Annotated in this window: 58 protein-coding genes, 5 tRNA genes and 2 rRNA genes (2 of these 65 only partly in view); 8 read left to right on the forward strand and 57 right to left on the reverse strand. The window is 51.7% G+C overall.

Annotated elements, in window-relative coordinates:
- The 6 genes from uvrA to ACJJIT_RS16985 form a co-directional block, all read left to right on the forward strand.
- On the forward strand, positions 1-869 hold the end of the coding sequence (gene uvrA / locus ACJJIT_RS16960; RefSeq protein WP_444899134.1) for an excinuclease ABC subunit UvrA. 1,957 nt of this gene lie to the left of the window's left edge; only the last 869 of its 2,826 coding nucleotides appear in the window; the start codon falls outside the window, past its left edge; the stop codon is at positions 867-869.
- A 172-nt stretch (positions 870-1,041) separates the two neighbouring features.
- The gene (locus tag ACJJIT_RS16965) at positions 1,042-1,644 is read left to right on the forward strand and encodes a hypothetical protein (RefSeq protein ID WP_444899135.1); all 603 of its coding nucleotides are present in this window, start codon (positions 1,042-1,044) and stop codon (positions 1,642-1,644) included.
- Between the two features lie 52 nt (positions 1,645-1,696).
- Entirely contained in the window at positions 1,697-2,446 is a 750-nt protein-coding gene (gene pxpA, locus ACJJIT_RS16970) for a 5-oxoprolinase subunit PxpA (RefSeq protein WP_444887958.1), read from the forward strand.
- Positions 2,443-3,174, forward strand: a complete 732-nt coding sequence (gene pxpB / locus ACJJIT_RS16975) for a 5-oxoprolinase subunit PxpB (protein ID WP_444899136.1) — start codon at positions 2,443-2,445, stop codon at positions 3,172-3,174. Before pxpA ends, pxpB begins: the two co-directional genes overlap by 4 nt.
- Before the next feature lie 13 nt (positions 3,175-3,187).
- Positions 3,188-4,165: a biotin-dependent carboxyltransferase family protein gene (locus tag ACJJIT_RS16980; protein WP_444899137.1), complete on the forward strand. Its 978-nt coding sequence runs from the start codon at positions 3,188-3,190 to the stop codon at positions 4,163-4,165.
- A 406-nt stretch (positions 4,166-4,571) separates the two neighbouring features.
- Entirely contained in the window at positions 4,572-6,026 is a 1,455-nt protein-coding gene (locus tag ACJJIT_RS16985; protein WP_444899138.1) for a pectin acetylesterase-family hydrolase, read from the forward strand.
- A gap of 64 nt (positions 6,027-6,090) precedes the next feature.
- Here ACJJIT_RS16985 and ACJJIT_RS16990 read toward each other — a convergent pair whose 3' ends face one another.
- From ACJJIT_RS16990 to rpsJ, 30 genes are all read right to left on the reverse strand, one after another.
- Positions 6,091-6,726: a hypothetical protein gene (locus ACJJIT_RS16990; protein ID WP_444899139.1), complete on the reverse strand. Its 636-nt coding sequence runs from the start codon at positions 6,724-6,726 to the stop codon at positions 6,091-6,093.
- A gap of 158 nt (positions 6,727-6,884) precedes the next feature.
- The gene (locus ACJJIT_RS16995; protein ID WP_444887953.1) at positions 6,885-7,139 is read right to left on the reverse strand and encodes a YeaC family protein; all 255 of its coding nucleotides are present in this window, start codon (positions 7,137-7,139) and stop codon (positions 6,885-6,887) included.
- A gap of 72 nt (positions 7,140-7,211) precedes the next feature.
- Positions 7,212-7,598 carry a 50S ribosomal protein L17 gene (gene rplQ, locus ACJJIT_RS17000; RefSeq protein WP_152451171.1) on the reverse strand — a complete coding sequence of 129 codons (387 nt, stop codon included), beginning with the start codon at positions 7,596-7,598 and terminating at the stop codon, positions 7,212-7,214.
- Between the two features lie 123 nt (positions 7,599-7,721).
- Entirely contained in the window at positions 7,722-8,726 is a 1,005-nt protein-coding gene (locus ACJJIT_RS17005) for a DNA-directed RNA polymerase subunit alpha (RefSeq protein ID WP_252084420.1), read from the reverse strand.
- 44 nt (positions 8,727-8,770) lie between these two features.
- Entirely contained in the window at positions 8,771-9,391 is a 621-nt protein-coding gene (gene rpsD / locus ACJJIT_RS17010) for a 30S ribosomal protein S4 (RefSeq protein ID WP_108731669.1), read from the reverse strand.
- Positions 9,392-9,406: 15 nt separating this feature from the next.
- Positions 9,407-9,796: a 30S ribosomal protein S11 gene (rpsK, locus tag ACJJIT_RS17015; protein ID WP_020411406.1), complete on the reverse strand. Its 390-nt coding sequence runs from the start codon at positions 9,794-9,796 to the stop codon at positions 9,407-9,409.
- 87 nt (positions 9,797-9,883) lie between these two features.
- Positions 9,884-10,240 (reverse strand): 30S ribosomal protein S13, encoded by a 357-nt coding sequence (rpsM, locus tag ACJJIT_RS17020; RefSeq protein ID WP_152451165.1) that lies wholly within the window; start codon positions 10,238-10,240, stop codon positions 9,884-9,886.
- A 348-nt stretch (positions 10,241-10,588) separates the two neighbouring features.
- Positions 10,589-10,705 carry a 50S ribosomal protein L36 gene (gene rpmJ, locus ACJJIT_RS17025; protein WP_010133825.1) on the reverse strand — a complete coding sequence of 39 codons (117 nt, stop codon included), beginning with the start codon at positions 10,703-10,705 and terminating at the stop codon, positions 10,589-10,591.
- 41 nt (positions 10,706-10,746) lie between these two features.
- On the reverse strand, positions 10,747-12,093 hold the full coding sequence (gene secY, locus ACJJIT_RS17030) for a preprotein translocase subunit SecY (protein WP_444883684.1): 1,347 nt from the start codon (positions 12,091-12,093) through the stop codon (positions 10,747-10,749).
- A gap of 11 nt (positions 12,094-12,104) precedes the next feature.
- The gene (gene rplO / locus ACJJIT_RS17035; RefSeq protein ID WP_020411403.1) at positions 12,105-12,539 is read right to left on the reverse strand and encodes a 50S ribosomal protein L15; all 435 of its coding nucleotides are present in this window, start codon (positions 12,537-12,539) and stop codon (positions 12,105-12,107) included.
- Between the two features lies 1 nt (position 12,540).
- On the reverse strand, positions 12,541-12,726 hold the full coding sequence (gene rpmD / locus ACJJIT_RS17040) for a 50S ribosomal protein L30 (RefSeq protein WP_020411402.1): 186 nt from the start codon (positions 12,724-12,726) through the stop codon (positions 12,541-12,543).
- A 38-nt stretch (positions 12,727-12,764) separates the two neighbouring features.
- Positions 12,765-13,271, reverse strand: coding sequence for a 30S ribosomal protein S5 (gene rpsE / locus ACJJIT_RS17045; protein WP_252084418.1), 507 nt, complete (start codon positions 13,269-13,271; stop codon positions 12,765-12,767).
- Between the two features lie 10 nt (positions 13,272-13,281).
- Positions 13,282-13,632: a 50S ribosomal protein L18 gene (rplR, locus tag ACJJIT_RS17050; RefSeq protein ID WP_252084417.1), complete on the reverse strand. Its 351-nt coding sequence runs from the start codon at positions 13,630-13,632 to the stop codon at positions 13,282-13,284.
- A 13-nt stretch (positions 13,633-13,645) separates the two neighbouring features.
- Entirely contained in the window at positions 13,646-14,179 is a 534-nt protein-coding gene (rplF, locus tag ACJJIT_RS17055) for a 50S ribosomal protein L6 (protein ID WP_252084416.1), read from the reverse strand.
- A gap of 12 nt (positions 14,180-14,191) precedes the next feature.
- Positions 14,192-14,584 (reverse strand): 30S ribosomal protein S8, encoded by a 393-nt coding sequence (gene rpsH / locus ACJJIT_RS17060; RefSeq protein WP_252084415.1) that lies wholly within the window; start codon positions 14,582-14,584, stop codon positions 14,192-14,194.
- Between the two features lie 40 nt (positions 14,585-14,624).
- The gene (gene rpsN / locus ACJJIT_RS17065; RefSeq protein WP_020411397.1) at positions 14,625-14,930 is read right to left on the reverse strand and encodes a 30S ribosomal protein S14; all 306 of its coding nucleotides are present in this window, start codon (positions 14,928-14,930) and stop codon (positions 14,625-14,627) included.
- Positions 14,931-14,939: 9 nt separating this feature from the next.
- Complete coding sequence (rplE, locus tag ACJJIT_RS17070; RefSeq protein WP_020411396.1) at positions 14,940-15,479, reverse strand: 50S ribosomal protein L5; 540 nt, start codon at positions 15,477-15,479, stop codon at positions 14,940-14,942.
- 31 nt (positions 15,480-15,510) lie between these two features.
- Positions 15,511-15,822, reverse strand: a complete 312-nt coding sequence (gene rplX, locus ACJJIT_RS17075) for a 50S ribosomal protein L24 (protein WP_108731661.1) — start codon at positions 15,820-15,822, stop codon at positions 15,511-15,513.
- A 20-nt stretch (positions 15,823-15,842) separates the two neighbouring features.
- The gene (rplN, locus tag ACJJIT_RS17080) at positions 15,843-16,211 is read right to left on the reverse strand and encodes a 50S ribosomal protein L14 (RefSeq protein WP_067151032.1); all 369 of its coding nucleotides are present in this window, start codon (positions 16,209-16,211) and stop codon (positions 15,843-15,845) included.
- Between the two features lie 46 nt (positions 16,212-16,257).
- On the reverse strand, positions 16,258-16,521 hold the full coding sequence (rpsQ, locus tag ACJJIT_RS17085) for a 30S ribosomal protein S17 (RefSeq protein WP_108731660.1): 264 nt from the start codon (positions 16,519-16,521) through the stop codon (positions 16,258-16,260).
- 2 nt (positions 16,522-16,523) lie between these two features.
- Complete coding sequence (gene rpmC, locus ACJJIT_RS17090; RefSeq protein WP_020411392.1) at positions 16,524-16,715, reverse strand: 50S ribosomal protein L29; 192 nt, start codon at positions 16,713-16,715, stop codon at positions 16,524-16,526.
- Positions 16,715-17,128 carry a 50S ribosomal protein L16 gene (gene rplP, locus ACJJIT_RS17095; RefSeq protein WP_020411391.1) on the reverse strand — a complete coding sequence of 138 codons (414 nt, stop codon included), beginning with the start codon at positions 17,126-17,128 and terminating at the stop codon, positions 16,715-16,717. Before rplP ends, rpmC begins: the two co-directional genes overlap by 1 nt.
- 11 nt (positions 17,129-17,139) lie before the next feature.
- The gene (gene rpsC / locus ACJJIT_RS17100; protein ID WP_444887952.1) at positions 17,140-17,820 is read right to left on the reverse strand and encodes a 30S ribosomal protein S3; all 681 of its coding nucleotides are present in this window, start codon (positions 17,818-17,820) and stop codon (positions 17,140-17,142) included.
- Between the two features lie 19 nt (positions 17,821-17,839).
- On the reverse strand, positions 17,840-18,172 hold the full coding sequence (rplV, locus tag ACJJIT_RS17105) for a 50S ribosomal protein L22 (protein WP_020411389.1): 333 nt from the start codon (positions 18,170-18,172) through the stop codon (positions 17,840-17,842).
- Positions 18,173-18,187: 15 nt separating this feature from the next.
- The gene (gene rpsS, locus ACJJIT_RS17110) at positions 18,188-18,466 is read right to left on the reverse strand and encodes a 30S ribosomal protein S19 (RefSeq protein ID WP_020411388.1); all 279 of its coding nucleotides are present in this window, start codon (positions 18,464-18,466) and stop codon (positions 18,188-18,190) included.
- A 37-nt stretch (positions 18,467-18,503) separates the two neighbouring features.
- Complete coding sequence (rplB, locus tag ACJJIT_RS17115) at positions 18,504-19,328, reverse strand: 50S ribosomal protein L2 (protein WP_020411387.1); 825 nt, start codon at positions 19,326-19,328, stop codon at positions 18,504-18,506.
- A gap of 14 nt (positions 19,329-19,342) precedes the next feature.
- Positions 19,343-19,639, reverse strand: coding sequence for a 50S ribosomal protein L23 (gene rplW, locus ACJJIT_RS17120; protein WP_152451143.1), 297 nt, complete (start codon positions 19,637-19,639; stop codon positions 19,343-19,345).
- On the reverse strand, positions 19,636-20,250 hold the full coding sequence (rplD, locus tag ACJJIT_RS17125) for a 50S ribosomal protein L4 (protein ID WP_252084413.1): 615 nt from the start codon (positions 20,248-20,250) through the stop codon (positions 19,636-19,638). The genes rplW and rplD overlap by 4 nt, the downstream gene beginning before the upstream one ends.
- Positions 20,251-20,268: 18 nt before the next feature.
- A complete protein-coding gene (rplC, locus tag ACJJIT_RS17130; protein WP_444891417.1) occupies positions 20,269-20,904 on the reverse strand; it encodes a 50S ribosomal protein L3 in 636 nt (211 codons plus the stop codon).
- A gap of 111 nt (positions 20,905-21,015) precedes the next feature.
- Entirely contained in the window at positions 21,016-21,327 is a 312-nt protein-coding gene (gene rpsJ / locus ACJJIT_RS17135; RefSeq protein ID WP_010133849.1) for a 30S ribosomal protein S10, read from the reverse strand.
- Between the two features lie 175 nt (positions 21,328-21,502).
- On the opposite strand from rpsJ, the gene ACJJIT_RS17140 reads away from it, so the two are divergent.
- Positions 21,503-21,979: an aminoacyl-tRNA deacylase gene (locus ACJJIT_RS17140; RefSeq protein ID WP_444883681.1), complete on the forward strand. Its 477-nt coding sequence runs from the start codon at positions 21,503-21,505 to the stop codon at positions 21,977-21,979.
- A 678-nt stretch (positions 21,980-22,657) separates the two neighbouring features.
- On the opposite strand, the gene tuf (ACJJIT_RS17145) is transcribed toward ACJJIT_RS17140, so the two are convergent.
- The 25 genes from tuf (ACJJIT_RS17145) to ACJJIT_RS17265 form a co-directional block, all read right to left on the reverse strand.
- The gene (gene tuf, locus ACJJIT_RS17145; RefSeq protein WP_252084404.1) at positions 22,658-23,851 is read right to left on the reverse strand and encodes an elongation factor Tu; all 1,194 of its coding nucleotides are present in this window, start codon (positions 23,849-23,851) and stop codon (positions 22,658-22,660) included.
- A 76-nt stretch (positions 23,852-23,927) separates the two neighbouring features.
- A complete protein-coding gene (gene fusA, locus ACJJIT_RS17150) occupies positions 23,928-26,033 on the reverse strand; it encodes an elongation factor G (protein WP_252084410.1) in 2,106 nt (701 codons plus the stop codon).
- A 90-nt stretch (positions 26,034-26,123) separates the two neighbouring features.
- Positions 26,124-26,594: a 30S ribosomal protein S7 gene (gene rpsG / locus ACJJIT_RS17155; protein ID WP_143729448.1), complete on the reverse strand. Its 471-nt coding sequence runs from the start codon at positions 26,592-26,594 to the stop codon at positions 26,124-26,126.
- Positions 26,595-26,704: 110 nt separating this feature from the next.
- A complete protein-coding gene (rpsL, locus tag ACJJIT_RS17160) occupies positions 26,705-27,079 on the reverse strand; it encodes a 30S ribosomal protein S12 (RefSeq protein ID WP_067150990.1) in 375 nt (124 codons plus the stop codon).
- Between the two features lie 249 nt (positions 27,080-27,328).
- Positions 27,329-31,558 carry a DNA-directed RNA polymerase subunit beta' gene (gene rpoC / locus ACJJIT_RS17165; protein WP_444899140.1) on the reverse strand — a complete coding sequence of 1,410 codons (4,230 nt, stop codon included), beginning with the start codon at positions 31,556-31,558 and terminating at the stop codon, positions 27,329-27,331.
- Between the two features lie 131 nt (positions 31,559-31,689).
- Positions 31,690-35,763, reverse strand: a complete 4,074-nt coding sequence (gene rpoB, locus ACJJIT_RS17170; RefSeq protein ID WP_444887950.1) for a DNA-directed RNA polymerase subunit beta — start codon at positions 35,761-35,763, stop codon at positions 31,690-31,692.
- A 294-nt stretch (positions 35,764-36,057) separates the two neighbouring features.
- A complete protein-coding gene (rplL, locus tag ACJJIT_RS17175) occupies positions 36,058-36,426 on the reverse strand; it encodes a 50S ribosomal protein L7/L12 (protein ID WP_252084407.1) in 369 nt (122 codons plus the stop codon).
- Between the two features lie 78 nt (positions 36,427-36,504).
- Complete coding sequence (gene rplJ / locus ACJJIT_RS17180; protein ID WP_020411124.1) at positions 36,505-36,999, reverse strand: 50S ribosomal protein L10; 495 nt, start codon at positions 36,997-36,999, stop codon at positions 36,505-36,507.
- A gap of 279 nt (positions 37,000-37,278) precedes the next feature.
- The gene (gene rplA / locus ACJJIT_RS17185) at positions 37,279-37,974 is read right to left on the reverse strand and encodes a 50S ribosomal protein L1 (RefSeq protein WP_152451120.1); all 696 of its coding nucleotides are present in this window, start codon (positions 37,972-37,974) and stop codon (positions 37,279-37,281) included.
- Positions 37,975-38,406: a 50S ribosomal protein L11 gene (gene rplK, locus ACJJIT_RS17190; RefSeq protein ID WP_252084406.1), complete on the reverse strand. Its 432-nt coding sequence runs from the start codon at positions 38,404-38,406 to the stop codon at positions 37,975-37,977.
- 158 nt (positions 38,407-38,564) lie between these two features.
- Positions 38,565-39,098 carry a transcription termination/antitermination protein NusG gene (nusG, locus tag ACJJIT_RS17195; protein WP_252084405.1) on the reverse strand — a complete coding sequence of 178 codons (534 nt, stop codon included), beginning with the start codon at positions 39,096-39,098 and terminating at the stop codon, positions 38,565-38,567.
- Positions 39,099-39,108: 10 nt separating this feature from the next.
- Positions 39,109-39,477 carry a preprotein translocase subunit SecE gene (gene secE / locus ACJJIT_RS17200; RefSeq protein WP_152451114.1) on the reverse strand — a complete coding sequence of 123 codons (369 nt, stop codon included), beginning with the start codon at positions 39,475-39,477 and terminating at the stop codon, positions 39,109-39,111.
- A gap of 117 nt (positions 39,478-39,594) precedes the next feature.
- Positions 39,595-39,670 (reverse strand) — tRNA-Trp (locus ACJJIT_RS17205).
- A 101-nt stretch (positions 39,671-39,771) separates the two neighbouring features.
- Positions 39,772-40,965: an elongation factor Tu gene (gene tuf, locus ACJJIT_RS17210; RefSeq protein WP_252084404.1), complete on the reverse strand. Its 1,194-nt coding sequence runs from the start codon at positions 40,963-40,965 to the stop codon at positions 39,772-39,774.
- Positions 40,966-41,095: 130 nt separating this feature from the next.
- A tRNA-Thr gene (locus ACJJIT_RS17215) sits at positions 41,096-41,170 on the reverse strand.
- 68 nt (positions 41,171-41,238) lie between these two features.
- Positions 41,239-41,312: transfer RNA gene (locus ACJJIT_RS17220), tRNA-Gly, on the reverse strand.
- A 60-nt stretch (positions 41,313-41,372) separates the two neighbouring features.
- A tRNA-Tyr gene (locus tag ACJJIT_RS17225) sits at positions 41,373-41,456 on the reverse strand.
- Between the two features lie 111 nt (positions 41,457-41,567).
- Positions 41,568-41,643: transfer RNA gene (locus ACJJIT_RS17230), tRNA-Thr, on the reverse strand.
- Between the two features lie 192 nt (positions 41,644-41,835).
- Positions 41,836-42,525 carry an SPOR domain-containing protein gene (locus ACJJIT_RS17235; protein WP_444899141.1) on the reverse strand — a complete coding sequence of 230 codons (690 nt, stop codon included), beginning with the start codon at positions 42,523-42,525 and terminating at the stop codon, positions 41,836-41,838.
- A gap of 15 nt (positions 42,526-42,540) precedes the next feature.
- Positions 42,541-43,278, reverse strand: a complete 738-nt coding sequence (locus ACJJIT_RS17240; RefSeq protein WP_444899142.1) for a type III pantothenate kinase — start codon at positions 43,276-43,278, stop codon at positions 42,541-42,543.
- On the reverse strand, positions 43,275-44,276 hold the full coding sequence (gene birA / locus ACJJIT_RS17245; protein WP_444899143.1) for a bifunctional biotin--[acetyl-CoA-carboxylase] ligase/biotin operon repressor BirA: 1,002 nt from the start codon (positions 44,274-44,276) through the stop codon (positions 43,275-43,277). The genes ACJJIT_RS17240 and birA overlap by 4 nt, the downstream gene beginning before the upstream one ends.
- Positions 44,277-44,281: 5 nt before the next feature.
- Positions 44,282-45,394, reverse strand: a complete 1,113-nt coding sequence (gene alr, locus ACJJIT_RS17250) for an alanine racemase (RefSeq protein ID WP_444899144.1) — start codon at positions 45,392-45,394, stop codon at positions 44,282-44,284.
- A gap of 25 nt (positions 45,395-45,419) precedes the next feature.
- On the reverse strand, positions 45,420-46,610 hold the full coding sequence (locus ACJJIT_RS17255; RefSeq protein ID WP_444899145.1) for an ABC transporter permease: 1,191 nt from the start codon (positions 46,608-46,610) through the stop codon (positions 45,420-45,422).
- Complete coding sequence (locus tag ACJJIT_RS17260) at positions 46,607-47,362, reverse strand: ABC transporter ATP-binding protein (protein ID WP_444899146.1); 756 nt, start codon at positions 47,360-47,362, stop codon at positions 46,607-46,609. Before ACJJIT_RS17260 ends, ACJJIT_RS17255 begins: the two co-directional genes overlap by 4 nt.
- Positions 47,359-48,819: an alpha/beta hydrolase gene (locus ACJJIT_RS17265; RefSeq protein WP_444899147.1), complete on the reverse strand. Its 1,461-nt coding sequence runs from the start codon at positions 48,817-48,819 to the stop codon at positions 47,359-47,361. Before ACJJIT_RS17265 ends, ACJJIT_RS17260 begins: the two co-directional genes overlap by 4 nt.
- A 153-nt stretch (positions 48,820-48,972) precedes the next feature.
- Here ACJJIT_RS17265 and ACJJIT_RS17270 point away from each other — a divergent pair, with 153 nt between their 5' ends.
- Positions 48,973-49,935 (forward strand): hypothetical protein, encoded by a 963-nt coding sequence (locus ACJJIT_RS17270; RefSeq protein WP_444899148.1) that lies wholly within the window; start codon positions 48,973-48,975, stop codon positions 49,933-49,935.
- A gap of 761 nt (positions 49,936-50,696) precedes the next feature.
- On the opposite strand, the gene rrf is transcribed toward ACJJIT_RS17270, so the two are convergent.
- Together rrf and ACJJIT_RS17280 are read right to left on the reverse strand one after the other, a co-directional pair.
- Positions 50,697-50,812 (reverse strand): 5S ribosomal RNA (gene rrf / locus ACJJIT_RS17275).
- A gap of 207 nt (positions 50,813-51,019) precedes the next feature.
- A 23S ribosomal RNA gene (locus tag ACJJIT_RS17280) occupies positions 51,020-52,329 on the reverse strand; it runs 1,571 nt beyond the window's last position.

Consider the following 52,329-nt stretch of genomic DNA (forward strand, 5'->3'; position numbering starts at 1 on the left):
CCCTCTACCCTCTTGCTGCCACAGCACTCAATAAAGCCACCACCTTGAAGGCCTCCCCATATGAGTCCGTTCATGGGTTAGAGCATTTCGATAAATGTGTGGATATCGATCAGAGCCCTATAGGCCGCACCCCAAGGTCTAATCCGGCCACCTACACAGGTATTTTTACCCCGATTCGAGAGCTATTTGCCGGTACCCAGGAAGCACGCTCACGTGGCTACAAGCCAGGCCGTTTCAGCTTTAATGTAAAAGGCGGTCGCTGTGAGGCTTGTCAGGGCGACGGTGTGATCAAAGTCGAAATGCATTTTCTACCGGATATCTATGTGCCCTGCGACACCTGCCATGGTAAACGGTACAACCGCGAAACTCTGGAAGTACATTACAAAGGCAAAAATATCCACGAGGTATTGGAAATGACAGTGGAAGATGCGCGAGAGTTTTTTGACCCCGTGCCCGCAATTGCCAAGAAATTACAAACCCTGATGGATGTCGGTCTCTCCTATATCAAACTTGGCCAGGCGGCCACCACACTTTCCGGCGGCGAAGCGCAGCGAGTAAAACTCTCCCGTGAACTGTCCAAGCGCGACACCGGCCAAACCTTGTATATCCTTGACGAACCCACCACTGGCCTGCATTTTGCCGACATCCAATTATTACTGGATGTCTTACATCGCCTGCGCGATCACGGCAATACCATCGTGGTTATCGAACACAATCTCGACGTCATTAAAACTGCCGACTGGATTGTGGACCTAGGCCCGGAAGGCGGCTCCGGTGGAGGACAGATTATTGCAGCGGGGACTCCAGAGGATGTGGCAGAAATGAAAGTTTCTCATACAGGGCGTTTCCTTAAACCCATGCTTGGATAAATTGATGGCCAGAACGCTTGGCCCCCTCGGCACTTTTCTGGCAAATCTCTATGCTGCTCTTAAAAGACTCTAAGTATTTTGTCTTGCTTCAGGGGGGCTATCCCCCTGAAGCAAGAGAAGTGCCTCTGTGAATTACTCGAAGGCTCCCCTTACCTTTTAAAGACCTAAACAAATGAAGTTTCTCAATAAAGAAAGGCTCAACTTAATAATTGCATTATGCGCAATTTTAATTTCTATAGCCTCATTTTATGCCACTTATCTGCAAGCCAAGGCCGCAAACAAACAAGTCCGAGTTATGACTATGCCTGTGGTTAAATTTGACCAAGGAAACTTTGATGGAGCGACACAAAAACCAACTATAATTTTCTCATTACATAACGCCGGCTCGGGACCCGCAATCCTGAAGTCTCTAGAGTTCACTTATCATGATAAGACTTACTCAGACCTTGAAGCGTTTCTAACCTCTTGCTGCCACAAAGAAGAAAAAAATTTATATCAGACGATTCACGAGCTAGAAAATAAAGGAGAAAGTACTCTCGCGGCAAGGAGTGGCTTAAACACAGTAATATTGGAACAAGCCATTATCGCTTCACATTTCTCCCTAAAATTCTTGACACTTCAAAGAACAGCCGCCAATGAAGCACTTTGGACAAAGTTAAATGCATTAAGAAATGACATTGAAGTGAAAGCATGTTTTTGCTCACCTCTGGGCGACTGCTATGAATCAAAAGGTGTGCAAATTTCTTCAGAGGTGAAGTCTTGCCCTACAAGTTGAAAATGAAATAGTTTAGGCCTAAAGATGAGTGTAAGTCGAAGGGACTGATATTATGCGCATAGACATCAACTGTGACCTGGGTGAAGGTAGCGATCTAAAAAGCTGCATTAGGGACACGCAAATCATGCCCTTTATTTCCCGCTGCAATATCGCCTGTGGCGCTCACGCAGGAAACCGGGACATTATGCGCCTTTCCATTCTCAACGCACAAAAACATCATTTAAAAATTGGAGCGCACCCCGGCTATCCTGACCGGGAAAATTTTGGAAGAAAGTCTGTCAAACTCCCAATAAACCTATTACTTGATTCCTTATTTCAACAGCTCGATCAGCTGCAATCCCTGACTACTGAAGCAGGTATACTGCTGGATCACGTTAAACTACATGGCGCTTTATATAACGATGCCGAAGCAGATAGGTTACTCGCTAAAGAAATTATCTCACTCTTCGCCAAAGAGTATCCCTCTCTGAAAATTATCGGTTTAGCCAACGGTGCGATGGAGTCTGTGGCAATAGAGAAGCAGTGCACCTTTTATCGGGAGGGTTTTATAGATAGGCACTACTTAAACAAAGACAAATTGGCCCCACGTAATCTACCTGGCTCAGTGCTAAATAATATTGAAAACTGCCTAGAACGAGCTGTCGCATTGGCAAAGGGTACAGACTTCACAAGCTATTATGGCACACCGCTGAAGTTCTCTGTGGATACGATTTGTTTACATGGTGACAATCCTGCCGCTCTAAAAATCGCAAAAGCACTAGTCAAGCACCTACAACATCATGGCCTGAACATACAATCGTGACATCCTCCAAACAAAGAAACCACTCAACTAAGCTCCATTTTAGTGTTTACCCAAATGGAGATAGTGCGTTAGATATCCGCTTCAACTCAGAGCCAAGTGAAAACCTTAGCCGTCATATTATTGGGCTTAAAGAATATCTCCTTAACAAAAATCCCAATAACTTTATTGAATTAATTCCTGCCTATCAATGTCTGACACTAATTTTTAACCCTGCTATATTTGATAGCGAGATGCTCTCACAGAAAGTTCAACAATCAATTCAAGACTTCCTTAAAGCCCACAAAAACATCTCACGAAAACCCCGTACTATTCGCATTCCTGTGTGCTATGAATCAATTTTTGCTCCAGATATTTCAATATTGAGCAAACACACTGGCTTATCCAGCAAAGAAATTATTAAGCTGCATACAGCACCCTCTTATCTCGTACATATGTTGGGCTTTACTCCCGGATTTTTGTATCTCGGCGGTCTCAACCCTAGACTGGAATGTCCTCGCAAAAAAAATCCACGGGTGTGCATTCCTGCAGGAGCTGTTGGCATCGGCGGCAGCCAGACAGGAGTTTACCCACAGGCCACACCAGGAGGGTGGCAAATTATCGGCCAGACTCCCATTCAATTATTCCAACCCTACAGCAGCCATCCATTTATTGCAGATCCATTAGATATCATTAAGTTCTATTCGATCAATCAAGCAGAATTTGACGATATTCATCAGTCTATAATGTGAAACTGAACTAACTATGAGTATCTATTTTATTCGTCCAGGACTACAAACAAGCATTCAAGACTTTGGACGCCCAGGTCTAATGCACTGTGGAATTCCCCAAGGAGGCGCAGCCGACATCCTGTCCATGCAACTTGCCAATCTGCTATTGGGTAACTGCCTTAACAACCCTGTATTGGAATTAACGTTAACTGGTCCAGTTATTAGGTTCGAATGTGATATCTCAATAGCTATCACAGGAGCACAATTCAATGTTCTGTTAAATAAAATAACTGTAGAAAATTACAAGGTCATCCAAGTTAAGCGGGGAGATATTTTAGAATTTGGTCGACTACTAAGTGGCACCAGAGCATATATTGGCTTATCCGCCAAAATTTCTACCCCCCAGGCTTTCAACAGCGTATCAACACACTTAATCAGTCACTTTGGAGGCAACAAAGGAAAGGCTATCAGTTACGAAGAACGCTTTCATTTGAAAAATATTCGCATCGCAAAATCCGCTCACATAGATCGAAGCCTACAACCCTGCTATCAATCTCGACCACTTTTGAGAGTCATCTACGGAGCAGAAAAAAAGCGATTTACAGAGTTAACATTAAATAATTTTTTTAGAAAAACCTTTCAAGTATCCGCCCAGAGCAATCGTATGGGGATTCGCCTATCCCCATCAATCATTGTAGACTCTAAAGCTATTACGGACAGTTCGGATGAAATGATTTCCTCCGGACTTTACCCAGGCAGTATTCAGATACCTAACAATGGCGAACCCATTATTTCTTTTATTGAGGGGCAAACTATCGGCGGATATCCTCGTATTGCCCATATCATTCGAGCCGACCTGCATAGATTAGGACAACTCAAGGCTCAGGATAAAATTAATTTTCAACTAGTCAATCAAGCACAGGCAAGAGAGATACTATTAAAAAAAATGAAGTATCTTGAGAACCTTAAAAATAATCTAGCACCAGAAAATAATGAGTCTTTCATCCTCTAAAGCAAGGCTTAGGTTAATGTTTTTCACTTTATGTAAGAAAAACAATTAAACTACGAAAGTCGCCCCCTTATGTAGCAGCCTGGTCACACATTGTGACTAAGCAATATTTATCCAAACCAACCAACGCGCACTCCAAAAACCATCGACACTCCAAACTTAATAAAATATTTTTCACGAAATCTGTCAGACCAATTGGTCCAGCATGACTTAGTAGTTTTAATTAGTCTTTAGCTAGACCAAAAGTCCATTATTAACTAGTCTTCTTGGGTTTTACCTAAAGCGCGATTTGGACGAGTGTCCTACTTAGCTAACTGCAAGCGTTGAAGTGACGTTATTTTCTACAGCTTGTGTTCGCGATGCGGCCTGGTCCAGAGAGAAAACACCAATTACCGGAAGGGGATTAATAATGATAAAAATTCTCCGTGGTTTAACTATGGCATTTATTGCCAGCTCACTCCTTATCACCTCATATGCACAAGCAGAACCAGGTGATTACAATTTTTGGAAAACCCTCAAACACCTCTTTGACCCTCCCAACGCTGATGCACCGGTCTCTACCCAGCAAGCTCAGGGGATGTATCCTCTGACCAAGCACGACCCAAGCTTTAACGATGACTTCGAGCCTAAAGATTTTAATACTTGGCAAAAAGTAGATGTTCCTGCCAGTACCGGCGCCATGTGTGGCAATGGCTCCCCCTATAAATTTTTTGTTTATCGGGTGCCCGATACCAGCAATACCATTTTTTATTTTGAAGGTGGCGGTGCCTGTTGGGACTACGAAAGCTGCTCCGGCCAGGCTGGTATTCGCGGGGCACGCAACCCTAATGGCATCCCTGATGACTATCTCAGTAATGTACACCTCCTAGATTTCACAAATTTCGATAATCTCACTACCGCAGGTGTTTCACCCCTTATTTATACTCACCATCCTTACAACCAGTATAAAACTGGCGAGTGGAACATGGTTTACGTTCCATACTGCACTGGTGATATTTATGTTGGTGATAAGACAGAGATATATAAGGATAAGACTGGACAGAATTCGGATCTAATTTGGCATCATAATGGCCTGCGCAATGTGCAGGCAGTAACCTCATGGGTAAAGAATAATTTGCAGAAACCCAAGCAAATGCTTGCCGCTGGTTGCAGTGCAGGCAGCGTAGGGGCTCTGTTAAATTACACGAAGCTTCGTGAGGATATGGATGTCGAATACGGCTATCTGATAGATGATTCCGGCCCGCTTTACAAAGCGCCTCTGGACAGTGAAAACAACACTCAATACCCATCCTTACCGTTACACAACGAAGTGCTTCATTCCTGGACTACTTATACAACTGATGGGGATCCCAATGAAGAGAACCCTATTAATGCGATAAAATCTTTTACTCCAGGATTTGACAGCAATCAGTTGGCTTCGATATACCGCGCACTGTCAGATAAATTCCCCACAGATCGCCTGGGTATCACGCACTTCCTGGCAGATGGTAACTTTTCTTCATACTCCTATGAGCGCTTCTACGAAGATATTTACAACGACCCAGATGCCAACTCTCGTTTAGATAAACTACGCCAGCGCTGGCAAAAGGACACCCATGAAAATCTAATACCACTCTTGGATCAAACCAGTAATTGGGGCTACTACTTCCCAATGTTTCGCAACCTAAATGAGAGCCACTGCACCACTATTATTGACCTCAAGTACGGTGAAATTGCTGAGCATGGATTGGAGTTAGAGGACTTCCTAAACAACATCGTGAACCACAACGGTGGTGGAATGATTCGCGCCTATGAGACAGACAAAGTCTCCGACTTTGAAAACAATAGTAATTGGTTCTATGACCTAATTGGCCTGTTTATGTAACTCGTATCAGGCGTAGGGCAGTGCTGCTGCTAAAAGTACTAAAAGTAGCAGCACTGTTTATTGATTAGCTTCCGTAAACCGTTTCCCGAGCTTCCTGTAAGCGTTGTCGCAAATATTCTTGCTTATTCATTCCATTGGGGAAAGATGTCATTTGCTGAACCTCTTCAACAATAGAACGCTCTAGATCTTTATAGGTAGAGAAGCCTGGCACTTGAGTATGTGGGTCATAGCGGCTAATCACTGACTGAGCCTTTTCTCGATAAATATTAAAAAGCTGCTCGGCGCGCTGCTTGAAATCAGCTTCGTTAAGGCTATTTTTTTCTAACCAGGCTAGTTTCATCGACAGTGCTTCATAACCCGTTACTCGTTTCTCACTCTCCACCTGCTCAATTGCGTCCCAGGCCTCAGCACTGGATAAGTTCCCAAGGTCGGCAAAGTAATCTTTTAACTCCTGCTTTAACTTCTCACGATCGAGATAGGCCTTCACCCTAGGATGGTCCAGTAGTTCCACCATCTCCGTTGTATCCAGCTCTGACCAAGGTATTTCTTCAGAGATATCCTGTGCCAACCCATTATTTTCCTTTAATGGCTGCACAAACTGTTGCACTCTCGCCACACTTTCTTTGACATTAATATCGTAATGATCAATGCCGACAACAGCTAGGCTTACTGCACCGGCAAGCAATATCAGTTTTTTCATATCCAATTACCGAGCAAATTTAAATTTATATTTCGTTATGTCGGTAACTATATAAGCAGAGAAAAGCGGGGGGATGAATGGGAAGGGCGTCCCAGCTGAAGAGATATGCGCCAATATCTATTAAACAGCTGGAAAGTAAGAGAATCAGCTAAAGCGACTTATACCCAGCTCAAAGGTTGTTCATCACCTTTTTTAGCAGAACAGGGGTCTTTGGAGGTCTTTGGTGCGACATAGCCTAGCTGCTGCTCTTTAGGCAGATTTTGGGCCTCCCAGCTGGCAACCGCCTCTGCACAGAGACTACGTTGCTCTGCAGTAATCACAACACCATTGGGCCATTTACCCAACTCAATTGCTCGCCGCAGGCTGGCAACAATTTGCGGGTTCAAATTATTTAACAACTGCTCAAAAGACATACAAAATTCTCCCGTATATACAAAAAAGGCCGGTCTATGACCGGCCTTCCGTAGCAAAATTGCTAGTGCAACTTATGCTTCAGCAGCTTCGTCTTCAACTTGTGGACGATCCACCAGTTCAACGTAAGCCATCGGTGCTTTGTCACCAGCGCGGAAACCACACTTCAGGATACGGATATATCCACCTGGACGGGCTTCGTAACGAGGACCCAGCTCATCGAACAACTTGCGCACAGCATCCTTATCACGGATACGAGCGAAAGCCAGACGACGGTTGGCAACACTGTCTTTCTTAGCCAGGGTAATCAGCGGCTCGGCGACGCGACGCAGCTCCTTGGCTTTTGGCAGTGTAGTTTTGATCAGTTCGTGCTCTACCAGAGAAGCGGTCATGTTCTTGAACATGGCCTTGCGGTGAGCGCTGGTACGGCTGAATTTACGGCCACTATAGCGATGACGCATGACTCAATTCCTTACGACCACAGTTGCTGTCTCAGCAGGTCGTTCTGGAGCGGTGTCGCGCTAAGCTGTGGCACCGCTCGGGTTCTTTCTACTAGTCGCGACATCGCCGCGACTACCAAATGCTTACAGGGGGCTTAATTTGCTATCGCCTTTAAGGCTGGCCGGTGGCCAGTTTTCCAGACGCATACCCAGTGACAAACCACGGGAAGCCAGTACATCCTTGATTTCAGTCAGAGACTTCTTGCCAAGGTTCGGAGTCTTCAGCAGCTCTACTTCAGTGCGCTGAATCAGGTCACCGATGTAGTAGATGTTTTCCGCTTTCAGACAGTTAGCCGAACGTACGGTGAGTTCCAGGTCGTCAACCGGGCGCAGCAATACTGGATCAACTTCGGGCTCTTCCGCCTTCGGTTGCGCATCTTTCTCGCCTTCCAGGTCCACAAATACTGCCAGCTGTTGCTGCAGAATAGTGGCTGCACGACGAATAGCTTCTTCTGGGTCCAGAGTACCATTGGTCTCCAGGTCCAAAACCAGCTTATCCAGATCGGTACGCTGCTCTACACGCGCGCTTTCCACGCTGTAAGATACACGGCGAACCGGGCTGTAAGATGCGTCCAGCTGCAGACGGCCAATCGCGCGGCTTTCCTCTTCCTCATCACGGCGAGCGTCGGCGGGCTGATAACCACGCCCACGCGCAACAGTGAGTCGCAGGTTGAGTTCTACATCACCTGTGATATTGGCAATCACGTGTTCAGGATTCACAATCTCGATATCGTGATCTACCTGGATATCTCCAGCGGTCACTGCACCCGGGCCCTTCTTGCTCAGGCTTAATACCGCCTGATCTTTGCCGTGCATAACAACCGCGATTTCTTTCAGGTTGAGCAAGATTTCAATAACATCTTCTTGCACACCTTCAATCGCGCTGTACTCGTGCTCGACACCGTCGATTTCTACTTCGGTGACGGCGCAGCCCGGCATGGAGGACAGCAGGATGCGACGCAGCGCATTGCCAAGAGTGTGGCCGAAACCACGCTCCAGGGGCTCCAGAACCACTTTGGCGTGATTCGGATTGTACTCGGTGACGTCAATACGACGCGGTGTCAAAAACTCGTTGACAGCAGTCTGCATAGCCATACCTGTTTACAGTTGCATTCCTTAAAGTGGACTAATTGTTACTTGGAGTACAGTTCCACAATAAGGTTTTCGTTGATCTCTGCCGGCAGATCGACACGATCCGGAGTGCGCTTAAAAGTGCCTTCCAGTTTGCTCGCGTTTACGTCTACCCACTCGACATCGCCACGCTGGGCAGCGAGGGAAACGGAATTCTGGATACGCAGCTGCTTCTTGGCTTTCTCACGTACAGCGATAACGTCGCCTTCTTTAACTTGGAAAGAAGGGATGTTAACGGTAGTGCCGTTTACAAGAATTGCTTTGTGGGAAACCAGCTGACGCGCTTCAGAGCGAGTTGAGCCGAAGCCCATGCGGTAAACCACGTTGTCCAGACGCTGCTCGAGAAGTTGCAGCAGGTTTTCACCTGTAGCGCCCTTCAGACGTGCTGCTTCCTTATAGTAGTTACGGAACTGCTTTTCCAGTACGCCGTAGATACGACGAACTTTTTGCTTTTCACGCAGCTGGATGCCGTAGTCGGACAGACGGCCGCGACCAGCGCCATGCTGACCGGGCTTAGATTCTGCGCGACACTTGGAGTCGTGCGGACGTACACCACTCTTCAGCTGCAGGTCAGTCCCTTCACGACGGGACAGTTTACATTTTGGTCCAATATAACGTGCCATTCTATCAGCCCCCTCTTACACGCGACGTTTCTTGGGCGGACGACATCCGTTATGCGGGATAGGCGTCACGTCGGTGATGTTGGTGATTTTGTAGCCGCAGTTGTTCAGTGCGCGAACAGCGGATTCGCGACCGGGGCCAGGGCCCTTCACTTCTACGTCGAGGTTTTTCAGGCCGTATTCCTGAGCTGCAGTACCTGCGCGCTCAGCGGCAACCTGGGCTGCAAACGGGGTGCTCTTACGTGAGCCACGGAAGCCAGATCCACCTGCGGTGGCCCAGCTGAGGGTATTACCCTGGCGATCAGTGATCGTCACGATCGTGTTGTTGAACGATGCGTGGATGTGGGCAATACCGTCGACAACGGTCTTTTTGACCTTTTTGCGAACAGTAGTTTTTGGCTTAGCCATACCAGTATCCTAAATCCTGTATCAAATCCCCTCGGCGATTAGCCGGCCGGGGCATCTTGAACCGCGATTTCGCGCCTTAGTTAAGGCTTACTTGCGAATCGGCTTGCGCGGACCCTTACGGGTACGAGCATTGGTCTTGGTGCGCTGACCACGCAGCGGCAAGCTGCGACGGTGACGCAGACCGCGATAGCAACCCAGGTCCATCAAACGCTTGATGTTCATGGATACTTCACGGCGCAGGTCGCCTTCTACGGTAAGCTTTGCAACTTCACCGCGGATGGTTTCGATCTGCTCTTCAGACAGGTCGCGGATTTTGGTGGATTCAGCGATACCAACCGCTGCCAAAATAGACTTAGCCGTAGTTAGACCTACCCCATAAATGTGGGTCAGGGAGATCACGGCGTGCTTGTGGTCTGGTACATTGACACCAGCAATACGTGCCATAGAGGCGTACTCCACGTATTGGGAGCCACTGCTTTATATTAAGTATGTGACTCTACTTTGATTTCGGCGCTGACAGCGACTAAAAAACCGACGGCGCCACCAAAAAGGCGCGCAAGAATAGCTTTTCAGACACCAAATTGCAATAGCCCACGCCCACCACGGCCTCCCGCAGCGGATGTGGACGACAGTCAACGCCCCCTAGCGGAGGTCCAACCTTTAGGCTGACCTCCCACCACAAAGAAATTCTTTATGGTGTTGCCATTCATTACGGGGCTGTAACAAATAGCGAATTTTTCCAGCTTTTACAGAGGCGCCCAACGGACGCTCTCTGTAAGGGGCTGGCCCCTATTAGCCTTGACGCTGCTTGTGACGTGGCTCAGCGCTGCAGATTACCCGCAGAACGCCCTTGCGACGCACGATTTTGCAGTTACGGCAGATCTTTTTTACAGAAGCGCGTACTTTCATGACCTTACCTCAATTCAATCAAACTGCGAGCAGGTGACGCACTAGCGACGACCGTAGCCTTGCAGGTTCGCTTTTTTCATCAAGCCTTCGTACTGGTGTGACAACAGATGCGATTGTACCTGTGCCATAAAGTCCATCACTACTACTACAACGATCAGCAGTGAGGTACCCCCCAGATAGAAGGGAACGTTAAACCCAACCACCAGGAACTGCGGCAGCAGGGATACCAGTGCGATATACACAGCACCTACCAGAGTGAGTCGGGTCAACACACTATCGATATAGCGGGCTGTCTGCTCACCTGGACGAATACCAGGTACATAGGCACCAGACTTTTTCAGGTTATCTGCAACTTCATTCGGGTTGAACATCAACGCCGTATAGAAGAAGCAGAAGAAACCAATCAGCAGTGCGAACAAAATAATGTTCAGCGGCTGCCCTGGCCCCAGCTGCAATGCCATCCACTGCAGAATCTGGGCACCGACACCCTCACCACCCTGTCCAAACCACTGTGCCAGCGTCGCTGGGAACAGCAGGATACTGCTGGCGAAGATCACCGGAATAACACCGGCCATATTCACCTTCAGAGGCAGGTGGCTCGCCTGCGCAGCTGGTGCTGCGGAGTAGCGACCGGCTTGTCGCCTGGCGTGGTTGATCGTAATTCGGCGCTGACCGCGCTCCATTACTACAACAAAGAACACCACAGCTAAAGCGATAACACCGATGATAAGCAGCATAAGAATATGCAACTCACCCTGTCGGGCCTGCTCAAACGCCTGTCCGATAGCGCCGGGTAAACCAGCAACGATACCGGCAAAAATCAGCATGGAAATGCCGTTGCCCACACCGCGCTCAGTGATCTGCTCACCGAGCCACATCATGAATACGGCACCGGTCACCAGCGACGTTACCGCCACAAAGTAAAAACCAAACGCAGGCTCAGATGAGTAAGCCAGATTTTGCCCTGCCAACCCGAAGGTCATGCCGATACCCTGAATCAGGGCCAACACCACCGTCAGATAACGGGTGTACTGGTTGATCTTACGCCTTCCGGCCTCCCCTTCTTTCTTCAAAGCTTCCAGAGAGGGAGTCACCGCACTCATCAACTGCATAATGATGGATGCGGAGATGTAGGGCATGATGCCCAGAGCCAGAATACTCATCCTTTCCAGGGCGCCGCCTGAAAACATGTTAAACAGACCAAGGATGGTTCCCTGATTCTGATTAAACAGATTTGACAGCTTTTCCGGATCAATGCCGGGCACCGGAATATGTGTTCCCAAGCGATAAACAAGTATCGCTAGAAACAGAAAACGAAGGCGAGCCCAGAGCTCGCCCAATCCCTTGCTGTTGCCCAGGGGATTTCCACCGGATCCTGGTCGTGCCATTGGCGCCTCGATTAGTCTTCTATTTTACCGCCAGCAGCTTCGATAGCCGCCTTTGCACCTTTGGTCACTCCCAGACCCTTTACGGTTACAGCTTTAGTCAGCTCACCTGAGAGAAACACTTTGGCGCGTTTAATATGGCTGCCGATGATATCGGCATTCTTCAGCGCTGCCAAATCGATTACGTCACTTTCTACCTTGGCCAGCTCTGCCAGACGTACTTCTGCGGTGAAGCGAGAAACACGAGCGGTGAAACCGTACTTAGGCAGACGCTTCTGCAAAGGCATCTGACCGCCTTCGAAGCCCGGACGAACGCTGCCGCCGGAGCGCGCTTTTTGACCTTTGTGGCCGCGGCCACCGGTCTTACCTAAACCACTACCAATACCACGGCCAACGCGCTTGGCGCTGTGCTTGTGGCCTTGTGCGGGAGACAGGTCATTCAAACGCATGTTATTCCCCCTCAACCTTAACCAGGTAGTTTACTTTGTTGATCATACCGCGCACGGAAGGAGTATCTTCCACTTCCACTGTGTGGCCGATGCGGCGCAGGCCCAGACCCGCAACGCACGCCTGATGACTTTTCAGGCGTCCGTTGATGCTTTTGGTCTGGGTGACTTTAATGGTCTTCTTAGCCATGGTCTTAACCCACCAATAACCTTAAATCTGGGCTGTGATTAGCCCAGAATCTCTTCGACTGATTTACCGCGCTTGGCAGCTACATCTTCCGGGCTCTGCATTTGATCCAGAGCTTTGAAAGTTGCACGTACTACGTTCACCGGATTGGTAGAGCCGTAGCACTTAGCCAGTACGTTGTGTACACCAGCCATTTCCAGAACGGAGCGCATGGCACCGCCGGCAATTACACCGGTACCCTGGGAGGCGGGCTGCATGTAAACCTTGGAACCGCCGTGGCGACCATTGGTAGCGTACTGGATGGTGTCACCATTCAGCTCTACCTGGATCATATTGCGGCGTGCAGCTTCCATCGCTTTCTGGATCGCAACAGGCACTTCACGCGCCTTGCCACGTCCGAAACCGACACGGCCATTGCCGTCGCCAACTACGGTCAGTGCGGTAAAGGCGAAGATACGACCACCTTTAACAGTCTTGGCAACGCGGTTGACCTGGACCAGCTTCTCCTGCAGGCCTTCGTCGTTGCTTTTGTCTTTCTCTCTAGCCATAACTCAACCCTTAGAATTTCAGACCGGCTTCGCGGGCAGCGTCAGCCAGAGCCTTTACACGGCCATGGAACTTGAAGCCACTGCGATCGAAGGCAACTTCTTCAACACCAGCGGCTTTCGCGCGCTCAGCGATCAGTTTGCCAACCGCGGAAGCGGCGTCGACGTTACCGGTTTTACCTTCGCGCAGGTCCTTGTCCAGGGTAGAGGCAGAAGCCAATACCGCATTGCCTTCGGCAGACAGGATCTGTGCGTAAATGTGACGCGGTGTGCGGTTCACGGTGAGGCGAACGGCGCCCAGCTCACGGATCTTGGCGCGGGCACGACGTGCACGACGCAAGCGAGATGCTTTCTTAACGTTCATATCTATGCCCTATTTACTTCTTCTTGGCCTCTTTGCGATACACGCGTTCATCGGCATAACGGACACCCTTACCTTTGTAGGGCTCCGGCGGACGGAACGCACGGATCTCAGCGGCCACTTGGCCCAGCAGCTGTTTATTGCTGCTCTTAAGTACGATTTCAGTCTGGGATGGCGTTTCCGCAGTCACACCTTCCGGCAACTGATAATCGATCGGATGGGAGAAGCCCAGGGTCAGGTTAACCGCTTTACCGGCGGCTTTCGCACGATAACCAACACCCAGCAACTGCAGCTTCTTCTCGAAGCCCTTGCTTACGCCTATCACCATGTTATTGACCAGAGCACGGGTAGTACCCGCCAGCGCTTTGGCCTGTTTGGAGTTATTGCGCGCGGCAAAAGTCAGCTGGCTTTCAGCCTGGCTTACTTCTACATCACCGTGAATAACCATATCCAGGTTACCGATACCGCCTTTAACAGCGATGTTCTGACCTTTCAGGTCTACGGTAACACCTGCGGGGAGAACTACCGGACTATTTGCTACTCGAGACATTGCAACCCCCGCTTAGAATACGGTGCAAAGCACTTCGCCACCAACACCAGCCTGGCGTGCAGCGCGATCAGTCATCACACCATTAGAGGTGGAAACGATCGCGATACCCAGGCCACCGCGTACGGTAGGCAGAGCTTTTTTACCAGTGTAAGCGCGCAGGCCCGGACGGGAAACGCGATTCAGCTCGGCAATAACCGGCTTGCCCTGGAAGTATTTCAGAGCAATGGTCAGTTCCGGCTTTGCGCCTTCGCTTACATTTAAATCAGTAACGTAACCTTCGTCTTTCAGGACTTTGGCCACTGCTACTTTCAGTTTGGATGATGGCAGGGTGACTTCCGCCTTTCCGCGTGCCAGGGCATTGCGGATGCGAGTCAGCATATCTGCCAACGGATCTTGCATACTCATCTTATGAGACTCCTCAAATCTGCCTTAAACCAGCTGGTAATTACCAGCTGGACTTCACGAGGCCAGGAACATCACCACGCATCGCAGCTTCGCGAAGCTTGTTACGGCACAGGCCGAACTTGCGGTATACAGCGTGGGGGCGACCAGTAATACGACAGCGGCGTTGCTGACGTACCGGGCTTGCATCGCGCGGCATTTTCTGCAGCTTGAGTTGAGCCTCCCACTGCTCCTCTTCGGAAGCAGTGGAACTGGCGATGATCGCCTTCAGCTCTTGACGCTTTTCGGCGTACTTAGCTGCGGTTCGAGCGCGCTTGTTTTCGCGCGCAATCATGGATTTCTTCGCCATGGAATCCTCTTAACCCTTAAAAGGGAAGTTGAACGCTTTCAGCAGCGCACGACCTTGATCGTCGTTTGCAGCTGTAGTGGTAATACAAATATCCAGACCGCGGAGCTTGTCTACTTTGTCGTAGTCAATTTCCGGGAAGATGATTTGCTCAGTCACGCCCATAGAGAAGTTACCGCGGCCGTCGAACTGCTTCGGGCTAATGCCACGGAAGTCGCGGATACGCGGAATCGCGATATCAACCAAACGCTCCAGGAACTCATACATGCGCTCACCGCGCAGAGTTACCTTGCAGCCGATCGGCCAACCGTCGCGAATCTTAAAGCCCGCAATAGACTTGCGCGCTTTAGTAACGATGGGCTTTTGACCAGTAATTGCTGTCATATCGTTGACAGCGTGCTCCAGCACCTTCTTATCACCAATCGCTTCACCAACACCCATGTTGATGGTGATCTTGGTGATGCGCGGCACTGCCATCACATTCTCGAGACCAAGCTCTTCTTTTAGCTTGGCCACGAGGTCCTTAGTGTAGAGCTCTTTAAGCTTTGCCATGATCTACCAACCTGCTTTTGCGTCAAGAGCCTTAGATGGCTTCGCCGCTGGATTTGAAGACGCGAATCTTAGTGCCGTCTTCCAGTACTTTAAAGCCCACCCGGTCAGCCTTCTGGGTGTTAGGGTTGAAGATGGCTACGTTGGAAGCTTGGATAGCAGCTTCTTTCTCAACGATGCCACCCGCAATACCCATCTGTGGGTTTGGCTTTTGGTGCTTTTTGATCATCTGTATGCCGGAGACAATCAGGCGGCCGTCGTTCAGTACTTTACGTACTGAACCACGTTTGCCCTTGTCACGACCGGCGATAACGATCACTTCGTCGTCACGCTTGATCTTGCGCATAACTCTTCTCCGCTCGAGGCCTAGATAACTTCGGGAGCGAGGGAGATGATCTTCATGAACTTCTCACCGCGCAATTCGCGAGTTACCGGACCAAAAATACGGGTGCCAACCGGCGCCAGTTGCTGGTTCAGCAGCACCGCTGCGTTATCGTCAAATTTAATCAGGGAACCGTCCGCGCGACGCACACCTTTTTTGGTGCGAACCACAACGGCGTTCATTACCTGACCTTTCTTCACTTTACCGCGGGGAATGGCTTCCTTAACGGTTACCTTAATAATGTCGCCCACGCCGGCATAACGACGATGGGAGCCGCCCAGCACCTTGATGCACATGACGCGGCGAGCCCCACTGTTGTCAGCTACTTCTAAGTAGGATTCCGCTTGAATCATTGTCTCTCTCCGAAACCTTTCAATTCGGCAGTCAATGCGCTAGGGGTTATACCTTCGCCGCACGCTCTACAATTTTCTGCAAAGCCCAAGATTTGCTCTTGGACAGCGGACGAGATTCCTCGATGGTTACAACATCGCCGATGCTGCAATCATTGTTCTCGTCATGTGCCTTAAGCTTTGTGGACTTGTTTACAATTTTGCCGTAGATCGGGTGCTTAACACGGCGCTCGATCAAAACGGTGATGGTTTTATCCATCTTGTCACTCACGACCTTACCGGTCAGAGTACGCTTCAGTTTTGCTTCAGCCATGATTAGTTACCTGCCTTCTCGGTCAACACAGTCTTTATGCGAGCAATGTCGCGACGAGTCTGCTTCAGCAGATGAGTCTGAGCCAGCTGACCGGTGGACTTTTGCATACGAAGCTTGAATTGAGCTTCGAGCTGGTTCAGCAGTTCCTGGTTCAGCTCTTCAACTGACTTTTCGCGTAGATCTGCAGTCTTCATTACATCACCGAACGCTTAACGAAAGTTGTTTTTACAGGCAGCTTGGCCGCAGCAAGTGCGAAAGCCTCACGAGCCAGCTCCTCGGACACACCCTCCATCTCATAGAGGACTTTGCCCGGCTGGATCTGAGCTACCCAGTATTCAACGCCACCTTTACCTTTACCCATACGGACTTCGAGGGGCTTATTGGTAATTGGCTTGTCCGGAAACACGCGAATCCAGATTTTGCCGCCACGTTTAACGTGACGAGTCATTGCGCGACGAGCCGCTTCGATCTGGCGCGCAGTAATGCGACCGCGACCGATGGCCTTGAGGCCAAACTCGCCAAAGCTCACTTTAGAGCCGCGCTGAGAAAGACCGCGGTTGCGCCCCTTCTGTACCTTGCGGAATTTTGTACGCTTTGGTTGCAGCATCTGCGTACCCCTTATTTAGCAGCTTTCTTGCGGGTCTTAGCCGGCTTCTCATCGGGCATTTCGTCACCGATGACTTCGCCTTTAAAGATCCACACCTTGATACCGATGATGCCGTAGGTAGTCATCGCTTCAGCAGTGGCGTAGTCGATGTTGGCACGCAGGGTGTGCAGAGGCACACGACCTTCGCGGTACCATTCGGTACGTGCGATTTCCGCACCACCGAGACGACCACTTACCTGAATTTTGATACCTTCGGCGCCCTGACGCATAGCGTTCTGTACGGCACGCTTCATCGCGCGACGGAACATTACGCGGCGTTCCAGCTGCTGGGCAACGTTCTGGCCAACCAGAGCGGCGTCCATATCAGGCTTGCGCACTTCTTCGATGTCGATGTGCACAGGTACGCCCATCTGCGCACTTACGTCGTTGCGCAGACGTTCTACGTCTTCACCTTTTTTACCGATCACGATGCCTGGACGCGCAGTGTGAATAGTCACACGAGCGGTGTTCGCCGGACGTTCGATCTCGATACGGCTCACGGAAGCGTGGGCCAGTTTTTTGCGAATAAATTCGCGAACTTTCAGATCCGTGTACAGCTTGTCTGCGTACTCGTCGCTGCCGGCATACCAAACAGAGGTATGCTTTTTAACGATACCCAGACGAATGCCGGTAGGATGTACTTTTTGTCCCATGGTTTTCTCGCCTGCTCTCTTATTTCTCGGCCACTTTCACAGTGATGTGACAAGTACGCTTAAGAATGCGATCTGCACGACCTTTCGCACGCGGTTTAATGCGCTTCATGGTCATACCTTCGTCCACAAAAATTGTGGAAACCTTCAGCTCGTCAACGTCAGCACCTTCGTTGTGCTCGGCGTTGGCAATGGCCGATTCCAGTACTTTCTTGACGATCGCCGCACCCTTTTTATTGCTAAATGCAAGAATATCCAGGGCTTCTTCAACGCCTTTGCCGCGAACCTGATCAGCTACCAGTCGCGCCTTTTGCGCCGATAGACGTGCGCCGCGTAATTTTGCTGCTACTTCCATCTTTTTAACCTCGGCTTAGCGCTTCTTCGCTTTCTTGTCCGCAGCGTGACCGCGGTAAGTGCGGGTAGCAGCGAACTCGCCCAGTTTATGGCCAACCATTTCTTCGTTAACCAAAACGGGCACGTGTTGACGACCGTTGTGAACGGCAATCGTCAGTCCAACCATTTCCGGCATAATCATGGAACGGCGGGACCAGGTTTTAATCGGTCGACGATCGTTTGCTTCAATCGCCGCCTCCACCTTCTTGATCAAGTGCAGATCAATAAAGGGACCTTTTTTTAATGAGCGTGGCACTGTCGATTCCTCTCTAGCTGCTCAGACATCGCGCGGCTTACTTGCCGCGACGACGTACAATCATCTTATCGGTGCGCTTGTTCTTGCGCGTTTTCTTACCCTTGGTCGGAACGCCCCACGGGGTAACAGGGTGACGGCCACCAGAGGTACGACCTTCACCACCACCGTGCGGGTGATCTACCGGGTTCATCGCCACACCGCGAACGGTAGGACGAACACCGCGCCAGCGTGCAGCACCAGCTTTACCCAGCTTGCGCAGGCTGTGCTCGGAGTTGCTCACTTCACCCAGGGTTGCGCGGCACTCAGCGAGAACCTTGCGCATTTCGCCGGAACGCAGACGAATAGTCGCGTACTGGCCTTCACGGGCTACCAGCTGTACAGAAGCACCCGCAGAGCGGGCCAACTGAGCGCCTTTACCAGGCTTCAGCTCGATACCGTGAATTACAGAACCCACCGGAACGTTGCGCAGAGGCAGGGTGTTGCCCACAGCAATCGGTGCGGCATCGCCGGACTGAATGGTGGCGCCAGCCTTAAGGCCTTTCGGTGCGATAATGTAACGACGCTCACCATCCGCGTAACAAACCAGAGCGATATGTGCGCTGCGGTTGGGATCGTACTCCAGACGCTCAACTTTAGCGGGGATACCGTCTTTGTTGCGCTTGAAGTCGATTACGCGGTAGTGCTGCTTGTGACCACCGCCGATATGACGAGTGGTGATACGACCGTTGTTGTTACGGCCACCGCTTTTGCTCTTGCTCTCTAAAAGAGGAGCGTAAGGAGCACCCTTGTGCAGGTCGGGGTTAACAACCTTAACCAGGTGTCGACGGCCGGCGGAGGTCGGTTTTGTTTTTACAATTGCCATTGTAACAGTCCCCTTTACTCAGCAGCTTCAAAGTTGATGTCGCTGCCTTCGGCCAGGCGAACGTAGGCTTTTTTCCAATCGCTGCGACGGCCCATGCCGTAGCGGGTACGCTTGGTTTTACCTTTAACGTTCACGGTGCGAACCTGCTCAACAGAAACGTTAAACAGCTTTTCAACCGCGGCCTTGATCTCAGCTTTTTCGGCATCGGTGGAAACCTTGAAAACTACTTGGTTGGCGCTATCGGCCAGCACAGCAGCTTTTTCGGAAATTACCGGGCCCAGCAGTACTTTGTAGAGTCGCTCTTGGTTCATCCCAGCACCTCTTCAATTTTCTTGAGCGCAGAAACGGTAACCACGACCTTATCAAAGCGAATCAGGCTTACTGGATCGATCGCCTGCACATCACGAACATCGATTTTGTGCAAGTTGCGAGCGGCCAGGTACAGGTTTTCGCTAACCTCTTCAGTCACGATCAGCGCATCGGACAGGTCAAACTGAGCCAGTTTGCTAACCAGTTGCTTGGTCTTGGGCGCGTCCACATCGAAGGACTCAACCACTATCAAGCGCTCCTGACGAGCCAGCTCAGACAGGATGCAGCGCAGTGCAGCGCGGTACATCTTTTTGTTCAGCTTAACGCTGTGATCACGCGGGTCAGCGGCGAAAGTTACACCACCGGAGCGCCACAGCGGGCTGCGGATAGTACCGGCACGTGCGCGGCCAGTACCTTTTTGGCGCCAGGGCTTTTTACCACCACCGGAAACATCAGAACGGTTCTTCTGCGCCTTGGTACCCTGACGAGCGCCAGCCATGTAGGCGACAACTGCCTGGTGTACCAGATCTTGGTTGAACTCACGTCCGAAAGTCACTTCAGAGACAGCTACTGTGCCTTTAGCGCCTTCGGGAGTAGCGATATTCAGTTCCATATCTAATTCCCCTCAGACTTAGGCTTTTACTGCCGGACGAACGATAACGTTGCCACCGGGAGCACCGGGAACAGCGCCTTTAACCAGCAACAGGTTGCGTTCGGCATCGACACGAACTACTTCCAGGTTCTGCACGGTTACACGCTCAGCACCCATGTGTCCGGCCATTTTCTTGCCTTTCCATACGCGGCCAGGAGTCTGGCACTGACCGATAGAACCGGGAGCGCGGTGAGACAGGGAGTTACCGTGGGTTGCGTCCTGAGTACGGAAGTTCCAGCGCTTAACGCCACCCTGGAAGCCTTTACCCTTGGAAGTGCCGGTTACGTCGATCTTCTGGCCAGCTTCAAAGCTGCTTACAGTGATTTCAGAACCGATTTCGAAAGTCTCTTCGGAAGCGTCAGTACGCAGTTCGAAAAGATTAGTGCCAGCCTCTACATTGGCTTTGGCGAAGTGGCCCGCTTCGGGCTTGGAGACACGGGAAGCCTTACGGTTACCCACTGCTACTTGAACAGCGGTATAGCCATCGGTTTCCACAGTTTTCACCTGGGTGACGCGATTCGGAGCAACCTCAACAACGGTTACCGGAATGGATACGCCATCTTCAGTGAAGACGCGAGTCATGCCGCTCTTGCGGCCGACAATACCTATAGTCATCTTATTAACCTCTCAGTGCACGGGGCTTTAACCCACTGCGGCCGCCCAATTTCAGAGCGTTACACTACCCAGACCTTTTTCGCCCGGGATTCGGTAGTTAGTTAAAAGTGTTTAGCCGAGACTAATTTGGACCTCAACACCGGCCGCCAGATCGAGCTTCATCAGCGCGTCGACGGTTTTCTCGGTAGGCTCAACGATGTCCAGCAAACGCTTGTGAGTACGGATCTCATACTGGTCGCGAGCGTCTTTATTAACGTGCGGGGAAATCAGTACGGTGTACTTCTCTTTGCGAGTCGGCAGCGGGATAGGACCGCGAACTTGTGCACCAGTGCGCTTAGCCGTCTCTACGATCTCCTGAGTAGACGCGTCGATCAGCTTGTGATCGAAGGCCTTCAGGCGAATTCGGATACGTTGACCCTGCATGGAATCAAACTCCAACTTATGAACTAAAGAACGTCCTTTCTCGCAACCCCGAGGGCGGGCGAAAAGGAGCGCGAATTCTACGGGGCGTACAAGAGGCTGTCAACTGTACAGCATGATCAAATTTCAATCGGCTCAAACTACAATGGAGTACCTTAGGTAAATCGAGGGTAAAGACATGACTATTGCTGCGAGATTAAGTCAATACTTGAATGACCAGTCAGTTGACTACCACCTAATACAGCATCCCCATACACGCACCAGTCGAGAGAGCGCCCATGCTGCTCATGTGCGCGAAGACCAGGTAGCCAAGGCAATCCTTTTGCGCGATAAGGAGGGGTTCGTGATGGCGGTAATTCCCGCCAGCAGCAGCCTGGATCTACGCGCAGTGCACACTGAAACCGGCCGCAACGACCTGGAGATGGTTGCAGAAAATGAGCTGGGGTCGGTCTTCCCAGACTGCGAGCTGGGCGCCCTACCCCCTGTCGGCCAGGCTTATGGCATTACTACCCTGATAGACAGTGGGCTTAGCCGCTGTGAGACAATCTTTTTTGAGGCGGGTGACCACGAAGAACTGGTAGAAATGAATGGACCACAATTCAATAAACTGTTTGCCGGGTGTCGAAGCGCTGATCTTAGTAAGGACTGGCCATAAGCAACCCTAGAAGCAGAAGGATTTGAAATATCAGCCTGAATAAGGCGCCACAAAGAAATGTAATCCTGTGGTGCTGCTCAAGCCAGAGCCACAGGATTCTGACCAGCAAACACTGCATACATTTCTCTTCCACCAACCTATCAGATTAGATAAGTACCCTACCCAGCGACTAGGCTATACCAGCAAATCGATGGGCACAGGGATATTTGTTTTAACCACCCCAAATATTTCTACAAAACGCAAAACAAATACATACCCTGAAGAGGTTTTAGCTTGTAAATCAGGACACCTACGCTATCTGAAGCCCTGCAGAGCCACAATGAGAACACAGCAAATGCTAACGCTCAAAAAGCTATACACGAGATAAAACAACCCCCAATTTAACTCTCTCCAATACGCTATCGCGAATAAATACCTCTGAAATAAAGCCTTTATAAATCTTTATCAAATTGCACAACTACAGCAACGCTCATCATAAATTACGAAGCTAAACTTGAACCTCTCCGACAACCTTTTTTACGGTTTTTCTTTGCAAACACTTATCCATAAAACCCTTCCAAGTAGCCAATTAAAACAAACACTTAATAGGCTGCAATGGCGAGAAAAAACAAAAAATATCAGGCAAAAAAAAACCGCAGCGCGTCCGCTGCGGTTTTTTATTTAGATCAAAAGTAACTATTACTCAATGATCTTGGCAACAACGCCCGCACCTACGGTACGACCACCTTCGCGGATAGCGAAGCGCAGGCCGTCTTCCATGGCGATCGGAGCGATCAGGGTAACAACCATTTGAATGTTATCGCCCGGCATTACCATTTCAGTGCCTTCCGGCAGCTCAACCGCACCAGTTACGTCGGTAGTACGGAAGTAGAACTGAGGACGGTAGCCTTTAAAGAACGGGGTGTGACGACCACCTTCGTCCTTGGACAGGATGTACACTTCCGCTTCAAACTTGGTGTGCGGAGTGATGGAGCCCGGCTTAGCCAGTACCTGACCACGCTCTACTTCGTCACGCTTGGTGCCACGCAGCAGCGCACCGATGTTCTCACCAGCACGACCTTCGTCGAGCAGCTTGCGGAACATTTCAACACCAGTACAGGTAGTGGTGGTGGTTTCTTTAATACCAACGATCTCAACTTCGTCGCCAGTGTTGATTACACCACGCTCTACACGACCGGTTACTACGGTACCACGACCAGAGATGGAGAATACGTCTTCGATCGGCATCAGGAACGGCTGATCTACTGCACGCTCCGGCTCAGGGATGTACTCGTCCAGAGTTTCTACCAGCTTCTTAACAGCGGTAGTACCCATTTCGTTGTCGTCTTCGCCGTTCAGGGCCATCAGAGCGGAACCAACGATGATCGGAGTGTCGTCACCTGGGAACTCGTACTGATCCAGAAGTTCGCGAACTTCCATTTCTACCAGCTCGAGCAGCTCTTCGTCGTCTACCATGTCCGCTTTGTTCAGGAATACAACGATGTAAGGTACACCTACCTGACGGGACAGCAGGATGTGCTCACGAGTCTGCGGCATGGGGCCGTCAGCAGCGGAACATACCAGGATAGCGCCGTCCATCTGAGCAGCACCGGTGATCATGTTCTTAACGTAGTCGGCGTGTCCCGGGCAGTCTACGTGCGCGTAGTGGCGAGTCGGGGACTCGTACTCAACGTGAGAAGTAGCGATGGTGATACCGCGCTCACGCTCTTCCGGAGCATTGTCGATACCGTCAAAAGCAACAGCGTCACCGCCCCATACTTCCGCACATACGCGGGTCAGAGCAGCGGTCAGGGTGGTTTTACCGTGGTCAACGTGACCGATGGTGCCCACGTTCACGTGGGGCTTGGAACGTTCAAACTTTTCTTTTGCCATCTTTAGATGTCCTCTAGCTAAAAGTTTGCCAAAGGGGCCCCAGCTGTTGGCCCGGCCCCCTTTGAGCAGAAGTTAATTAGGCTTTGTTCTTGGCGATGATCTCATCGGCAACGTTTTTCGGCGCTTCGGAGTACTTCAGGAATTCCATGGTGTAGGTAGCACGGCCCTGAGTAGCAGAGCGCAGGTCGGTTGCGTAACCGAACATCTCTGCCAGAGGCACTTCTGCGTTTACCACCTTACCAGCGGGGTTGTCTTCCATACCCTGAATAAGGCCGCGACGACGGTTGAGGTCGCCAACTACGTCACCCATGTTCTCTTCTGGAGTTACTACTTCCACCTTCATCATCGGCTCAAGCAATACCGCGCCACCCACAGAGGAGAGCTTCTTGGTCGCCATAGAACCGGCGATTTTAAACGCCATTTCACTGGAGTCCACATCGTGGTAGGAACCGTCATACAGAGTCGCTTTCAGGCCTAGCAGCGGGTAGCCAGCCAGAACACCGTTTTGCATCTGCTCTTCGATACCTTTTGATACCGCAGGGATATATTCCTTAGGTACTGCACCGCCCACGATTTCGTTAACGAATTCCAGGCCTTCTGCGGACTCATCCTCAGCGGGCTCGAATTTCACCCAAACGTGTCCGAACTGACCGCGACCACCGGACTGACGAACGAACTTACCTTCGATCTCAGAGGTGTTACGGATCGCTTCGCGGTAGGCCACCTGAGGCTTACCGATGTTCGCTTCAACATTGAACTCGCGACGCATACGGTCGACGATGATGTCCAGGTGCAGCTCACCCATACCAGAGATAATGGTCTGGCCAGTTTCTTCGTCGGTCTTCACGCGGAAAGACGGGTCTTCCTGGGCCAGCTTGCCGAGGGCAATACCCATTTTTTCCTGGTCAGGCTTGGACTTGGGCTCAACCGCTACGGAAATTACCGGCTCTGGGAATTCCATGCGCTCCAGAACAATTTTGTTGCTCTCGGCACACAGGGTGTCACCAGTGGTCACGTCTTTCAGACCAATCGCAGCTGCGATGTCACCCGCCAGTACTTCTTTAATCTCTTTACGATCGTTGGAGTGCATCTGCACCATACGACCAACGCGCTCTTTCTTCATTTTTACGGAGTTGTATACCGCAGTACCGCTCTCCAGCTTACCGGAGTAAACACGGAAGAAAGTCAGAGTACCAACGAAGGGATCGGTAGCAATTTTGAACGCCAGAGCGGCGAACGGAGCGTCATCGTCGGCTTCGCGAGTCTCAACGGTTTCGCCGTCTTCCAGAGTACCTTCGATCGCCTTTACTTCAGTCGGAGCCGGCAGGTATTCGATAACCGCGTCCAGCATGGCCTGCACGCCCTTGTTCTTGAACGCAGAGCCGCCCAGAACCGGTACGATTTCATTGGCCAGGGTACGCTGACGGATAGCTGCCTTGATCTCTTCTTCGGTCAGCTCACCCTCTTCCAGGTACTTTTCCATCAGCTCTTCGCTGGCTTCAGCGGCCGCTTCTACCAGGTACTCGCGCATTTCGTCGCACTCGTCCTGCAGCTCAGCGGGGATGTCAGCGTAGTCGAAGGTCATGCCCTGATCGGCTTCATTCCACAGAATGGCCTTCATTTTCACCAGGTCAACAACACCCTTAAACTCGTCCTCAGCACCGATGGTCATTTGCAGCGGTACGGCGTTCGCGTTCAAACGATCTTTCAGCTGGTCCACAACGTTGCGGAAGTTCGCACCGGCGCGGTCCATTTTGTTCACGAATACCATACGCGGCACGTGGTATTTGTTGGCCTGGCGCCAAACGGTTTCAGTTTGCGGCTGAACACCAGAGGAACCACACAGTACAACAACCGCGCCGTCGAGTACGCGCAAGGAGCGCTCTACTTCAATGGTAAAGTCAACGTGTCCTGGGGTGTCGATGATGTTTACGCGGTGCTGATCGAACTGCTGCTGCATGCCAGCCCAGAAGCAGGTGGTTGCAGCGGAGGTGATGGTAATACCACGCTCCTGCTCCTGCTCCATCCAGTCCATGGTTGCGGCGCCTTCGTGCACCTCACCAATTTTGTGGGACAGACCAGTGTAGAAAAGTACGCGCTCAGTAGTGGTGGTTTTACCGGCGTCTACGTGGGCACAGATACCGATGTTACGGTAGCGTGCGATAGGCGTTTTACGTGCCACAGTTGTATCCTCGATATAACGGCAAAAGGCAGCCTGGAAATTTCCGTGCTGCCTTTCGGTATTAATTTCCGATGTTGGTAATCATCAGACTTAGAAGCGGTAGTGAGAGAACGCCTTGTTGGCTTCCGCCATGCGGTGTACATCTTCACGCTTCTTGACCGCGCCGCCCTTGTTCTGAGCTGCATCGATCATTTCATTGGCCAGGCGCTGAGCCATAGACTTCTCGCCGCGTTTGCGGGAGAACTCTACCAGCCAACGCATTGCCAGAGCCGTACGGCGCGAGGGGCGCACTTCTACAGGCACCTGATAGGTCGCACCACCAACACGGCGGGATTTAACTTCCACCATAGGCGCGATGTTTTCCAAAGACTCTTCAAACACTTCGATCGGGTCTTTGTTCAGTTTTTCAGAAATAGTATCAAGGGCACCGTATACAATGCGCTCTGCTACTGATTTCTTGCCGCTGATCATGACGTGGTTCATGAACTTGGCTAGGGTGACGTTCCCGAACTTGGGGTCGGGCAGTACTTCGCGCTTAGCGACTACTCGTCTTCTCGGCATGGGAATTGCCTCTCTTCAGGGTTATTCTGAGACGCCGCCGTAAAACCTTACAATCCGGCGAGCTCAGCCTTACTCCGGTTGGAAACCGAAACGCAAATCGTTAAAGGCGATTAACCTTTAGGACGCTTGGCGCCGTATTTAGAACGGCCCTGCTTGCGATCGTTTACGCCGGCACAGTCAAGTGCACCGCGTACAGTGTGGTAGCGCACACCCGGCAGGTCTTTTACACGACCGCCGCGAATCAGTACCACGCTGTGCTCCTGCAGGTTGTGGCCTTCACCACCGATGTACGAAGTCACTTCGTAACCGTTGGTCAGACGCACACGGCAAACTTTGCGCAGTGCGGAGTTCGGCTTTTTCGGTGTAGTGGTGTACACGCGAGTGCAAACTCCACGACGCTGCGGGCTAGCCTGCAGAGCGGGAACGTCGCTTTTTTCGACTTTGCGTTTTCTCGGCTTACGAACCAACTGGTTGATCGTTGCCATTAAAAATCACTCCAAAAATAAAATGCCCCCACCTCTAACAGTGAGGGCCTGTCGTCTGTGTGTAGCGTCGACCCAGAGATCGAACGAAACACCCCACATCAGCGGGGGCCGCATTCTATAAGCGACAACCCGCCTAGTCAATCGGCGACGGAAGTAAGTGCTCACATCACAGACAGTCGCCAATATCAGATCGAGCACCGAAGTGCCCCGACTTATCCCACCCCAACATAAGATGGAGTGGGATACGCCTTATTCACCAGAGGACTTGAGAGCCTCGGTCAGCGCCGCTTCTACCTCTGCTGCAGAAGGACCTTCGCCGAAGGTTTCTTCCAGCTGCAGGTTGCGCTTGCGCTTGCGTTCAGCGTGGTAGGCCAGACCGGTACCGGCCGGAATCAAGCGGCCCACAACCACGTTCTCTTTCAAACCGCGCAGGCTATCTTCTTTACCAGTAACCGCCGCCTCGGTCAGAACGCGGGTGGTCTCCTGGAACGAAGCCGCAGACAGGAAGGACTCAGTGGCCAGAGACGCTTTGGTAATACCCAGTAACAGGCGCTCGAACTGAGCGGGCTGTTTGCCTTCGGCGCGCAACTGCTCGTTCTCTTCGATCACGCGCTGGTATTCCACCTGGTCGCCCTTGATCAAACTGGAATCGCCCATCTCGAGGATTTCCACCTTGCGCAGCATCTGGCGCACGATAGTCTCGATGTGCTTATCGTTAATACCTACACCCTGGAGACGGTAAACTTCCTGGATCTCATTGGTGATGTAGCGCGCCAGTTCTTCAACGCCTTTCAGACGCAGAATATCGTGCGGGTTGGACGGGCCATCGGAGATAACCTCGCCCTTCTCTACAGTTTCACCTTCGAACACAGTCAGCTGGCGGTGCTTCGGAATCAGAACCTCGTAGTGATCCTTACCGTTGGCCAGTGGCTTGCCGTCGCGCGGGGTGATCTGCAGACGCACCTTGCCTTTGGTCTCTTTACCGAAGGAAACGGTACCGGAGATCTCCGCCAGGATGGACGGTTCTTTCGGTTTACGCGCTTCAAACAGGTCAGCAACACGTGGCAGACCACCGGTGATGTCCTTGGTACCGCCAGATTCCTGCGGGATACGTGCGATTACGTCACCCACGTTCACCTTGTCACCATTCTTCAGGCTGAGAATTGCACGCGCCGGCAGTGCGTAGTGCGCGGGGGCATTACTGTTGGCCAGAGTCAGTTCTTCACCGTTCTCATCCAACAGAGTTACCGCCGGACGCAGGTCTTTACCTGCCGCCGGACGCTCGGCTGGATCGATAATTTCGATCGAGGACAGACCGGTAATTTCATCGGTCTGCTTGCGGATGGAGAGGCCCTCTTCCATACCGGACAGTTTCACCCAACCCGCAACTTCGGTAATGATTGGGTGGGTGTGCGGATCCCATTTGGCCACGATCTGGCCACCATCGACCGAACTCCCCTCGTTGACGCTGATTACAGCACCGTAAGGCAACTTGTAGCGCTCGCGCTCGCGGCCGGCGCTATCGGCAATCGCCAATTCACCGGAACGGGAAACCGCTACCAGGTTGCCAGCTTCGGTCTTAACGGTCTTCACATTGTGCAGACGTACGGTACCGCCCAGCTTCACCTGAATGCTGTCTGCAGCAGAGGCGCGGCTCGCAGCACCACCGATGTGGAAGGTACGCATGGTCAGCTGGGTGCCCGGCTCACCGATGGACTGTGCGGCAACAACGCCCACAGATTCACCCGGGTTGGCGCGGTGGCCTCGGGCCAGGTCACGGCCGTAACACTGGGCACAGATACCGTGTGCAGTAGTACAGGTGATCGGGGAGCGAACCAGAACCTCATCGATACCCATGGCTTCGATGCGCTCTACCCACTTCTCGTCGATCATGGTGCCGGCGGAAACGGCGATTTCATCGCTGCCTGGCTTCAATACATCGCGAGCCACAACACGACCGAGGATACGGTCACCGAGAGATTCGATAACGTCACCGCCCTCGATCACCGGCGCCATGGTCAGGCCGTCGTCAGTGCCACAATCCAGCTCGGTAATTACCACGTCCTGAGCAACGTCCACCAGGCGACGGGTCAGATAACCGGAGTTCGCGGTTTTCAGTGCGGTATCCGCCAGACCTTTACGAGCACCGTGGGTCGAGATGAAGTACTGCTGTACGGTCAGACCTTCACGGAAGTTCGCGGTAATGGCGTTCTCGATAATGGAGCCGTCTGGACGGGCCATCAGACCACGCATACCAGCAAGCTGACGAATCTGTGCTTCGGAGCCCCGTGCACCGGAGTCTGCATACATGAAAACAGAGTTGAAAGAGTCTTGCTGGGTCTCTTTGCCCTCTCCGTCAATCACGGGCTCTTTCTTAATGCCCGCCATCATCGCCTGGGTCACCTTATCGTTGGTACGGGACCAAACATCAATGACCTTGTTGTATTTTTCACCCTGGGTTACCAGACCGGAGGCAAACTGGCTTTCAATTTCCTTCACTTCCGCTTCCGCGGATTCGATCAACTGAGCTTTCTCGGCCGGGATTTCGAAGTCGTTCACACCAATGGAGGAACCGGACTTGGTAGAGAAATCAAAACCGGTGTACATCAGCTGGTCGGCGAAGATAACGGTCGCCTTCAGGCCCACCTTACGGTAGCACTCGTTCAGTACACGGGAAATAGACTTCTTCTTCATCGGCTGGTTAACCAGCTCGAAGGGCAGGCCTTCCGGGACAATATTCCACAGCAGCGCGCGGCCTACTGTGGTGTCCTGTACAGAGATGGTTTCGTGTTTCTCACCATCTTCACCCACAATATTTTCGCGGATACGCACTTTAACCTTCGCCTGTAAGCCAACCTGCTTGGCATAAAAGGCACGGCTCACCTCTTTGATATCGGAGAAGGACATGCCCTCGCCTTTATCGTTGACGCGCTCGCGGGTCATCCAATACAGGCCCAGTACCACGTCCTGGGACGGTACGATGATCGGCTCACCATTGGCGGGCGACAGGATGTTGTTGGTGGACATCATCAGCGCGCGGGATTCTAGCTGCGCTTCGATGGTCAGAGGTACGTGTACCGCCATCTGGTCGCCGTCGAAGTCGGCGTTATAGGCAGCACAAACCAGCGGATGTAGCTGGATTGCCTTACCTTCAATCAGTACCGGCTCGAACGCCTGAATACCCAGACGGTGCAGGGTCGGTGCACGGTTGAGTAGTACCGGGTGCTCGCGGATCACCTCGTCGAGGATATCCCAAACGATGGCCTCTTCGCGCTCCACCATTTTCTTGGCGGCTTTGATGGTAGTGGCCAGACCGCGAGTTTCGAGCTTGCCGAAAATAAATGGTTTGAATAGCTCCAACGCCATTTTCTTGGGCAGACCACACTGGTGCAGGCGCAGGGTCGGGCCAACCACGATCACGGAACGACCGGAGTAGTCCACACGCTTACCCAGCAGGTTCTGACGGAAGCGGCCCTGCTTACCTTTAATCATGTCAGCCAGGGACTTCAGCGGGCGCTTGTTGGAGCCGGTGATAGCGCGGCCGCGACGGCCGTTATCCAACAGTGCATCGACAGATTCCTGCAGCATGCGCTTTTCGTTGCGCACGATAATATCCGGCGCATTCAACTCGAGCAGGCGCTTCAGGCGGTTGTTACGGTTGATCACACGACGGTAGAGGTCGTTCAGATCGGAGGTCGCGAAGCGGCCACCATCCAGCGGTACCAGCGGACGCAGATCCGGTGGCAGAACCGGCAGAGCTTTCATTACCATCCACTCCGGGTTGTTACCGGATTTGTAGAAGGCTTCCAGCAGCTTCAGGCGCTTGGACAGTTTCTTGATCTTGGTTTCGGAATTGGTCGCCGGGATCTCTTCCCGCAGACGCTGGATCTCAACCGGCAGTTCAATATCTGCCATCAATTCCTGGATTGCCTCGGCACCCATTTTCGCTTCGAACTCATCGGCGAACTCTTCCATCGCCTCAAAGTACTGCTCATCGTTCAGCAGCTGGCCGCGCTCCAGGGTGGTCATGCCGGGCTCGGTTACCACGTAGGATTCGAAGTACAGCACGCGCTCAATATCGCGCAGGGTCATATCCAGCAACAGGCCGATACGGGACGGCAGGGATTTCAGGAACCAGATATGCGCAACCGGGCTGGCCAGTTCAATGTGGCCCATACGCTCACGGCGCACCTTGGCTTTGGTGACCTCAACGCCGCACTTCTCACAGATAATACCGCGGTGCTTCATGCGCTTGTACTTACCGCACAAGCACTCGTAGTCTTTTACCGGGCCGAAGATCTTGGCGCAGAACAAGCCTTCACGCTCAGGCTTGAAGGTACGGTAGTTGATGGTCTCCGGCTTCTTCACTTCGCCGTAGGACCAGGAGCGGATCATGTCCGGCGAGGCCAGACCGATACGAATCGCATCAAACTCTTCCAGGTGCTCCTGGGACTTCACCAGATTTAATAAATCTTTCAAGGCCTTTCCTCCACTAGGGGGTAGTCAACCCGGCCGTTACGCCGGGCCGGGCGGGCCGGCAACCCCACTGCTTCCAGGGTGCCGGCGCTTGTCTCAATTCACCTGCGAACAGGCTTTTGCACCAATCGGTCTTACTCGTGCTCGAGCTCGAAGTTCATACCGAGAGAGCGGATTTCCTTAACCAGTACGTTGAAGGACTCCGGCATGCCAGGCTCCATACGGTGGTCGGAATCCACGATGTTTTTGTACATCTTGGTCCGCCCTTCCACGTCGTCTGATTTGACCGTGAGCATTTCCTGCAGGGTGTATGCGGCGCCGTAGGCTTCCAGCGCCCACACTTCCATCTCCCCGAAACGCTGACCACCGAACTGTGCCTTACCACCCAGCGGCTGCTGGGTAACCAGGCTGTAGGAGCCAGTGGAACGCGCGTGCATCTTGTCGTCCACCAGGTGGTTCAGCTTCAGCATGTACATGTAGCCCACGGTAACCGGACGCTCGAAAGCATCACCGGTACGACCGTCGTGCAGAGTGATCTGGCCGGAATCGGGGATATCGGCGAGGCGCAGCAATTGCTTGATCTCGCTCTCATCGGCACCGTCGAATACCGGGGTAGCCATGGGTACACCGCGACGCAGGTTCTGCGCCATGGTCATGACTTCCTGATCGGAGAACTGATCCAGTTCTTCCTTGCGACCGCCTGTGGAGTTGTAGACCTCTTCCAGGAATCCGCGCACCTTGGCGACTTCCTGCTGCTCCTTGATCATCTTGTCGATTTTGACGCCAAGACCTTTAGCAGCCATACCCAGGTGCATTTCCAGAACCTGACCAACGTTCATCCGCGAGGGAACACCCAGTGGGTTCAGAACGATGTCTACTGGCTCACCATTTTGGTCGTAGGGCATATCCTCAACGGGCTTGATTACAGAGATCACCCCCTTGTTACCGTGGCGACCGGCCATCTTGTCGCCCGGCTGGATGCGGCGTTTGATCGCCAGGTAGACCTTAACGATTTTCAATACGCCCGGAGCCAGGTCATCGCCGGACTCCAGTTTTTTCTTCTTGTCTTCGAAGGCTTCGTCGAGCAGCTTGCGACGCTCTTTCAGCTGTACTTCTGCCTTCTCCAGCTGCTCGTTGAGACCCTCGTCTTCCATGCGCAGCTTGAACCAGTCTTCACGCGGCAGAGTAGCGAGTACTTCAGTGGTGAGCTCCTGGCCCTTGCTGATACCTTTACCACCGGCAGCCTTCTGGCCCAGCAGTGCTTGCTGCAAACGCTCAAAGGTAGCGCCTTCGACAATGCGGTATTCCTCATTCAGGTCCTTGCGAACCTCATCCAGCTGCGCCTTCTCGATATCGATGGAACGCTGATCTTTCTGCAGGCCGTCACGGGTGAACACCTGAACATCGATCACGGTACCGCGGGTGCCACTGGGCGCGCGCAGGGAAGTGTCTTTAACGTCGGAAGCTTTTTCACCGAAGATTGCACGCAGCAGCTTCTCTTCTGGGGTCAGCTGTGCTTCGCCTTTAGGAGTAACCTTACCGACCAGGATATCGCCGGCACCTACTTCCGCCCCGATATATACAATGCCGGACTCGTCCAACTTATTCAGCGCAGACTCACCCACATTGGGGATATCCGCAGTGATCTCCTCACTACCCAGTTTGGTATCTCGGGCAATACAGGTCAGTTCCTGGATGTGAATAGTGGTGAAGCGGTCTTCCTGTACAACGCGCTCACTAATGAGGATGGAGTCCTCAAAGTTGTAACCATTCCAGGGCATAAAGGCGATGCGCATATTCTGGCCAAGAGCCAGCTCACCCAGATCTACAGAAGGACCATCGGCGAGGATATCGCCGCGGGTTACGCGATCACCAGTGTTAACAATCGGGCGCTGATTGATACAGGTATTCTGGTTGGAGCGGATGTATTTGGTCAGGTTATAAATATCTACACCTGCATCACCGGCTTCCACCTCAGCGTCCGCCACGCGGACTACCACACGGCTGGAATCAACACGCTCAATCACACCGCCACGCTTGGCTACCACACATACCCCGGAGTCGCGCGCTACGGTGCGCTCCATACCGGTGCCTACTAGCGGCTTTTCAGCACGCAGGGTCGGTACCGCCTGACGCTGCATGTTCGAGCCCATCAATGCACGGTTGGCGTCATCGTGCTCAAGGAACGGGATCATCGCCGCAGCGACAGAAACCACCTGCTTGGCGGAAACATCCATATACTGGATTTCACCCGGTGCCTTCAGGGTAAATTCGCCATGGTGACGCACGCTGATCAGGTCATCAATGAAGTTGCCGTTGTCATCTACTTCCGCAGACGCCTGGGCAATAATGTAATTTGCTTCATTGATCGCTGACAGGTAAGCGATTTCGTCGGTTACCTTGCCATCAACCACTTTGCGATAAGCACTCTCGAGGAAACCGTAGTGGTTAGCGCGAGCGTAAGTGGCCAGGGAGTTGATCAGACCGATGTTCGGTCCTTCCGGCGTCTCAATCGGACATACGCGGCCGTAGTGCGTCGGGTGCACGTCGCGCACCTCAAAGCCAGCGCGCTCACGGGTCAAACCACCTGGGCCCAGTGCGGAAACACGACGCTTGTGAGTCACTTCCGACAGCGGGTTGTTCTGGTCCATAAACTGGGACAGCTGCGAGGAACCGAAGAATTCCTTCACTGCAGCGGCAACCGGCTTGGCATTGATCAGGTCCTGCGGCATCAAGCCTTCGGACTCCGCCATGGACAGGCGCTCTTTGACCGCGCGCTCCACACGTACCAGACCAACGCGGAACTGGTTCTCGGCCATCTCACCAACGGAGCGCACGCGGCGGTTCCCCAGATGATCGATATCGTCCACCATGCCCTGGCCGTTACGGATATCGATCAAGGTCTTCAGTACATCGACGATATCTTCTTTGCTCAGGGTACCTTCGCCGGTCTCGTCTTCACGGCCCAGGCGACGATTGAACTTCATGCGACCAACGGCGGACAGATCGTAGCGCTCGTCGGTGAAGAACAGGTTTTCAAACAGGGATTCCGCAGACTCCTTGGTGGGCGGCTCGCCTGGGCGCATCATGCGGTAGATCTCTACCAGCGCTTCCAGCTGAGTGCGGGAAGGCTCTGCACGCAGGGTATCGGAGATAAACGGTCCACGGTCTAGATCATTGGTGTACAGCGTTTCGAAAGTCTTAATATTGAGTGTGCGTAACTGGGCGATTACTTCAGCGGTAATCTCAGCATTACACTCAACTGCAATTTCACCAGTAGACTCATCGACAATATCGTGAGCCAGAATACGGCCAAACAGGTATTCCAGTGGCGCGTCCAGCTTTTCTACGCCGGCTTTCTCCAGCTGGCGAATATGACGCGGGGTGATACGACGCCCCTCTTCCACAATCACCTTGCCCTGGCCATCTTTAATATCAAAAGAGGCCACGTCACCGCGCAAGCGGGAGGGAATCAGTTCCAGGCTAACGCGGTCTTCCTGCAGCTCAAACTTGCTGGTCTCGAAGAACATCTCCAGCATTTCCTGGGAGCTATATCCCAGTGCACGCAACAGAATTGTCGCAGGCAGTTTGCGGCGGCGGTCGATACGAACGAATACCAAGTCCTTTGGATCGAATTCGAAGTCCAGCCAGGAGCCACGATAAGGAATTACACGCGCGGCGTACAGCAGCTTACCGGAGGAATGGGTCTTGCCTTTGTCGTGATCGAAAAATACACCCGGGGAACGGTGTAGCTGGGATACGATAACACGCTCAGTACCATTAATTACAAAGGTACCGTTGTCGGTCATGAGCGGGATTTCGCCCATGTAAACTTCCTGCTCTTTGATGTCCTTAATGGACTTATTCGCAGACTCTTTATCGTAAATAATCAGGCGCACACGTACACGCAGCGGACAGGCGTAGGTCACGCCGCGCAGAGTACATTCCTTAACATCGAAAGCGGGCTTACCCAGTGTGTAGCTCACGTACTCCAGAGCGGCATTGCCTGAATAGCTGACAATCGGAAATACGGATTTAAACGCCGCCTGCAGGCCGACATCTAAGCGATCGTCGGGGCGCTTGTCGGCCTGTGTAAAATTGCGATATGAATCCAGCTGTATCGCAAGCAGGAAGGGCACATCCATGACCTTAGGCAGTTTGCCAAAATCCTTGCGGATACGTTTTTTCTCAGTATATGAGTAAGCCATTCAAATTCCCCAGCTTGATCAGTGACAAGACTTCGTGGGACTCCATTCGGGAGCCCCTCCGGGCGAGAAGCCTCTGAACAACACAGATTGCCTGTGCTGTTCAGAAACCTCTCCGCTTGCTTTCGGGCAGCGCAACTGCGCTATGGTTAAATGAGGTTTGCCACGGTTTTATACCGCCGGCACCGCTAAAACCTCAGTACCGCAAACGGCAAAAAGGCCGGCGGACAAAAGTCCACCAGCCTTACCGCTATGTGTCGTTTTAGGCGACCAATAGCGGGAATCGCAACAACCGAATTACTTCAGTTCTACAGTTGCGCCAGCTTCTTCCAGCTCTTTCTTAGCGGCTTCAGCTTCGTCTTTGGTTGCGCCTTCTTTCAGCGGGCTTGGAGCGCCGTCAACCAGTGCCTTGGCTTCTTTCAAGCCCAGGCCGGTGATGCCGCGAACAACCTTGATCACGTTCACTTTCTTGTCGCCTGCAGAAGTCAGAACTACGTCGAAAGAGTCTTTCTCTTCAGCGGCAGCTTCGCCACCAGCCGGGCCGGCTACAACTGCTGCTGCAGCAGTTACACCGAACTTCTCTTCCATTGCTTCGATCAGCTCAACAACGTCTTTAACAGACATTTCGGCAACAGCGTTGATGATATCTTCTTTAGTCAGAGACATGAGTCATTACCTGAATTGGTTTGAGCAGTAGCTGCTCGTATTTCGTTTTGAAACCGCGATTCGCTAAAGCGAATACAATTACGCAGCTTCCTGCTCTTTTTGGTCGCGAACGGCCGCAATAGTGCGGACCAGCTTGCCAGCAGATGCTTCTTTCAACACGCTCATCAGCTTGGCGATCGCCTCGTCGTAAGTCGGCAGGCTTGCCAACAATGCGACGTCGGTGATCGCGCCTTCGAAGGCAGCACCTTTCAGTTCCAGCTTGTCATTGCCCTTGGCGAACTGGCTCAGGATGCGCGCGCCGGCACCTGGGTGTTCGTTAGAGAATGCAATGATGCTAGGACCTACGAATTTGTCAGTCAGACATTCGTAATCGGTTCCTGCCAGAGCGCGACGCGCCAGAGTATTGCGGACGACTTTCAACCAAACGCCGTTCTCGCGAGCCTCTTTGCGCAGGGCAGTCATGTCATTTACGGTAACGCCGCGGGAATCCGCAACTACCGCAGACAGAGCACCCTCAGCAGCTTGCTGGACATCTGCGACAATCGCTTTCTTGTCTTCGAGTCCAATAGCCATAGTGTCACTCCTGGATTTGAAAAAAACCGGGCTTAAAGCCCGATCCGTTCCGGTGCATAAAGCTCAAATCCAGTAAAAATACTGGTTTGGGCGACACCGTCTGCGTAGGCTCAAACCTCTCAACGGCCAACCTGGCCGAGATTTGGATTAAGCCAGACACGTTAAACCTCAACGCATCTGGCACCTACGGTCTTTGACGGCCCACATTTCTGCCTAAGCATCAAGTGGACCCCAAAGTTCGATTTACTATGCGCCAACAGTGTCAGCGCACAGCTTCAATTAGATGTTCAGGGAAGACTGGTCGATAACCAGACCTGGGCCCATAGTGGTGCTCAGGGTGATCTTCTTCAGGTACACACCTTTTGCAGAAGCCGGCTTGGCCTTCTTCAGGTCTGCTACCAGAGCTTCCAGGTTCTCTTTCAGCAAGTTCGCATCGAAAGCAACTTTGCCGATACCACCGTGGATGATGCCGCCTTTGTCAGCGCGGAAACGCACCTGACCAGCTTTGGCATTTTTAACTGCGGTAGCAACGTCTGGAGTTACAGTGCCAGTCTTCGGGTTCGGCATCAGGCCGCGCGGGCCGAGGATTTGACCCAGCTGACCTACAACGCGCATCGCATCGGGAGAAGCGATTACTACGTCGAAGTCCATCTTGCCCGCTTTAACGTCGGCAGCCAGCTCGTCCATACCGATCAGGTCAGCGCCCGCTTCTTTAGCGGCATCAGCGTTTGCACCCTGGGTGAAAACAGCTACGCGAACTTCTTTACCAGTACCGTGCGGCAGAGTGGTCGCACCGCGAACAGCCTGGTCGGATTTACGCGGATCGATACCCAGGTTTACAGAAGCGTCTACAGTCTCTGCAAACTTAACGTTGGACAGCTCTTTCAGCAGAGCTACGGCTTCTTCGATGCCGTATGCTTTACCAGCTTCAACTTTCTCAGCGATTACGCGCTGACGCTTGCTCAATTTAGCCACTTAGAGACCCTCCACTTCGATACCGGCACTGCGTGCGGAACCGGCGATTGTGCGCACGGCCGCGTCCATATCTGATGCAGTCAGGTCAGCCTTTTTCATTTCTACGATCTCTTCGATCTGAGCGCGGGTAACCTTACCGACCTTGTCGGTATTCGGGCGACCGGAACCACTCTTGATCTTGGCGGCCTTGCGCAGCAGTACTGCGGCGGGCGGGGACTTCATGATGAAGGTGAAGGAACGATCGCTGTATACAGAGATCACAACCGGCACCGGCAGACCCGGCTCAAGGCCTTGAGTCTGGGCGTTGAACGCCTTACAGAATTCCATGATGTTCACGCCGTGCTGACCCAGTGCAGGACCAACGGGCGGACTTGGGTTGGCCTGACCGGCCTTAACTTGCAGCTTGATATAAGCTTCTACTTTCTTAGCCATTACAGCTCTCCTCTAGATGGGTGGTAACGCCCGCTACACCTAACCGTTAATGGTTACTGCAACTGGCTCCCCGCCCCGACCAATAAAATCTATTTTCCGGGGACGCGAAAACCCCCTTCCACCTTGCGGCGAAAGAGGGCAAAAAATTTATACTGGAATCAGGTTTTCTCTACCTGACTGAACTCCAGTTCAACTGGGGTGGAGCGTCCAAAGATCAACACAGCCACTCGCAAGCGACTCTTCTCGTAGTTGACCTCTTCGACCACACCGTTGAAATCATTAAACGGACCATCGATAACCCGAACCATTTCACCTGGCTCAAATAGGGTCTTGGGCTTGGGCTTATCGGCGGAATCGTCGATTCGATTCAGGATAGCCTGCGCTTCGCGATCAGTGATCGGAGCCGGCCTATCCGCCTTGCCTCCGATAAAACCGAGCACTCGAGGAGTTTCTTTTACCAAGTGCCAAGTATCGTCATTCAGTTCCATTTCCACCAGGACATAACCGGGGAAGAACTTGCGCTCACTCTTGCGCTTTTGCCCTGCTCGCATCTCCACCACTTCTTCGGTGGGAACCAGCACTTCACCAAACAGGTGATCCATTTCGTGCAGCTCAATTCGCTCCTTGAGAGAGCTAGCTACACGCTTCTCATAGCCCGAGTAAGCCTGGACCACATACCAATGCTTTGACATGTATCAACCTTTAGCCGATGAGTTTGGATGCCGCCCAACCTAAAGCGGAGTCCAGCGCCCAGAGAATTAGCGCCATAATCAACACAAAAACCACCACAATCACAGTCGTCTGGGTGGCCTCTTGACGAGTCGGCCAAACCACGCGCCTGACTTCCGTTTGCGCTTCGCGCAACAGTTGCCAGAGTGCATTACCCTTCGCAGTATTCACCGCGACAACCAGGGCAGCCAGGCAGATTGCAGTCACTGCCAGCACGCGGTAAATCAGGGGGAATTCGGCATAATAAGAATTGCCCGCTACAGCACCACCAACCAGCAGCACTATTAGCAGCCATTTCAGGCCGTCAAGACGAAAGGTTTTCGCTTCTGCTTTAGCATTCATATATGAAGCCCTTAGCGCACTACAGAGTAAGTCCTTAGTGCTCAAAAACACAAAAGCCCCACTGACAAGTAGGGTCTTGCGACACCCCTAAACTTATTTCAAGTGGAGTGTTTAAAATGGCAGGCCAGGAGGGACTCGAACCCCCAACACCCGGTTTTGGAGACCGGTGCTCTACCAATTGAACTACTGGCCTGTACAGCTTGGATGCTTTAGCACCCGAAGATAAAGAGGGCTACAGACCACCCTCTCATCTACTGCGCCACCAGGGAACCCTGGCGACACGAAGATCAAAGATTACTCAATGATCTTAGCAACAACGCCCGCACCTACGGTACGACCACCTTCGCGGATAGCGAAGCGCAGGCCGTCTTCCATGGCGATCGGAGCGATCAGGGTAACAACCATTTGAATGTTGTCGCCCGGCATTACCATTTCAGTGCCTTCCGGCAGCTCAACCGCACCAGTTACGTCGGTAGTACGGAAGTAGAACTGAGGACGGTAGCCTTTAAAGAACGGGGTGTGACGACCACCTTCGTCCTTGGACAGGATGTACACTTCCGCTTCGAACTTGGTGTGCGGAGTGATGGAGCCCGGCTTAGCCAGTACCTGACCACGCTCTACTTCGTCACGCTTGGTGCCACGCAGCAGCGCACCGATGTTCTCACCAGCACGACCTTCGTCGAGCAGCTTGCGAAACATTTCAACACCAGTACAGGTAGTGGTGGTGGTTTCTTTAATACCAACGATCTCAACTTCGTCGCCAGTGTTAATTACACCACGCTCTACACGACCAGTTACTACGGTACCACGGCCAGAAATGGAGAATACGTCTTCGATCGGCATCAGGAACGGCTGATCTACTGCACGCTCCGGCTCAGGGATGTACTCGTCCAGAGTTTCTACCAGCTTCTTAACAGCGGTAGTACCCATTTCGTTGTCGTCTTCGCCGTTCAGGGCCATCAGAGCGGAACCAACGATGATCGGAGTGTCGTCACCTGGGAACTCGTACTGGTCCAGAAGTTCGCGAACTTCCATTTCTACCAGCTCGAGCAGCTCTTCGTCGTCTACCATGTCCGCTTTGTTCAGGAATACAACGATGTAAGGTACACCTACCTGACGGGACAGCAGGATGTGCTCACGAGTCTGCGGCATGGGGCCGTCAGCAGCGGAACATACCAGGATAGCGCCGTCCATCTGAGCAGCACCGGTGATCATGTTCTTAACGTAGTCGGCGTGTCCCGGGCAGTCTACGTGCGCGTAGTGGCGAGTCGGGGACTCGTACTCAACGTGAGAAGTAGCGATGGTGATACCGCGCTCACGCTCTTCCGGAGCATTGTCGATACCGTCAAAAGCAACAGCGTCACCGCCCCATACTTCCGCACATACGCGGGTCAGAGCAGCGGTCAGGGTGGTTTTACCGTGGTCAACGTGACCGATGGTGCCCACGTTCACGTGGGGCTTGGAACGTTCAAACTTTTCTTTTGCCATTGCAGCCTCCTAATATAGATGAGCCGCTAGCGGCACCACCCACGTACAGAACATGCGCATCCGACCCGGAAAAGCCCGACCCCGGACACAAACAACCGCAAGAGCTCTCACTCTTGCGGCTATTAAAAAATGGAGCTCATGGGCGGATTTGAACCGCCGACCTCACCCTTACCAAGGGTGTGCTCTACCCCTGAGCTACATGAGCAAATCAACGCCTTTCTAGGCGACCACAAGGCTTGCCATTTTGGAGAGCATTCCAGCCGAACCCATAGCTGGAGCGGGCAGCGGGAATCGAACCCGCATCATCAGCTTGGAAGGCTGAGGTTCTACCATTGAACTATGCCCGCTTGCGGGAGCCTCCAGACAAAACTACCTGTCTTGCCGGCAACACCTTACGGTGTAAAAAATGGTGCAGGGGGGTGGATTCGAACCACCGAAGCTTTCGCGTCAGATTTACAGTCTGATCCCTTTGGCCACTCGGGAACCCCTGCCTCAATGCGGGGTGCATTTTCTACACCTTCCGCCGCACTGTCAACATTTTTTTCTTTAAATTTCACAGACTTAGCTGAAAAATCTAATATCGAGCAGCGCCGGGATAAAAATGGAGCTGGCGAGAGGAGTCGAACCCCCGACCGGCTGATTACAAGTCAGCTGCTCTACCAACTGAGCTACGCCAGCCCTATCCCGTCCATTGCCGAAGTTGAATAGTCACCCTCGTCAATGGAGGCGGGATTCTATGGGAAGTTATCCCGACACGCAACACCCTTTTTGCAGAAAAATCAGAATTTTTATGTCGCCTGTTGCCACGTATAGAAAAATACGGCGAACCTTGTTTCACGGCTGGGGACCTAGACCTCCAGCCCACCCCCATCAACCGGACACTTCTGCACAAAGATTGCGGCGACGATCCAGCTCGGGATGCTCTTGCTGCAACTGCAACCAAAAATCCGGGGCTAAACTATCTGAGGCGCCTGGCGCCAATACGATCCAGCGTTCGACGTGGGTCTGAGGCTCCTCGCGGAATTGAGCCCGTATGCCTTTCTCGATCAACTCACCTGTCAGAGATTCAGCACGCGAACGCTCACTGAAAATGCCAAAGGAAATACCATCTGCCAACGCACCTTTGGGGATCACATAACTATCTATTCCCTGTGCCTGCAATTCTCGTAAACGATTGTAGGCTTCTCGCCTGGAATTCAATGGTGGCAGAAAAACCCAGTACCGCATCTGCCCTTGCATCTCCACATCTCGTAATACGGCAGAAACCTGCAGGGACTTTAAGCGCTGTACTATCGCCTCTCCAAGTGACTCCTCCGCAAATGGGCCAAGCAAAGTGCAGAGCTGCTCAGTAGAGCTTGCCTTTGCGGGCGACACGGGAGCTACCGGCACAGGAGATAGCTCCTGAGGAGAAATCTCATTGACCAGGGCAATACTCTGGACCTGTACCTCCGCCCTTTTATCGGCAACCCTTATTCTCTCTTTATCAGAGGTTGAAGTACCAACAAACCAAGCAAAGACGCCGAAATTCAACAGTATTAAGAAAAGAGCTATCCAGCGCATAGGGTGTTATTTATTTCAAGGATTACTTAACGCCAAGCCATCCATTACCAGCTCAGGAACCAAATGGTGCTCCCGCTGATAAAGAGCTGACAGCACTGGGGCATCGCCGCCTGTCAACCACAACAGCGGTTCTTCAGCACAGTATCCACGCAACTCTTCCAGTGCACGATCGATGGCACCAAGCACCATAAGCAGGAGGCCTCGGTTTATGGCTTCATCGGTACTACGGCCTGCACCGAGGGACTCCGTTAGAGCAATATCCTGCGCACTTTTAGCCGCATGAGTATCCAGATACAAAGAACGTTGCATAAGGCCGACACCAGGGACAATGTAGCCCCCTAAGTGACGCCCGCTATTGTCGACCAAATCCAGAGTGACCGCGCTGCCGCAGTCGACAATTAGGGCCGCCCGCCGCTCTCGATCATAGGCAGCCAGCATAGCCAGCCAGCGATCAGTGCCGAGCAGGCAGTGATTATCATAACCACAGGCTACCCCAGCGCACTCCAGCAGTACCTGAGAAAACTCCACCTCAAGTGAAAACAACTCCTGAATATGCCCGATCAGCGTCTCCGCAACTTGCGGTCCGGCCACATTGACCACGCGTACTCTCCGCGGATCCAACAGATCCCACCCGTCGGGCAAATGCCCATCGCGCAGATCGGCAGTCATAAAACTACCCCTGGCGCTCACCTGTAATTCATCTAACAGGCGCCACTTGCCCCGGGTATTACCGATATCCAGTTCGAGAATCAAACCTGCCCCCGTAAAGAAATCTCACCACCATGGAAGTGTTGCAATTGCCCGTCCATATTTAACTTCAAAGCACCCTTTTCACTAACGCCAACTGCAACTCCGCGCCAGGTCTGACTACCTGTCTGCAGAGTAACCTTTTGCCCAGCAAACTGATCCAGCTTCATCCAGGCTTCACGGTAAGCAACAAAACCTTGTTCGGTATAGCTGTATAAAAGCGGTAGCAGCTCAGTCAGAATCGCTGCCACCAATTGATTGCGAGATATTCCGGGCTTCACTTGTTGCAAGTCTGCCCATGGCTGATCTATTGCCGTGGCAATCTCACTTCGCAGGCCACTATTTAAGCCAATACCAATCACCACAGCACAGCGATCCGTAAGATCGCCTTTAAGCTCCAGTAAAACACCAGATAACTTTCGACCGCGACACCAAACATCATTTGGCCATTTGAGACGAACATCTGGTACCGAAAAGCGCTCCAATGCCCGGGCAATAGCCACCCCAACGGCGAGGCTCAACCCTTCGAGGCATTGCACCCCCCCATTGAACTCCCACCCAATGGATAGGCTGATGCCCGTCCCATAGGGGCTAACCCATTGCCGACCACGACGACCGCGGCCGGCACTCTGCCGCTCGGAGAGCAGTGCAACCCCGTGCCCTCTTCCCTCCTCCATGAGTGATAGCAACTGGGTATTGGTGGAGTCCACCTCATCAAATAGCATCAACTCTCGCAATAGCGCCCCGGCTTGCTCACCCAATGTGCTGTAAATTTTTTCTGAGGACAGGAGCTCCAAACCACCAGGCAAGCGGTAGCCTTGCCCCTTAATGGACTCCAAAGCCAATCCGTACTGCTCTAGCTTCTGTAACTGTTTCCAAACCGCAGCCCGGCTTACTCCTAGAGCCAACCCGAGCGCCTCGCCAGAGTGCGTCTCGCCATCAGCCAATAATTCCAAAACTGGGCGCAATGGTTCCAGTGGACTTTTCTTAATAGTGTCTAACAAGGTAATTAACTTTTTATATAGCGACGGAAATAGCGGTGCCCTAAGCTGGTCAGCACTTCATAACCTATGGTGCCAGCGTATTCAGCCACCTCATCTACGGTCAGGTCTTTATTCAGTATCTCAATCGATTGGAGAGATTCCCGCTCCTCTTGAGAGAGAGCAGAAATATCAAACGTTGTGGAATCCATGGAAATCCGGCCAATTATCGGCAGTTGGCGGCCATAGGCCCAGCCACAACCGCGCCCTCCCTGAGCCCGGATTATCCCATCGGCATATCCACCACGGGCTACCGCCAACCAGCTGCCCGCTGCTATTTGTTGGGTAGCTCCATAGCCTACCCATTGTTCACGACTGACAAATCGCTTTTGCACGATAGGCAGACTGAGTGCCACAGCTGAGCGCATAGGGTTTGTGGTCCCGGGTATTGGATTGACGCCATAAAGCGCAGAGCCCGGCCGCGCAATATCAAAGTGATACTCTTCACCTAGGAAAATACCCGATGAATTGGCGAGACTCAGCTGAACCTCAGGGCACAGGGCCCTCAACCTTTCCCCAGCCGCTTTAAAGCTACGCAACTGAATATTGTTTTGTGGATGCTGGGGTTCATCCGCACAGGCAAGGTGGCTCAGCAAAATACGAATATCCGCCGAGCGCAACAACTGACTATCTCTTAGCAGTAGGTCAAACTCTTCGGGAGACATACCCAGGCGAGTCATACCCGAATCTATCTTTACCGCACAAGGCGCCTTAATCCCCTCGCTAACCGAAATATCCACCCAGTTGCGCAACTGCTCTAGTGTGAAAAGTGTCGGCATTAATCCTGCGCGTGCACATTCCAGCTCTGCCCCGGTGCGCACCCCAGTCAAGATAACAATGCGAACGCTATCACCCAGCTCTTTACGCAGGCGCTCCCCTTCCGTTTGCGTTGCCACAAAAAAGTCTCGGCAACCCTGTCTATATAGAGCCGGCACTACCTGATTCATACCAAGGCCATAGGCATCCGCTTTGACTACTGCGCCACAGCGAGTACCCGCTGCCAGTCGCTTAGTCAGATCCAGGTAGTTGTCAGCAATGGACTGCAAATTGATACTCAGCAGACCCTCGCGAAAATCGTTCATGCCATTACAACTCTCAGTTCACCAGCTAGGTTGCCCCAAGTAAGCTTTCACGCCGTAAAGCACGGGCACCTACTAATATACACAGCCCGACCAAAGAAAGGGTGACCAGGGAACCAGCTATCACCAGGGAGACAGAAACGGACTCCCCAGCCATTAATGCACTCAACCACTGCTGCTGCCCGATAAGTGGAGTCAACTGCCACAAGGGCGAGTCCAGTTCAATATTGGACAATTTCAATACAATTAACAGTGTGACAGGTAGAGCCTGTAAAATACTCAGCTGAATCTGGGCATCTTTAAAGGAACGGGAACGCAGAGATAGCAGAATCTGCAATACCGCAACCAGAAGTGCTAAGGGCAGTAAAATAAGACTTATCGCCATCAGTTCATTGATACCAGCTGAAAAGCGGACACCAATCTCAGCCAAGGGAAGCAAGCTCAGTGAAACAGTTAAAACTGCCAGAGAAAGAAGTGCACCAAACCAACCAATACTGGTAACGGCTACAGCTTTCGCCACCACAAGTTGCCAGCTGTTTATAGGCTGCTGTAATAATACCTCGATGGTCATGCGTTCACGCTCCCCAGCAGAAGTATCAATAGAGGGGGCCGCACTACACACTAGCAGTGCCATTATCAGTAACAAGGGAACCATCAGTCCCCAAATTGCCAATCCTCGACTGGACGGCGTACTGACATCCCGCACCTCAAGCTGCCACGGTACTAAAACCTGAGTTGCTAAACCTCTGGCCGCTAAACGCTGCCGCACAATCACCTGCTGAAATAGCGCCAACTGCTGCTGCACCAGCTGTGCAGCACGCCCCGCAGACTGATCGGCACTATTTACATACAGATAAATCTTGGGAGATAACAGGCTTCGATAATCTTCAGTAAAGTTTTGCTCTATTCGCAAAACCACATCATATGTATCTGCTAAAAGCGCTTGAGGAGTCCCTTCTTGCAAGCGCTCAATTCTCAAGTCCCCTGTCTGTAACTGCTCCTCCAACAGCGGCGCATACTCAGCCCCAATAATAGCTACATCAAAGGAGGTATCAGACATTACTTTCAAAGATAAAGCGCCACTACTAATGATCAGCACAGGGAACATTAAGGTGAAACCTAGCGTGATCATTAGGGCGCGTCGATCACGCCAAATTTCGCGTAACTCTTTAAAAAGTAATGCTCGCATCTGCAGAGAAAATAGATCTTTAAAAATCATCCTACCGGCTCACCGCATTTGTCTTTTTCTAACAAATTCCCATAGGCAAGCTCCACAAAGCTATCCTCAAGGCTTGCGGAGCCAGTCTGTTGTATAAGTTCATCCGGGGTCCCGTTCCCCACTATCGAACCTCCCGCCATGACTAGAACTCTGTCAGATAGCTCGAGCACTTCAGCCATAATATGGCTGGAAAATAAAACAGCAGTTCCCTCTGCCCTCAAGCGCAAAAGCGTCTTACGTAACAGGCGAGCAGCAAGTATATCCAACCCCCGGGTTGGCTCATCGAGCACCAAGTGACTCGGACGATGCACCAATGCTCTAGCGAGAGAAACTTTCATTCGCTCTCCCTGAGAAAACCCCTTGGTTCGGCGATTCCACAGGTTCGATAGCTCTAATTCTTCCTTAACCGATTGCAGTGCAAATTCTAATTCTGACCCAGTCAGCCCTTGAGCACAGGCAAAAAAGGATAAATATTCTGCAACAGTGAGCCGCTCATAAAACCCCTCCCTATCACCTACAATACCAAGCTGCCTACGAGCACCTTTTGGATTTTTACAAGGGTCTATATCACCAACAAAAACTTTACCGTTATCTGCCTTCAAAAGACCGGCAATAATTCTCAGGCACGTGGTCTTCCCTGAACCGTTAGCACCAAGCAAGGCCGTTATCTGGCTATTCGGCACAGAAAAGCTAAGATTGCGCAGTATAGAAACCCCAGAAAATTGCTTATTTATCCCCTCAACCTTAATCACGGTGCATTCTCCCCAAGCTTTCCACTCGCAGTGGTAGTCGTTACACCCTGCATTATCTCTGGCCCATAAATTCCACTCAGAAACGGTGGCCTGTAAATTTCATCAATACAGGTCGTTGCCAATTCTTTCCCTGAGGAGTTCAGGAACTCTTCGATTAATCTCGGCACACAACCTCTCATGGAATTAATATGACCACCGCTAGTAATGATTAAATGCTGTTTATTGGTCAAGTAGCCAAGTTGTTTTTCGGCATACCTTGGAGGTGTTATTGGATCGGCTTCCCCAGAAATTAGTAACACCGGGTGCTCTCGATGTTGTGGTTTTGCATAGTAGCGATCGGCTACAGGCCAAACTTCACAACCACGTTCAAATATCTCAAGAAAAGCATTTCCCGCAAAAGACCCATTAGTATCAGCTAAAACCTCCTCCTCACTGATACGGGATAATTCTTCCGCACAAGCAATAGAAAGCGTTAAGCCAAGGGACATACCTAACGCTGACTCGGGAAATAAACCAGTAATACCCGCAAGCGGATAATAATTCCCCAAGCCAGCCTGCTGAATAGCAAAGGGTAATTGTGCAGCAGCTTCTGGAGAGTAAAGGGCGGCACGTATGGTATTTTGTAGCACCCAACGAGACATTGAGTGCTTCATTGGCTTTCCCGTCACAGGATCAGGGAAATCCATGGATTTAGACTCATCCCATTGACTTAATAATTTATCCAATACCTCCCTCCAGTTTCCAAACTTAGAGCAGCTAAACTCTAAGCTGCAATCACGCATCAGTATTTGAATAGCGTCTTCCGCAGCTGCCGCACTCAGAAAGACTTTAGTATCGATAGGTGCAACCGCATCGAGCACCAATGTTTTCAAACTGTTCGGATGCCACTGTTGATAAAGAAGCGCTGTTCGGGTCCCCCAAGATCCCCCCCAAAGAGATATTTGCTTGTGATTAAAATACTTTCGTACCTTTTCCAGGTCCTCAACCGCTTGTCGACTACTCAATGAATTAGCAAAATTAGCCTGCTGTAGATAACACTGCTCCAATTCTTTGGAAATCAGTGATAAATCCATTGGTGTATGCCGATCTATACCACAACCAAATGACCGAGAGTGCCCGGTTCCCCTCCGATCAACCATGACTATTGCCCGCTTCTGATTAATTTTTCGGAATGTGTGCAATAGCGGAATCAGACCACTCGCGGCCTGACCTGGACCACCAGCGAGAAGATATAAAGGCTCTCGCTGCGTCTCATCTAGAGCCGGTGACACAAATACTGCTAAATTTACCTTGCTATCTCCGTGCCCCACTGAAATTCGCTCGCACCTTAATGGGTGCCGCCAACCATCCAAATAGCATTCCTGCGTATTAGATAATTCCTTTGCAGTTATTACCGGCACTAATAACAAGACGCTTAATATGGCGACAGCAGTTCGAAGACTGTTTACCCCTAACACGTTATTATTCTCCTTAATCTATGGTGCCAAGCATCGCAGTGTATCCAACTTCCAACATCTCTGTCCCCAGCCACTCAATCTCGAAGAATTGCATTAGCACCCATCTGCTCTGAGTGGTAAGGTTTCAGTTTTAGCTTGCCCATGACTGCACCCATGAGCTTTTCAGACCGTGAAAAACACTTAATTCGAGCCGCTTTTGCCTGGGGCCAGATCACCCAGCAGGAGGGCTATACACTTTCTGACCTTGAAATTGAGAAGTCGGTACTTTTCCGTCGCTTACTTGGTGGCCGACCAGCACTGGCTTTTCCTCCCCCTCTGCGCCACGGTTTTCCCTGGTATGAAGTTATTGAGGGCCGTGCTGAGCATATCGTCAGTGCTTCTGAAGCATCTCCCGAGTGCAGCATCATCGCGCCAGGATGTAAAATTGGTGAAACTTGCATACTGATTGATGGCGCTTTTTGGCGAGTGGTTGAAACCATTTCTGAGCGGGAAGAATATATCGTTGAGTGGGGACAATACCCCATGCAATGGCGATTAAAAAAACACTGGGAAGTCAATTATGAGATGACCCAACAACTACACAGCTTCCGCAGAGACAACCCCACCGCCAAAGTCTCCTTTGACAATTACCTTAGCCAAAGAGACTATCGAGAATTCCGTATTGATGACGATCAAACTGTCTGGTTGTGTGAGTGGCAGCTTAGCCGTATAAGCCTCCCTGGCTGGGTTTGGGTAGGTACCTTACTATCCCCAACCAACACAGATTTTGTTCCTGTTGACGAAGACTCTCTCGGCCCTATAGTCTTTGGAGAACCTGGAAAGGAAGCCGGTATTGCCTGGCTCCGTATAGAAGAAGCTGGCGCCGAAGCTCGTTTTGTCAGGCTCAATGGCACACATGATTACCAATCCCTCTCCAATGCCAGTGCAACCCACCTGAAGGGCTTGTTACATAGTCTGCAGGAGACACAGGAAGATATTGAGATAATAGACTGCCAGGCAGGTACAGTTATTCGGCACTTTACTCTTCCCTCAGCTCTTGTTCCCCTTGATGAATTACGCTTGAAAGAAATGCAGTATGATCTAGTTCCGGACAATGCCTATGAGCAGGTCAATTAATTCAAGTTTTAAGTACTTTCAGAAGCCCCTCTCTAGGGGCTTTTTATTACTCCCCTTTTACACACAGCCAAATATCCTTCCAAGTTACCCACAACAGCAAGGCATATTTCTGTTTCCTGCTGATGACCATTCCATTAACAGGCTGTTACTAACAGAATCCATGGATAGAGCTGTGTATAACTCAGGGATATCCACGCTCAGGCCCCTGTTTCCGCGGGGCTCTTTTCAACGGGCAAAAAAACACCAGCCATTTATCCACTTTCCAGCGCTTGGCGTTATTAACAGAAAGTCTGGATAGACTTGTGCATAACTGCGGTATATCCGCGCCAGGCCCCGTGGTTGCACAGGTTCATTAAAACGTGCAAAAAATCACCGGTATTTTTATTGATATTTCTGCGCCGTTTTTTCAACGCAATGATTTTTCTAGGTTAAAGAGCACTTTTTAATTTCAGATGTTTTTTTGGTGGTGTTTGAGGTACAGATTAAATAAAGCGCGCTATTTTTTTGTATTTCCATTTTTTCCTTACAGAAAAAACTTAAGAAAGCGCTTTATTTATAGGAGGGAAGGTTCCTCGGAGCTTTTTAGAGTCTGCGCTTTTTTAATTGACTTTTACCGAGTTGGATTTTTCGGCGGGAGTGTTGCGAGTAAAAATTCGATTGGGCTTTTTATTTTTTATTCTCTGTTTTTATTTTTTTATGCATTCAATTTTTTTGTACATAAAAAAAGGGCCACCCTGTTGGGTGGCCCTTTCGGATTAGAAGCCTGACGATGACCTACTCTCACATGGGGAAGCCCCACACTACCATCGGCGATGTTGCGTTTCACTTCTGAGTTCGGCAAGGGATCAGGTGGTTCCACAACTCTATTGTCGTCAGGCAAACTGGCTTGGGTTGGCGTTGGTCTTATAAGCAATCTGCTTGGCCTGCCGCGTTATCGCTGTTTGCCTCGGTCATGTTGTTGACCGGCGATAACCCCAAATAAGTCGGTAAAACAATCTGTAGTAATACACCGCAAGCGATCATTGTGTGTCTTTCATTCCACAATCCGCTAGCTTAGCTAGTCGTTAGTAACCATCTCTGTTGTATGGTCAAGCCGCACGGGCAATTAGTACTGGTTAGCTCAACGCCTCACAACGCTTCCACACCCAGCCTATCAACGTGGTAGTCTTCCACGGCCCTTTAGGACTCTCAAGGAGTCAGGGAAATCTAATCTTGAAGGAGGCTTCCCGCTTAGATGCTTTCAGCGGTTATCCCGTCCGAACATAGCTACCGGGCAATGCCACTGGCGTGACAACCCGAACACCAGAGGTTCGTTCACTCCGGTCCTCTCGTACTAGGAGCAACTCTTCTCAAATTTCCAACGCCCACGGCAGATAGGGACCGAACTGTCTCACGACGTTCTAAACCCAGCTCGCGTACCACTTTAAATGGCGAACAGCCATACCCTTGGGACCGGCTTCAGCCCCAGGATGTGATGAGCCGACATCGAGGTGCCAAACACCGCCGTCGATGTGAACTCTTGGGCGGTATCAGCCTGTTATCCCCGGAGTACCTTTTATCCGTTGAGCGATGGCCCTTCCATACAGAACCACCGGATCACTATGACCTACTTTCGTACCTGCTCGACATGTCTGTCTCGCAGTCAAGCGCACTTATACCATTATGCTCATTGCATGATTTCCGACCATGCTGAGTGCACCTTCGTACTCCTCCGTTACTCTTTGGGAGGAGACCGCCCCAGTCAAACTACCCACCATACACTGTCCTCGATCCGGATAACGGACCAGAGTTAGAACCTCAAACATACCAGGGTGGTATTTCAAGGACGGCTCCACAGTAACTAGCGTTACTGCTTCAAAGCCTCCCACCTATCCTACACAAGTAGGCTCAAAGTTCAGTGCAAAGCTGTAGTAAAGGTTCACGGGGTCTTTCCGTCTAGCCGCGGGTACACTGCATCTTAACAGCGATTTCAATTTCACTGAGTCTCTGGTGGAGACAGCGTGGCCATCGTTACGCCATTCGTGCAGGTCGGAACTTACCCGACAAGGAATTTCGCTACCTTAGGACCGTTATAGTTACGGCCGCCGTTTACCGGGGCTTCGATCAAGAGCTTCGCCGAAGCTAACCCCATCAATTAACCTTCCGGCACCGGGCAGGCGTCACACCCTATACGTCCTCTTACGAGTTTGCAGAGTGCTATGTTTTTAATAAACAGTCGCAGCCACCTGGTCACTTCGACCGGCCTCAGCTTAGGGAGCAAGTCCCATCACCAAAACCGGCGTACCTTCTCCCGAAGTTACGGTACCATTTTGCCTAGTTCCTTCACCAGAGTTCTCTCAAGCGCCTTGGTATTCTCTACCTGACCACCTGTGTCGGTTTAGAGTACGATTCACT

It is taken from the genome of Microbulbifer mixtoriginis (SeqCode), assembly GCF_052467515.1.

Bases quoted from the DNA above. Each gene is read 5' to 3' on its own strand.
- ACJJIT_RS16965 (WP_444899135.1), top strand. From the start codon at position 1,042: ATGAAGTTTCTCAATAAAGAAAGGCTCAACTTAATAATTGCATTATGC.
- pxpA (WP_444887958.1), top strand. From the start codon at position 1,697: ATGCGCATAGACATCAACTGTGACCTGGGTGAAGGTAGCGATCTAAAA.
- ACJJIT_RS16980 (WP_444899137.1), top strand. From the start codon at position 3,188: ATGAGTATCTATTTTATTCGTCCAGGACTACAAACAAGCATTCAAGAC.
- ACJJIT_RS16985 (WP_444899138.1), top strand. From the start codon at position 4,572: ATGATAAAAATTCTCCGTGGTTTAACTATGGCATTTATTGCCAGCTCA.
- ACJJIT_RS16990 (WP_444899139.1), bottom strand. From the start codon at position 6,726: ATGAAAAAACTGATATTGCTTGCCGGTGCAGTAAGCCTAGCTGTTGTC.
- ACJJIT_RS16995 (WP_444887953.1), bottom strand. From the start codon at position 7,139: ATGTCTTTTGAGCAGTTGTTAAATAATTTGAACCCGCAAATTGTTGCC.
- rplQ (WP_152451171.1), bottom strand. From the start codon at position 7,598: ATGCGTCATCGCTATAGTGGCCGTAAATTCAGCCGTACCAGCGCTCAC.
- ACJJIT_RS17005 (WP_252084420.1), bottom strand. From the start codon at position 8,726: ATGCAGACTGCTGTCAACGAGTTTTTGACACCGCGTCGTATTGACGTC.
- rpsD (WP_108731669.1), bottom strand. From the start codon at position 9,391: ATGGCACGTTATATTGGACCAAAATGTAAACTGTCCCGTCGTGAAGGG.
- rpsK (WP_020411406.1), bottom strand. From the start codon at position 9,796: ATGGCTAAGCCAAAAACTACTGTTCGCAAAAAGGTCAAAAAGACCGTT.
- rpsM (WP_152451165.1), bottom strand. From the start codon at position 10,240: ATGGCACGTATTGCTGGTGTCAATGTACCAGACCACAAGCACGCCGTG.
- rpmJ (WP_010133825.1), bottom strand. From the start codon at position 10,705: ATGAAAGTACGCGCTTCTGTAAAAAAGATCTGCCGTAACTGCAAAATC.
- secY (WP_444883684.1), bottom strand. From the start codon at position 12,093: ATGGCACGACCAGGATCCGGTGGAAATCCCCTGGGCAACAGCAAGGGA.
- rplO (WP_020411403.1), bottom strand. From the start codon at position 12,539: ATGCGTTTGAATGACCTGTCTCCCGCACAAGGCCACAAGCACAGCGCC.
- rpmD (WP_020411402.1), bottom strand. From the start codon at position 12,726: ATGGCTAAGAAGACCATTAAAGTCACCCAGACCAAAAGCATCAACGGA.
- rpsE (WP_252084418.1), bottom strand. From the start codon at position 13,271: ATGGCTAGAGAGAAAGACAAAAGCAACGACGAAGGCCTGCAGGAGAAG.
- rplR (WP_252084417.1), bottom strand. From the start codon at position 13,632: ATGAACGTTAAGAAAGCATCTCGCTTGCGTCGTGCACGTCGTGCCCGC.
- rplF (WP_252084416.1), bottom strand. From the start codon at position 14,179: ATGTCTCGAGTAGCAAATAGTCCGGTAGTTCTCCCCGCAGGTGTTACC.
- rpsH (WP_252084415.1), bottom strand. From the start codon at position 14,584: ATGAGTATGCAAGATCCGTTGGCAGATATGCTGACTCGCATCCGCAAT.
- rpsN (WP_020411397.1), bottom strand. From the start codon at position 14,930: ATGGCGAAGAAATCCATGATTGCGCGCGAAAACAAGCGCGCTCGAACC.
- rplE (WP_020411396.1), bottom strand. From the start codon at position 15,479: ATGGCAAAGCTTAAAGAGCTCTACACTAAGGACCTCGTGGCCAAGCTA.
- rplX (WP_108731661.1), bottom strand. From the start codon at position 15,822: ATGCGCAAGATCAAGCGTGACGACGAAGTGATCGTTATCGCCGGTCGT.
- rplN (WP_067151032.1), bottom strand. From the start codon at position 16,211: ATGATTCAAGCGGAATCCTACTTAGAAGTAGCTGACAACAGTGGGGCT.
- rpsQ (WP_108731660.1), bottom strand. From the start codon at position 16,521: ATGGCTGAAGCAAAACTGAAGCGTACTCTGACCGGTAAGGTCGTGAGT.
- rpmC (WP_020411392.1), bottom strand. From the start codon at position 16,715: ATGAAGACTGCAGATCTACGCGAAAAGTCAGTTGAAGAGCTGAACCAG.
- rplP (WP_020411391.1), bottom strand. From the start codon at position 17,128: ATGCTGCAACCAAAGCGTACAAAATTCCGCAAGGTACAGAAGGGGCGC.
- rpsC (WP_444887952.1), bottom strand. From the start codon at position 17,820: ATGGGACAAAAAGTACATCCTACCGGCATTCGTCTGGGTATCGTTAAA.
- rplV (WP_020411389.1), bottom strand. From the start codon at position 18,172: ATGGAAGTAGCAGCAAAATTACGCGGCGCACGTCTATCGGCGCAAAAG.
- rplB (WP_020411387.1), bottom strand. From the start codon at position 19,328: ATGGCAATTGTAAAAACAAAACCGACCTCCGCCGGCCGTCGACACCTG.
- rplW (WP_152451143.1), bottom strand. From the start codon at position 19,639: ATGAACCAAGAGCGACTCTACAAAGTACTGCTGGGCCCGGTAATTTCC.
- rplD (WP_252084413.1), bottom strand. From the start codon at position 20,250: ATGGAACTGAATATCGCTACTCCCGAAGGCGCTAAAGGCACAGTAGCT.
- rplC (WP_444891417.1), bottom strand. From the start codon at position 20,904: ATGACTATAGGTATTGTCGGCCGCAAGAGCGGCATGACTCGCGTCTTC.
- rpsJ (WP_010133849.1), bottom strand. From the start codon at position 21,327: ATGCAGGGTCAACGTATCCGAATTCGCCTGAAGGCCTTCGATCACAAG.
- ACJJIT_RS17140 (WP_444883681.1), top strand. From the start codon at position 21,503: ATGACTATTGCTGCGAGATTAAGTCAATACTTGAATGACCAGTCAGTT.
- tuf (WP_252084404.1), bottom strand. From the start codon at position 23,851: ATGGCAAAAGAAAAGTTTGAACGTTCCAAGCCCCACGTGAACGTGGGC.
- rpsG (WP_143729448.1), bottom strand. From the start codon at position 26,594: ATGCCGAGAAGACGAGTAGTCGCTAAGCGCGAAGTACTGCCCGACCCC.
- rpsL (WP_067150990.1), bottom strand. From the start codon at position 27,079: ATGGCAACGATCAACCAGTTGGTTCGTAAGCCGAGAAAACGCAAAGTC.
- rpoB (WP_444887950.1), bottom strand. From the start codon at position 35,763: ATGGCTTACTCATATACTGAGAAAAAACGTATCCGCAAGGATTTTGGC.
- rplL (WP_252084407.1), bottom strand. From the start codon at position 36,426: ATGTCTCTGACTAAAGAAGATATCATCAACGCTGTTGCCGAAATGTCT.
- rplJ (WP_020411124.1), bottom strand. From the start codon at position 36,999: ATGGCTATTGGACTCGAAGACAAGAAAGCGATTGTCGCAGATGTCCAG.
- rplK (WP_252084406.1), bottom strand. From the start codon at position 38,406: ATGGCTAAGAAAGTAGAAGCTTATATCAAGCTGCAAGTTAAGGCCGGT.
- nusG (WP_252084405.1), bottom strand. From the start codon at position 39,098: ATGTCAAAGCATTGGTATGTGGTCCAGGCTTACTCGGGCTATGAGAAG.
- secE (WP_152451114.1), bottom strand. From the start codon at position 39,477: ATGAATGCTAAAGCAGAAGCGAAAACCTTTCGTCTTGACGGCCTGAAA.
- tuf (WP_252084404.1), bottom strand. From the start codon at position 40,965: ATGGCAAAAGAAAAGTTTGAACGTTCCAAGCCCCACGTGAACGTGGGC.
- ACJJIT_RS17235 (WP_444899141.1), bottom strand. From the start codon at position 42,525: ATGCGCTGGATAGCTCTTTTCTTAATACTGTTGAATTTCGGCGTCTTT.
- alr (WP_444899144.1), bottom strand. From the start codon at position 45,394: ATGAACGATTTTCGCGAGGGTCTGCTGAGTATCAATTTGCAGTCCATT.
- ACJJIT_RS17255 (WP_444899145.1), bottom strand. From the start codon at position 46,610: ATGATTTTTAAAGATCTATTTTCTCTGCAGATGCGAGCATTACTTTTT.
- ACJJIT_RS17270 (WP_444899148.1), top strand. From the start codon at position 48,973: ATGAGCTTTTCAGACCGTGAAAAACACTTAATTCGAGCCGCTTTTGCC.